Annotated in this window: 49 protein-coding genes (1 of these 49 cut by a window edge); 18 read left to right on the top strand and 31 right to left on the bottom strand. The window is 43.6% G+C overall.

From position 1 onward, the window contains the following. Window positions 1-111 precede the first annotated feature (111 nt). Genes MP3633_RS09040 through trmJ form a run of 3 tightly spaced genes read left to right on the top strand, consistent with a single transcriptional unit; the run spans window position 112 to window position 4,818 of the window. Window positions 112-2,619: an EAL domain-containing protein gene (locus MP3633_RS09040; RefSeq protein ID WP_176335301.1), complete on the top strand. Its 2,508-nt coding sequence runs from the start codon at window positions 112-114 to the stop codon at window positions 2,617-2,619. Window positions 2,620-2,671: 52 nt separating this feature from the next. Then, window positions 2,672-3,982 carry a J domain-containing protein gene (locus tag MP3633_RS09035; protein ID WP_176335300.1) on the top strand — a complete coding sequence of 437 codons (1,311 nt, stop codon included), beginning with the start codon at window positions 2,672-2,674 and terminating at the stop codon, window positions 3,980-3,982. Between the two features lie 53 nt (window positions 3,983-4,035). Further along, window positions 4,036-4,818, top strand: a complete 783-nt coding sequence (trmJ, locus tag MP3633_RS09030; protein ID WP_176335299.1) for a tRNA (cytosine(32)/uridine(32)-2'-O)-methyltransferase TrmJ — start codon at window positions 4,036-4,038, stop codon at window positions 4,816-4,818. 89 nt (window positions 4,819-4,907) lie between these two features. Here the strand turns inward: trmJ and efpL are convergent, their stop codons facing one another. From efpL to MP3633_RS09015, 3 genes are all read right to left on the bottom strand, one after another. Further along, entirely contained in the window at window positions 4,908-5,480 is a 573-nt protein-coding gene (efpL, locus tag MP3633_RS09025) for an elongation factor P-like protein EfpL (protein WP_112138935.1), read from the bottom strand. A gap of 153 nt (window positions 5,481-5,633) precedes the next feature. Next, complete coding sequence (locus MP3633_RS09020) at window positions 5,634-5,996, bottom strand: nucleotide pyrophosphohydrolase (protein ID WP_176335298.1); 363 nt, start codon at window positions 5,994-5,996, stop codon at window positions 5,634-5,636. Window positions 5,997-5,999: 3 nt separating this feature from the next. After that, a complete protein-coding gene (locus MP3633_RS09015; RefSeq protein ID WP_176335297.1) occupies window positions 6,000-7,154 on the bottom strand; it encodes a M14 family metallopeptidase in 1,155 nt (384 codons plus the stop codon). 38 nt (window positions 7,155-7,192) lie between these two features. Here MP3633_RS09015 and MP3633_RS09010 point away from each other — a divergent pair, with 38 nt between their 5' ends. After that, window positions 7,193-7,708: a hypothetical protein gene (locus MP3633_RS09010; protein ID WP_112138939.1), complete on the top strand. Its 516-nt coding sequence runs from the start codon at window positions 7,193-7,195 to the stop codon at window positions 7,706-7,708. Between the two features lie 122 nt (window positions 7,709-7,830). Further along, window positions 7,831-8,316, top strand: coding sequence for a putative 4-hydroxy-4-methyl-2-oxoglutarate aldolase (locus tag MP3633_RS09005; RefSeq protein WP_176335296.1), 486 nt, complete (start codon window positions 7,831-7,833; stop codon window positions 8,314-8,316). Window positions 8,317-8,354: 38 nt separating this feature from the next. Here the strand turns inward: MP3633_RS09005 and MP3633_RS09000 are convergent, their stop codons facing one another. Further along, window positions 8,355-8,966: a MarC family protein gene (locus tag MP3633_RS09000; protein ID WP_176335295.1), complete on the bottom strand. Its 612-nt coding sequence runs from the start codon at window positions 8,964-8,966 to the stop codon at window positions 8,355-8,357. A gap of 239 nt (window positions 8,967-9,205) precedes the next feature. Between MP3633_RS09000 and MP3633_RS08995 the strand changes: the two genes are divergently transcribed. Then, the gene (locus tag MP3633_RS08995; RefSeq protein WP_176335294.1) at window positions 9,206-10,075 is read left to right on the top strand and encodes a lipase family protein; all 870 of its coding nucleotides are present in this window, start codon (window positions 9,206-9,208) and stop codon (window positions 10,073-10,075) included. 4 nt (window positions 10,076-10,079) lie between these two features. Here MP3633_RS08995 and MP3633_RS08990 read toward each other — a convergent pair whose 3' ends face one another. The 4 genes from MP3633_RS08990 to MP3633_RS08975 are packed head-to-tail and all read right to left on the bottom strand — an operon-like array spanning window position 10,080 to window position 17,084. Continuing rightward, window positions 10,080-12,815 carry a hsp70 family protein gene (locus tag MP3633_RS08990; RefSeq protein ID WP_176335293.1) on the bottom strand — a complete coding sequence of 912 codons (2,736 nt, stop codon included), beginning with the start codon at window positions 12,813-12,815 and terminating at the stop codon, window positions 10,080-10,082. A gap of 3 nt (window positions 12,816-12,818) precedes the next feature. Beyond that, window positions 12,819-14,570 carry an Hsp70 family protein gene (locus MP3633_RS08985; protein ID WP_176335292.1) on the bottom strand — a complete coding sequence of 584 codons (1,752 nt, stop codon included), beginning with the start codon at window positions 14,568-14,570 and terminating at the stop codon, window positions 12,819-12,821. A gap of 3 nt (window positions 14,571-14,573) precedes the next feature. Further along, the gene (locus tag MP3633_RS08980) at window positions 14,574-15,167 is read right to left on the bottom strand and encodes a DUF2760 domain-containing protein (protein ID WP_176335291.1); all 594 of its coding nucleotides are present in this window, start codon (window positions 15,165-15,167) and stop codon (window positions 14,574-14,576) included. Window positions 15,168-15,170: 3 nt separating this feature from the next. Next, window positions 15,171-17,084, bottom strand: a complete 1,914-nt coding sequence (locus MP3633_RS08975; protein WP_176335290.1) for an ATP-binding cassette domain-containing protein — start codon at window positions 17,082-17,084, stop codon at window positions 15,171-15,173. Between the two features lie 260 nt (window positions 17,085-17,344). Between MP3633_RS08975 and MP3633_RS08970 the strand changes: the two genes are divergently transcribed. Both MP3633_RS08970 and MP3633_RS08965 read left to right on the top strand, forming a co-directional pair. Continuing rightward, window positions 17,345-18,439 carry an efflux RND transporter periplasmic adaptor subunit gene (locus MP3633_RS08970; protein ID WP_176335289.1) on the top strand — a complete coding sequence of 365 codons (1,095 nt, stop codon included), beginning with the start codon at window positions 17,345-17,347 and terminating at the stop codon, window positions 18,437-18,439. Between the two features lie 12 nt (window positions 18,440-18,451). Then, entirely contained in the window at window positions 18,452-21,631 is a 3,180-nt protein-coding gene (locus MP3633_RS08965) for an efflux RND transporter permease subunit (protein WP_176335288.1), read from the top strand. 85 nt (window positions 21,632-21,716) lie between these two features. On the opposite strand, the gene MP3633_RS08960 is transcribed toward MP3633_RS08965, so the two are convergent. The 11 genes from MP3633_RS08960 to MP3633_RS08910 form a co-directional block, all read right to left on the bottom strand. Then, window positions 21,717-22,034 (bottom strand): PLP-dependent transferase, encoded by a 318-nt coding sequence (locus MP3633_RS08960; RefSeq protein ID WP_244959928.1) that lies wholly within the window; start codon window positions 22,032-22,034, stop codon window positions 21,717-21,719. A 163-nt stretch (window positions 22,035-22,197) separates the two neighbouring features. After that, entirely contained in the window at window positions 22,198-23,706 is a 1,509-nt protein-coding gene (purF, locus tag MP3633_RS08955) for an amidophosphoribosyltransferase (RefSeq protein WP_176335287.1), read from the bottom strand. 76 nt (window positions 23,707-23,782) lie between these two features. Continuing rightward, window positions 23,783-24,316: a CvpA family protein gene (locus tag MP3633_RS08950; RefSeq protein ID WP_176335286.1), complete on the bottom strand. Its 534-nt coding sequence runs from the start codon at window positions 24,314-24,316 to the stop codon at window positions 23,783-23,785. Between the two features lie 75 nt (window positions 24,317-24,391). Further along, on the bottom strand, window positions 24,392-24,982 hold the full coding sequence (locus MP3633_RS08945) for an SPOR domain-containing protein (RefSeq protein WP_244959926.1): 591 nt from the start codon (window positions 24,980-24,982) through the stop codon (window positions 24,392-24,394). Then, on the bottom strand, window positions 24,979-26,241 hold the full coding sequence (gene folC, locus MP3633_RS08940; protein WP_176335285.1) for a bifunctional tetrahydrofolate synthase/dihydrofolate synthase: 1,263 nt from the start codon (window positions 26,239-26,241) through the stop codon (window positions 24,979-24,981). Before folC ends, MP3633_RS08945 begins: the two co-directional genes overlap by 4 nt. Window positions 26,242-26,245: 4 nt before the next feature. Continuing rightward, window positions 26,246-27,112, bottom strand: a complete 867-nt coding sequence (gene accD, locus MP3633_RS08935; protein WP_176335284.1) for an acetyl-CoA carboxylase, carboxyltransferase subunit beta — start codon at window positions 27,110-27,112, stop codon at window positions 26,246-26,248. A gap of 30 nt (window positions 27,113-27,142) precedes the next feature. Beyond that, window positions 27,143-27,949, bottom strand: coding sequence for a tryptophan synthase subunit alpha (trpA, locus tag MP3633_RS08930; protein WP_176335283.1), 807 nt, complete (start codon window positions 27,947-27,949; stop codon window positions 27,143-27,145). Then, window positions 27,946-29,169: a tryptophan synthase subunit beta gene (trpB, locus tag MP3633_RS08925; protein WP_176336773.1), complete on the bottom strand. Its 1,224-nt coding sequence runs from the start codon at window positions 29,167-29,169 to the stop codon at window positions 27,946-27,948. The genes trpA and trpB overlap by 4 nt, the downstream gene beginning before the upstream one ends. Next, the gene (locus tag MP3633_RS08920; RefSeq protein ID WP_176335282.1) at window positions 29,150-29,767 is read right to left on the bottom strand and encodes a phosphoribosylanthranilate isomerase; all 618 of its coding nucleotides are present in this window, start codon (window positions 29,765-29,767) and stop codon (window positions 29,150-29,152) included. Before MP3633_RS08920 ends, trpB begins: the two co-directional genes overlap by 20 nt. Then, on the bottom strand, window positions 29,751-30,575 hold the full coding sequence (gene truA, locus MP3633_RS08915) for a tRNA pseudouridine(38-40) synthase TruA (RefSeq protein WP_176335281.1): 825 nt from the start codon (window positions 30,573-30,575) through the stop codon (window positions 29,751-29,753). Before truA ends, MP3633_RS08920 begins: the two co-directional genes overlap by 17 nt. Further along, window positions 30,568-32,766, bottom strand: a complete 2,199-nt coding sequence (locus MP3633_RS08910) for a motility hub landmark protein FimV (protein WP_176335280.1) — start codon at window positions 32,764-32,766, stop codon at window positions 30,568-30,570. Before MP3633_RS08910 ends, truA begins: the two co-directional genes overlap by 8 nt. 781 nt (window positions 32,767-33,547) lie before the next feature. On the opposite strand from MP3633_RS08910, the gene MP3633_RS08905 reads away from it, so the two are divergent. Together MP3633_RS08905 and MP3633_RS08900 are read left to right on the top strand one after the other, a co-directional pair. Beyond that, window positions 33,548-34,495, top strand: coding sequence for a M23 family metallopeptidase (locus tag MP3633_RS08905; RefSeq protein WP_176335279.1), 948 nt, complete (start codon window positions 33,548-33,550; stop codon window positions 34,493-34,495). Then, a complete protein-coding gene (locus MP3633_RS08900) occupies window positions 34,399-34,824 on the top strand; it encodes a bactofilin family protein (RefSeq protein ID WP_176335278.1) in 426 nt (141 codons plus the stop codon). The genes MP3633_RS08905 and MP3633_RS08900 overlap by 97 nt, the downstream gene beginning before the upstream one ends. A gap of 94 nt (window positions 34,825-34,918) precedes the next feature. Here MP3633_RS08900 and rho read toward each other — a convergent pair whose 3' ends face one another. The 6 genes from rho to MP3633_RS08870 form a co-directional block, all read right to left on the bottom strand. Continuing rightward, a complete protein-coding gene (gene rho / locus MP3633_RS08895) occupies window positions 34,919-35,875 on the bottom strand; it encodes a transcription termination factor Rho (RefSeq protein ID WP_176335277.1) in 957 nt (318 codons plus the stop codon). 64 nt (window positions 35,876-35,939) lie between these two features. Next, window positions 35,940-37,028: an endonuclease/exonuclease/phosphatase family protein gene (locus MP3633_RS08890; protein ID WP_176335276.1), complete on the bottom strand. Its 1,089-nt coding sequence runs from the start codon at window positions 37,026-37,028 to the stop codon at window positions 35,940-35,942. Window positions 37,029-37,068: 40 nt separating this feature from the next. Beyond that, a complete protein-coding gene (locus MP3633_RS08885; protein WP_176335275.1) occupies window positions 37,069-38,100 on the bottom strand; it encodes a tagatose 1,6-diphosphate aldolase in 1,032 nt (343 codons plus the stop codon). 172 nt (window positions 38,101-38,272) lie between these two features. Next, on the bottom strand, window positions 38,273-39,766 hold the full coding sequence (locus MP3633_RS08880; protein WP_176335274.1) for an FAD-dependent oxidoreductase: 1,494 nt from the start codon (window positions 39,764-39,766) through the stop codon (window positions 38,273-38,275). Between the two features lie 273 nt (window positions 39,767-40,039). Continuing rightward, a complete protein-coding gene (locus tag MP3633_RS08875; protein WP_176335273.1) occupies window positions 40,040-40,435 on the bottom strand; it encodes an ACT domain-containing protein in 396 nt (131 codons plus the stop codon). A gap of 53 nt (window positions 40,436-40,488) precedes the next feature. Beyond that, window positions 40,489-40,962 carry a GNAT family N-acetyltransferase gene (locus MP3633_RS08870; protein ID WP_176335272.1) on the bottom strand — a complete coding sequence of 158 codons (474 nt, stop codon included), beginning with the start codon at window positions 40,960-40,962 and terminating at the stop codon, window positions 40,489-40,491. Window positions 40,963-41,227: 265 nt separating this feature from the next. Between MP3633_RS08870 and MP3633_RS08865 the strand changes: the two genes are divergently transcribed. Next, window positions 41,228-41,950, top strand: a complete 723-nt coding sequence (locus MP3633_RS08865; protein WP_176335271.1) for a polyamine aminopropyltransferase — start codon at window positions 41,228-41,230, stop codon at window positions 41,948-41,950. A gap of 112 nt (window positions 41,951-42,062) precedes the next feature. Here MP3633_RS08865 and MP3633_RS08860 read toward each other — a convergent pair whose 3' ends face one another. Next, window positions 42,063-42,476: a GNAT family N-acetyltransferase gene (locus MP3633_RS08860; protein ID WP_176335270.1), complete on the bottom strand. Its 414-nt coding sequence runs from the start codon at window positions 42,474-42,476 to the stop codon at window positions 42,063-42,065. A 216-nt stretch (window positions 42,477-42,692) separates the two neighbouring features. Between MP3633_RS08860 and xylA the strand changes: the two genes are divergently transcribed. Continuing rightward, window positions 42,693-44,012: a xylose isomerase gene (gene xylA / locus MP3633_RS08855; protein ID WP_176335269.1), complete on the top strand. Its 1,320-nt coding sequence runs from the start codon at window positions 42,693-42,695 to the stop codon at window positions 44,010-44,012. Between the two features lie 99 nt (window positions 44,013-44,111). Here the strand turns inward: xylA and MP3633_RS08850 are convergent, their stop codons facing one another. The 5 genes from MP3633_RS08850 to xylF form a co-directional block, all read right to left on the bottom strand. Further along, window positions 44,112-45,293, bottom strand: a complete 1,182-nt coding sequence (locus MP3633_RS08850; protein ID WP_176335268.1) for a XylR family transcriptional regulator — start codon at window positions 45,291-45,293, stop codon at window positions 44,112-44,114. Window positions 45,294-45,457: 164 nt separating this feature from the next. Further along, entirely contained in the window at window positions 45,458-46,906 is a 1,449-nt protein-coding gene (gene xylB, locus MP3633_RS08845) for a xylulokinase (protein WP_176335267.1), read from the bottom strand. A gap of 66 nt (window positions 46,907-46,972) precedes the next feature. Then, entirely contained in the window at window positions 46,973-48,103 is a 1,131-nt protein-coding gene (locus MP3633_RS08840; RefSeq protein ID WP_176335266.1) for a sugar ABC transporter permease, read from the bottom strand. Further along, window positions 48,096-49,625, bottom strand: a complete 1,530-nt coding sequence (locus MP3633_RS08835) for a xylose ABC transporter ATP-binding protein (RefSeq protein WP_176335265.1) — start codon at window positions 49,623-49,625, stop codon at window positions 48,096-48,098. Before MP3633_RS08835 ends, MP3633_RS08840 begins: the two co-directional genes overlap by 8 nt. A gap of 115 nt (window positions 49,626-49,740) precedes the next feature. Then, the gene (gene xylF, locus MP3633_RS08830; RefSeq protein ID WP_176335264.1) at window positions 49,741-50,742 is read right to left on the bottom strand and encodes a D-xylose ABC transporter substrate-binding protein; all 1,002 of its coding nucleotides are present in this window, start codon (window positions 50,740-50,742) and stop codon (window positions 49,741-49,743) included. A gap of 245 nt (window positions 50,743-50,987) precedes the next feature. On the opposite strand from xylF, the gene MP3633_RS08825 reads away from it, so the two are divergent. The 6 genes from MP3633_RS08825 to MP3633_RS08800 all read left to right on the top strand — a co-directional run. Next, complete coding sequence (locus tag MP3633_RS08825; RefSeq protein ID WP_176335263.1) at window positions 50,988-51,665, top strand: heavy metal response regulator transcription factor; 678 nt, start codon at window positions 50,988-50,990, stop codon at window positions 51,663-51,665. A gap of 19 nt (window positions 51,666-51,684) precedes the next feature. Next, the gene (locus MP3633_RS08820; RefSeq protein WP_176335262.1) at window positions 51,685-53,097 is read left to right on the top strand and encodes a heavy metal sensor histidine kinase; all 1,413 of its coding nucleotides are present in this window, start codon (window positions 51,685-51,687) and stop codon (window positions 53,095-53,097) included. Between the two features lie 150 nt (window positions 53,098-53,247). Next, window positions 53,248-54,297: a TRAP transporter substrate-binding protein DctP gene (dctP, locus tag MP3633_RS08815; protein WP_176335261.1), complete on the top strand. Its 1,050-nt coding sequence runs from the start codon at window positions 53,248-53,250 to the stop codon at window positions 54,295-54,297. A gap of 237 nt (window positions 54,298-54,534) precedes the next feature. Further along, window positions 54,535-55,122, top strand: a complete 588-nt coding sequence (locus tag MP3633_RS08810) for an alpha/beta hydrolase family protein (RefSeq protein WP_217909070.1) — start codon at window positions 54,535-54,537, stop codon at window positions 55,120-55,122. A gap of 67 nt (window positions 55,123-55,189) precedes the next feature. Continuing rightward, entirely contained in the window at window positions 55,190-56,452 is a 1,263-nt protein-coding gene (locus MP3633_RS08805; protein WP_176335259.1) for a hypothetical protein, read from the top strand. Window positions 56,453-56,764: 312 nt separating this feature from the next. Further along, window positions 56,765-57,671, top strand: partial view of a sugar phosphate isomerase/epimerase family protein gene (locus MP3633_RS08800; protein ID WP_176335258.1) — the 5' portion only. It continues 149 nt past the right edge of the window; 907 of the gene's 1,056 nt are visible here — the first part of the coding sequence; it begins with the start codon at window positions 56,765-56,767; its stop codon lies beyond the right edge, outside the window.

The following is a 57,671-nucleotide window of genomic DNA, read 5'->3' as shown; positions in this document are numbered from 1 at the left end:
AAAGCCCACACGATTGCAAGCGAAGTCGTTTTAATAACAATAGAAATGTTACCGTCGTTAAGTCTCTTAATGTGGTTATTGTAATTGCATCATCAATAAGGACAATCAGGAATGATGTTTCGATGTGTTTTTCTTTTCCTTCTGATCACCTCACTACCATGGTCACAAAACGCTTTTTCTGTAAAACCGACAAAAGTCACACTTGGTGAACTTCCAACCTTAAAAGAAACATTACTCAGCTCACCACAGGACATACTATTAAGCGATCAATTCGAAGAAAATATATATGGCGAATCCCAAAGCTTTTCAGATTACGCCTATTGGCATAAATTAGTCTTTCCAGAAGTGTCTAAACAACAAAAAAATGAAAATTTCGTTCTTGGATTAAATTATTATGTTATCGAGAACCTTGACTTTTATCTCTTTCATGGAAATCAGCTACAGAAGCATTGGACTAGAGGTGCCTTACAAGATTGGCAGGGCGATACCGAACACTATAATGGAATTTGGATTCCCATCACCTTGTCCAGCGAGAAAAGTACAACGTTGTTAATCCGTAAACAAGGCAATAGCCCCCTTCTCACGCCATTCAAACTGTTTAGTACACAAGAAGCGACAGCGCAAAAAGAAAATAAACTGCTTTTTTGGGTTTTTATCATCAGCAGTTTGCTCATATTACTCGCACACAACATCTTTGTTTTTATCTTGCTAAGACAACCTGGATTTGTTTATTACCTTGGGCTAAATGTCATAATCCTTATTGCCTTGTCTGTTATAACAGGCTTTAGCCGTTGGGTTTTTTCTGAGGAAATCAGTCAGTGGTTGATTCGGAATTTATTTACTGTCTTTGGCATTGGCACGTGGATACTCTATCGATTCAGTGTTCAGTTTCTTAAAGAAGTACAAATACCGTCACCAGATTCGTTTATTCGTAAGTATGGTGATAGCATTTTTATTATTTTCTTACTATTGGTTCAGATAGTGTCAGTTAAAACATCTGCCTCTTTGTTTGCTGCGATAGAAGTGTTTCTTTTTATTGTTTGTACCTATTGGGGAGTCAACGCCTATTTAAAAGGTTTCATAGCCGTACGTTTTTATCTGTTCTCTTGGATAATATTAATGGTTGGCAGCATCCTCAATACCATGATCTTCTGGAAAATTTTGCCTATCAACCCGGTAACAGAAGCTATTCTTCCTGTCTGCAGCCTACTACAACTATTAGGCTTTTCTTTTGCCTTTGCGGATAAAGCCAATCATATCGAGCAAAAACGGCAGCTTCAAGCAATCACAGACCCTTCAACAGGCTTACCAAATCGCACTTATTATTTTGACACCTTGCCATTGCAACTCAATGAAATGAATAAAAATCAGCCCCAATTTGCCTTAATCATGATAGAGATAACCAGCCACCTAAAGCTAAGCCAAGCATTTGGTCCTGCCAAAGCAGACTCGGCTTTATGTGAGGTTATTCTAAGTACCCATCAAAAAATCATCGAAATGGATGGCATATTATCGCTACCATTACCAAATAAAAGCACTAAAAAACTAATGCGTTTAACCTCTAAAAATATTGTTTTGTTGAGCACAACGCCTGATGAAATTAAAGAACAAGTCCAACAAATTCAGCAAATCCTAGACCATCCAACCATCGTCGATAAGGTGCTTTTTCGACATCAATACAAAATCGGCAGCGCCCTTTATCCATCTCAAGGGTCTAACTTAGACAAACTTTACCAAAACGCTCTCATCGCCAGTAACTCTGTGACTTACTCATCAGGGAACTGGGCACCTTTTACTCACAAACTTAAAAGTAATCACGCCCATCAACTTCGCTTGATCACGTTACTTACCGATGATATTAGACAAGAGAAACTCTATTTTGATATTCAGCCACAAGTTAACCTAGCGGATAACCGTATTGTTGGCGGTGAAGTACTGATTCGTTGGAACAATGAACATTTAGGACAAGTATCTCCTGCTGAATTTATCCCTCTGGCAGAGCAAACAGGCCTGATTTATAAGCTTACCGATATGCTACTTGAAAAAGTGTTTCAATGGGCATCATCAAACCCAGTCGCACTTTTAGCACAACGCCTATCGATTAATATTTCAGCCCTTGACCTTCTTCAAGAAAATTTTGCAGAACGAATAAATATCTTACTTCAACAGTACCGATTATCGGCTGAAAAATTCACCATAGAAATTACCGAAACCAGTGTTTTTCAAAACAGTGAGATTGTGGGTCACAACGTCAAAAAGCTTCATAACGCTGGATTTAAGCTGTCTATCGATGACTTTGGTGTGGGTTATAGCTCAATGCAAAATCTTGTTGCACTAGAAATCAACGAACTAAAAATTGATCAATTTTTTGTAATGAATTTAATGACCGACACCCAAAGCCAAACCTTATGCCGAAACATGATCAATTTGAGCAAAGATCTAAACATCATTAGTGTGGCAGAAGGTATTGAATCAGAAGACATTTTGAACTTGTTACGCCAATGGCACTGCCAAGTTGGTCAGGGTTATCACCTTTATCGTCCGATGTCGACGCTTCAATACCTCACTCTTTTAGAAGAAAGGGATCAACCTTTGTCACCATCAATAAATCGTGCATAATGCAGTAAGTCATTCATTCATCTTGTAAAACATGGTTAAGATCTAACATCACATGAGCCTAATAGACGATTATCAGTTGCTGGAAATTCCAACCAATGCCAGCGAGCAGGAAGCAAAAACCGCATTTAGGCGTTTAGCAAGACGTTATCATCCAGATAAAAATCCCGATACAGACACCACAGAACTTTTCCAGTGTCTTCAAGCTGCTTACGAAAACGTTATCAATGCGATACGCCAAGGTGCGCAAGTAAACGATTGGAAACCCTTTAGTTTCACAAAAGAAAATACACAAAGTACTAAAGCAAACAATCGCTATACGCATTTTTCAACGGCCACAGATAAAGAACAAGAAGCCTTTGTAAAAGAACGACAGCGCGCTTACGAAGAAATGAAACGTAATAATGCCCATCAGGAAAAAACGCGTAACGATGCCATCAAAGCAGCTCGAAATACACTTAATGAAAAACGTGTCAAAGCGCTTTATGAAGAAGCGTATAAAGCCTCAAAAAACTTTACGTCTCAAGGCTATCACTACACCGACACTCCAAACGAAAGCCAGACTGATATCCCACCCTATCAGTCCTTTGTTGACGATGATGAAGAATACACGCAAAGACACTACGAGAAGTCCGACGAAAAAGAGCCGATTAGCCAACCAATCCGCCTTGATGCTGCGAAAGCGGCCTTTCGTGCAGCCACTTATATCGCTTTCTTTGCGGCCGGTATTTACAGCACGATTTATTGGCAATCATTACAACAAGAGCCTGTCGTGAACACGCAGAAAAGTGACTATATCAGCGGTTTGTACCCACAGTTTCGAGTTGGCCTTAGCTACACATTAACCAAGACAACGCTCTACGCAGAACCCGATTTATCAAGTGCCATTTTACAAAGCATCCCAATTAAATCCGATCTACAAAGTATCAAAATGCAAGGTGATTGGCTTACTGTTCGATATCAAGGAACAAACGGTTGGGTTCAAGCAAAGAACGTTGGCTATGGTGGTGCGCAAGAAGCCGTACAAACAGGCTGTTTTGGTCAACCAGGAGCGGCACCACGACACGGTGAACTGATTGGTCAAGCCGACGGAAATAGTCGACTTAGAATCCTAAACCAACTGCCAGAACACAGCATGATCACCTTTGAATCCTATGATGGACAAGCACCCTTCTCCATATATTTATATGCAAAGCAAGCCTACGCTGCTAACTACATCCCCAGAGGGCGCTATCGGTTGGTGTTAAAGACTGGATCCCTGTATCATCACGCCTGTAATAAATTCCTCTTTAATGACACAACAAAAGTCATCTTAGACAACGTCGATTTTGCCAGCACCGAGCAATCACTCGCGCTGAAGCCATAATCACACTATTTAATGATACTAAAAAACAATCAACCCTGAGTATTCCACGAGCCATGCTAAGTAACATCCGAATCGTATTAATCAACACTTTCCACCCCGGTAACGTCGGCGCGATTGCCCGAGCAATGAAGAACATGGGATTAACAAATCTCTATCTGGTTGACCCAAATGACTACCCTTCAGAGGAGGCCACCAGCCGAGCCGCTGGCGCGGTAGATCTTCTCGAAAATGCCACGATAGTACCAACACTAGAACAAGCCATTGCTGATTGCAGTCTTGTTATCGGCACCAGTGCTCGTCACCGTACGTTCCAGTTGCCCATTATGAACGCCCGTGAATGTGCGCAAAGTGTTATTCCCGAAGCCGCTGACCACAATGTAGCGATTGTTTTTGGACGTGAAACAACAGGACTTTTGAACGAAGAAATTGCTCAATGCCATCGCCAAGTCTACATTGATGCCAATGACGAATACCCTGTGTTAAATATTTCGCAAGCAGTACAAATTGTGGCGTATGAGATTTGGATGGCAAACCAAAACAAAGAATTTAATCAAAAAGACATACCAGAATACCCACGCAAGAAAGACATGGACCTTTTCTACGAACATTTAGAAGAAACCCTATACGGTATTAACTTCATTGTTCGCAGCCATCCGGGCAAAGTGTTAGATAAGCTGCACCGTTTCTTCAACCGCTCTCGTCCTGAAAAACAAGAGCTTGGAATACTTCGTGGCGTTCTCGCTGCAGTACAGCGAGAAGCAGGACTAACAGAAGCCAACAATCATCCAGAGAAAAAAGCCAAAGACGCGCTAAAAGACAGTCTTAAGGAAGAATAAGTAACTATTTTCCTCTAGAGCTAACATAAAAAAACGCAGCCAATTGGCTGCGTTTTTTATGAGTTAAGATAACACTCAATAGAAAAACATTATTTTTCTGCTCTTCCTGCAAACTTGCGTTCTTCAACATTCACTTTAATACGATCGCCAGTAGAAATATGCTCAGGTACCTGAATAACTGCACCGGTAGACAATGTAGCAGGCTTATTACGAGAGGTTGCAGAAGCTCCTTTAATCGAAGGGTCTGTTTCAACGACTTCAAGCTCAACGTTCGTTGGTAATTCAACAGCAACAGGAGCGTCATTAACCAAAACAACTTGAATGCCAGTAATCTCTTCGTTGATGAATAAAATTTCATCTTCAATAGCCGATTTATTCAGGGTATAAGGCGTGTAGTCTTCGCTGTCCATGAAAACGTATTCATCACCATCTGAATAGGAAAACATAGCAGGTCGACGAATAAGATCTGCAAGATTGATCATGTCTGAATCTTTAAACGATTCGTCTAATTTTCGCCCTGACACCACATCGTACATACGCATACGATAAATGCTACCACCAGCACGCCCCTGCGGAACAGAGCGATCTATGCCTCTCACAATGTATGTTTTGCCGTCGTAATCGACTGCCATGTTTCTTTTAATTTCACTAGCCTTAGGCATTTTTTCTCGTCCTAAAAATAACGTGTTATAAAAACGGAGCTTTTTAATTCGTCCGTGATCCTAATCGACTTCGTAAAAAACCGCCAGAACAAAACGCGTTACATCGAGTCAAAAAACATGATTATTTGTGTTTTATACACAAAATCACCCCTACTAATACGCGGTGTATTTTTTTGCACTGCCTTTTACTTTTTCAATGGGATAGCGTTGTGCGTTTTTGGCCATTTTCTGCTGCGCCGCACCAAACAAATCTATATTTAACTTATCGGCTAATCGAACAGTAAATAACAACACATCAGCCAATTCGTCTTTAACAGCCAGCATCTGTTCATCGTTCAGCTGATAAGAGTCTTCTTCTGACAGCCAGCGAAAACAATCCAGTAGCTCCGCTGTTTCACCGGCCAGTGCCATCGTCAAATTTTTAGGGGAATGGAACTGCTCCCATTCTCGTTCCTCTGCAAACTGACGCATGGCCAATGTTAGCGTTTCTAACGAATCATTTTGTGGCGATGCCATCGATCAGTCATCCACTTTCATGTGCGGGCTCATAATGACCTGATAAATCGGATATAAAATATCCGCACCAAGAATTTTAGCGCGCTCTGGAGACCAACCCACAATTTCATCCGGCAAATTTTGATTGTCTTTGAACGGCATTTCCAGGGTAAAAGACAGACAATTGTAAGTTTCGCCAACCCACTTAGTAGCCACCGTCAGATTCGCCTCGCCAAACTGATCTGGCGTATAACCGATTTTTGTTTGAAAATCAGGACTGACTGCAACAAACATATCCTTGAACAAGGTTTCCATGGCTTCCATACGAGCGTCAAAAGACGGTACGCCTTGGCATCCATCCACAAAATTGACTGGCAACGCTTCATCACCATGAATGTCTAAGAACATATCCACGCCCGTTTCGGCCATTTTCTTTTGTACGGCCAATACTTCAGGGCTAAATTCTTGCGTAGGATTTTTCCACTCACGATTCAGGTTCACGCCTTTAGAGTTCACGCGCAAATTACCATGCACCGCACCGTCTGGGTTCATGTTTGGCACAATGTAAAAACGACACTGATTCAAAAGCGAACGGGAAACCGGATGGGATTCATCAAACAAACGCTCTAATAAACCTTCAACAAACCATTCCGCCATGGTTTCACCTGGATGCTGACGAGCGATAATCCAAATATTCTTCGCTAGACCTTGAGTTTGACTGACTTCCAGTAAAGTAATATCACGACCTTCGGCGGTTTCACCCAAATGATCAGTAATACAATCGTCATGGCTTGCTGCCCAAGAAATCATATCTAAATGTCGTTCATAGCTGTAAGGGGCAAAATACGCGTAGTACACACTGTCCTGCTCTGGTTGGTGAGAAATCACCAATTTACCATCGACGTATTCCGTTGGTACGCGAAACCAATATTCACGATCGTACGACGCGACAGCTTGATAATCCACCCAACCATCTGGGTAAGCGGCATCGCTGGCATTTTCAAATTGAATGACGCATTGTTCACCCATTCCGCCTTGTAATCGAAAATAAAACCACTGAAGGAATTTAGAGTTTGTATCATTAGGGATCTTTACTCTAATATTGTCTGGCTCCGAGGCTTCAATTACGGAGATATTACCGCCATCAAACGCACTACTGATCTTGATTCGGCTGGTCATTTTATTCTTCCTTAACAATCAAACATTGGTTCTAAATTATGGCAAGTTTACCTATATTCATGACGGCTGTCGCCAATTCTTCCGACGAGCCAGCGTTCCCTCTGCTTTTTACTTGGTCTACTCACGAAGCTCAAGTCAAAGAAGTACTGGTTATACCTGACGACGAGTGGCTAGAAAATCACCGTATTGAGCCTAATCCTCACGATCTAGACGAACAACAGCTTCATGAGTTCGGTTTTGAAGCCAGCGATATTTTAGCGGAATGGATCAACGAATTTGATACTGACATCATTTATGGATTAGAGCCTGAGCTCCTCAACCAGTTAGTCGAAGCCACTTACGATATAAAAGGATTGGAACCTAGCTTTGAAGTCCAAAGTATTCACTCTTGGTTCGAAGAGCGCGACGTAAATCTTGATGATGCCGTTGCAGAACAAGGTCAAACTACCCCACTGCACTTACTGCCGCCCGATGAATTGATTATTCAACTACTGCAAATTGCAGCAGAACACGGTTTGATTGACCCTAGTGAAATTCCGATGATTGAACAATAACAATCCATCACCAATCACATATCAAGCTATGAAATACTGAACATCCTTGATAAAAATTGGCTTTTCATTACTCGCCTACTTAGTGTCATAGACACAATCCACGATTCTAACTAGGCGACAGTATGAAAGACTTACTTCCAGACCTATGCGACTTGTATCCAGAACAACTGCAAATCGCTGAACCTATTTTCACCTCGTACGGAAAACGCAGTCACTTTTATGGAGAAGTCGTTACCGTTTCCTGCTTTGAAGACAACAGCCGAGTGCGCGAACTCGTTAACGAAGACGGCAAAGGGAAAGTCATGGTTGTGGATGGTGGCGGAAGCAAAAGACGCGCGTTACTTGGCGACATGCTGGCAGAAAAAGCCGCGAATAATGGCTGGGAAGGTTTTGTTATTTACGGCGCAATACGAGATGTTGCTGCACAAGCCACTTTAAACGTCGGCATTCACGCTTTGTGCGCTCATCCAATGCCAACAGAAAAACGTGGTCTTGGTGATCTAGGTAAAACCTTGTATATGGCGGGCATCGTCATTGCTCAAGGTAATTTTATTTATTGCGATTTAAATGGTATCGCTGTGTCTAAGCAACCGCTTGCCCTCCCTTAAGGAGGGCTCTTTCACTTTAAAGACAGAATACGTACCACCTATAAGGCGGCCAAGGTATGAGTGAATAAGCTACGTACACCGTTTACTAACATCTGCACGGACATCATCAACAACAACATTCCCATCAAACGTTCTAACGCCGCCAACCCTTTCTCTCTCAACACGCGATTCAGCAAAGGCGCCATCGCCAAAATAACGACCGAAATGCCCCATGCAGCACCTACCGAGATCAGCAAGTCTTGCTGATCATTTGGGTAGCTCTTAACCATCACCAATAACGTCGCCAAAGTGGAAGGGCCTGCCAGCATTGGAATGGAAATGGGCACAATAAAAGGCTCTATTACGGGGCCAGCCTCTTTGGTGTAGGGCGAAGGAAAAATCATCTTCAAAGCAATCACAAACAACACCACGCCACCAGCAATGGAAATAGACTCTGTTTCCAAATGCAACAGCGCTAAAAATTCTGCCCCAAAAAACAAAAAACACACCAGAATGATCAAGCCGATTAATCCATCACGCAACACAATCTGGTATTGGCGCTTCTGTGGCACACCCTTCATCACAGACAACAAGATAGGAATATTGCCAAACGGATCAATGACGAATAAAAATAATAAGGTGGCAGATAGAATGGAGAACTCGGTGCTCATTAGATACTCAGGTTAAAATTTAAAGAAAAATGAAGGGTTCAAGTTTAATGCATAACGGTTAATGTCGATAGCCAAGACGTTTTTATCTAAAGGCCTTTTTTATCTAACCTTTCATGAACATCGCCATCAGCAAAAACAAACTGAGTCATTGCGCTAGCGCGACATAAAAATCTATTCGAAAAAGCCTTTTTTTAGTACTCTTTGCACCTTCCTATTCTTTTGTTGCTAATACATCTCCTATGCTGAAATTCACCCGTGTTGTTTTATCTATTCTTTTAGTGAGCTCATTTCAGTTAGTGTTTGCAGCACCAGATTTTGTGATGATTAAAGCGCAGGCCAAATTGTCGGACGACACTTATCTTGCTGCGGAGAACATGACTGCACTTCTAAAAGATCAAGGGCAAACTTTGGTTCATCAAGCGACCTTTATTAACTCTCAAGTCAGTTACTTATTAAGCGAAAAGGATGGCGTGCAGACCCTTGCGATTCGCGGTACGGCGAATCTTGAAAACGTCATGCTGAATCTGAATGTGTCTTTGCTTCCTGACGCCAAACTGGACATTATGCTGCATCAAGGTTTTGCCTATGCCGCGAAAGCGGTTTACAAGGATGTGAAGCCTTACCTTGTAGCAGGAAAGCCGATTCAAATAACCGGACACAGTTTAGGAGGGGCTATTGCTGTCATTGTAGCCATGTATCTGAAAATGGACGATTACCCACTCACCAATGTCGTGACGTTCGGACAACCAAAAGTGACCAACGTATCAGGCGCAGAAAGATTCGCAGGCTTGCCTCTGACCAGAATCGTTACACTGCAAGACATCGTGCCTTTGGTTCCGCCCTTAAGCCCATTGCAGATTCAGGAGTTGGACATTTATTGGCACTTAGGGGAAGAAGTCATTTTGATGAGAAACAATAAATTTTCCATTACGAGCGGGATCAAAAGTATGTTACGAGCCACCAAGTTCACTTCGGCTATACCAAGTGAGCAAAACCTAACGGCCCATAAAATGACAACGTATCTTGAGTTAGTCAATGCGTTGACTAAAAAATCCACCGAAGTGCCTTATAAAATGCAGATCAGTCTGTTTGGGTTTTCACTGGAATAATGACTTAAACCAGTGATAATCGCAGCCCAATTGGCAGGCTTTCCCCTACCAATGCGTTTAACTCGTCGCCGTTGATTTCTATTTGGCTTTCTAAACGCTCAACCCATTGGGTTGGGCATTTGTCTTTTTTAAGTTTGTTGGCGATTTTTTTACGGTAGCCTTTTAGTTTTTCTGATTCATCCACACTGACTTGGCTCATCAGAACCGCAGCGAGGCCTGCCTGCTTACGTTTCTTCCAATCCTCTTTCAATGCAAAATCAAGAATCGGAAAAAGGCGCCCTTCTGAAAGCCGCAGTTCTTGTTTACCTGACAACAAATGACGGGAAGCAATTCGTCCCACTGTCCACCACGCCGTATCGGGCTCTGAGGTTTTCTGTAGACGCTTTATCAGCCAATCCACCACAATGATTTTGTCTTCGTGCGGCACCGCTTCTAACGCGCCCACAAGGCGAATTAGATCGTCACTGGACTTGGTCGTCAGCGCCTTTATTTTATCTCGGGAGCGTTGTCCGGTTGGCGAGTAATATTGACTAAATTGCTTAAACAATACGTGCTGCTGATCAATGGACATACCGCCTGCAATACGGCGATACAAGGTCCAATATTGCCCCCAGACTGGCGCGCTATCAAACTGGGTACCCGCTTTAGTGGTATTAATCACTTGCTGAACGCGCAACAAATCGTCTGCGGCGCCGTAGCCTGGGCGTAAACAATAACCAATCAACTGCAACCATTGACGTTCATGCTGGGCACTTTTCAGGCGACCGGATTTTAAACTCAGCAATTTATCGACCAAGCGACGAGATGTCGCCAGATTCCAATCATCGCGCTTGCCTAATAATTGATCTAAGTCTTGCTTGAGCGCTTTCACTAAATCAGGGTTCTGTTTTTGTCCCGCACCAGAAAAGCAGTGCGTCAGATGCTCTTCTGCTTGCCCCATATTGGAATGTAATAATGCATCAGAATCCGAGTCGTTATTTGGGTCCTGCTTAGAGGTGGAAAAGTCCAAGCGCCACTGATCGCGTGTGTCATTACCATTTAAAAGAACTTGAAGCACACCCACTTCGGTCATTTGCACCGACATTGAAACAGATAACTCTGTATTTTCTTCTGAACTGTCTAATTCTGTTGCTAAATTGGAGATGTAATGTAGGCCATTTTCTTTTCGCAATTCTCCCACGACACATTCAAGATGATCATCAGAACGATACAAAGGAAATTGAACTTGTTGACCCAATGTGACAAAAAAATCTTGCTCTAAAAGCAGCGTTTCACCTTTTAGCGTGTCTTTGGGCAAAATACCAACAAATTGATCATCCCCAAGTTTCAAATACAAGCTGTGCGCCACGCCACTTTCAATTCGTGCACTTTCTCCCGCCAAGGCGTTTAAGTACATCGCCGCACCTTTTGCAACCGCCTCGTTTGGTTCATCGGCAGAGCAGGCTAATATCGGAGTATTTGACCAAGCATTTAATTGCGCCAGCAAACGGGCTTTTAACACTGGGCTATTAAACAACCCGCCGTTAAACAACACGGCATCTGGCATAGTCGATCCAGTCGCCATTTCAATGGCGGCTTTGTGTTGTTGCAAAAATACCGCTAAATGTCGCGTGAACGCAGGATCAGATTCGTACGGCAAACCTAACGTATGCATAGCGTAAGCGTTTTTTTGTACCGGATCATTCGCTTCCACAAGAGGAAAGAACCCCGTACTCATTTGCTCTAATAATGTGTTTCTTGAAACATCAAATTTCTGTGAGCCGCCAATCAGACGACTGCCGCCGCCCAATACCGTAATACTCAAGGATTCTGGCGCATTAGCGCCCAATAGATTTTCTTTAGCTTGACGCGTTTGCTGAACCAACGCGGCGAGACGAGACACGGATAAAGCCGAAATTTGTTTGGGGTCGAGCTGAAACGCTAAAGCTTGATCAAGATTATCGCCACCAAGCAATAAATGCTCACCGACTGCGATGCGCTTTAATGAAATCGCCGCACCTTGTTTATTGGTTTTCGCAGAAGAGCGTATGGCAACCAAACTAAAGTCACTTGTGCCTCCTCCAATATCAACCACTAACAGCATTTTCTTATCAGCCAAAGACGCTAGCTTTTCATCGTCACTGATGTAGTGATAGCAAGCTGCTTGCGGTTCTTCTAATAGATAAAGGTCTTCTAAACCAGCCAATTTAGCGGCTTCTAACGTCAGCGCACGTGCTTCTTCGTCAAAGGATGCCGGCAAGGTTAAAGCGACGGTTTGCAACTCTAAAAGAGCGTCAGGAAAACGATGATTCCAGCTTTGCCTAATGTGTAAAAGAAGTAACTTACTGGCTTGTAATGGACTGAGCTTTTTTACCGAATCACTTCCCCAGGGAAGAATGGCTGAGCGACGATCGACTTGTCGGTGACTCAACCAGCTTTTTGCACTCTGTACTAATTGCCCTGTTCGGCGTTGGCCTAAGGCTAATGCGCCCATGCCAACGACACATTCTGTATCATGATGACGCCAAGGTAAAATAGGAACAATCTTCCCTATCTCATCGTTGGCCAGCAGGTAAATTGCACTCGGCAAATAATCAAATTCCTGCACAGAGCCATCGCTCATTACTTGAGGGATAGGCAATAGTGTCGGTGTATTTCGATCAGAGTCCAGACACGTCGATGAAAGGTAAGAAACGACACAGTTCGTCGTCCCTAAATCAATTCCCACTCGATAAGAAGAGCCAAAAGCTGGTTGCGCCATGATTTAGACCTCTCTAACTTGAAACTCAATGGTCCAGTTTAAATCAGACTGTGTGTCGTGCGCTTGCAATAACAATAAGCCCAACTCAGTAACACGAGCGGTTAGATAAATACGCACCATTTCCCCTGCTTGATAATGTCCAGCGTCCAAACGAACTGACAAAGGGCTCAGTTCATTCAACTGACCCAAAGCGAAAGCAGACACGACTTTACCCACGGCATCCGCTTCATTGTGTTTGGATTGGAAAAAACGAAATATAACGCTTTCACCGACCACAAGAGAGAATTCATTGGGTAGCATCTGCTCCTCTGAACCCTCTTCTAAACCAAATGGTGCGACGCAAATAGCATCAACCGGCGGCGCCATACCAGGAATCGCGGGCATTGGACTGGCAACACCAATGTAGTAATTCGACGCTAATCCGCTTTTGACCTTAACGCCGCCTTCCGCTTGAACTTTGGCGTAATAGGTTGCGCCTTTGGCCACTGCATAATCTAAGTGAGAAGGTGTCAACATCGTTAACGGCATGCCACCTAATAGGCTTTGTAAGCGAGCCTCTAGTGTATTGCGTATCACCGTCGCATTGAACACGCCGCCGTTCAGTAATATTTTACTCGGCTTCACATCGTGTCGAGATAAAAACTCACTAATGTGTCGAGTGATGGCTGGATCGCCTTCATAATCTAAATTGATGGTGCTAAAACCACTACGAGCGACTTTATGAGCTTGCTCACCTAACTGTACTTGAGGAAAGAAACCATCAATCAACAATTGCTGAACATCGGCTTGGGTTAACGTGGCTTTGACACTGTTATTAAACAAGCTGCGACCGCGACTCGGTACGACGACACTGGTTTCAGCAATATCTGGATTAGACAACAAACGCTCTTTGGCTTCACGACAGGCTTGGGTTAAGCCGGTGATCTGCCAAGGTTCAAGGTTAGTACCTTTTTGCGCAAGTTGAGCCGCCAAATGATAGGTTAAAGTCATGTCCATGTTGTCGCCACCCAATAGTATGTGACGACCAACCGCTACGCGCTCTAGACCTAATGCGTCATTTTTCTCAACGGCTTGGATCAAAGACAAATCTGTGGTTCCACCCCCCACATCGACCACTAAAATATGTTCGTTAACGGTTAAGTTTTCCGTCCAATTTTTTTGGTCACTCAGCCACGCATAAAACGCGGCCAGCGGTTCTTCTATCAAGCGTGCTCGTAAGCCGACTCGTTCTGCTGATTGCTCGGTAATCGCACGAGCTGCAGGGTCAAATGACGCAGGCACGGTAATGACAACGTTTTGCTCTGTAATAGGCGCATTTGGAAAAGAAACTTTCCAAGCATTTACTAGGTGCGCTAACAAGATTTCAGTCACAGCAGCAGGAGAGATTTTTTCAACTTCTTCAAGCGCATCGACAGGAAGTACGTTTTCATCCGCGCCAACACGAGAATGACACAACCAACTTTTTGCACTTTGTACTAAACGACCAGACGACTTAGTCCCCAACTCACGTGCTAATTGGCCCACAATCGAATGGGCTTTTCCCCACGGCAACAGTAAGTCACTTTCTAAGAATTCAGTGTCATGAGGAAAGTAAATAAAAGAAGGTAATAAAGGACGAGAATCGACTTGGCCAGCCGCGATAAATTGCGGGATCGCCAGTTGTTGAATACGCCCTGCTTGGGATTGACCCGACTGGGAATAATAGACAGCAGAATGCGTGGTACCTAAATCGATACCAATAAAGTAGTCGCTCATGGGTTATACCTCGACTTCGGCTGGCGCCAAAATAGTTAGGCTTTCGGTGTTTGTCACTTTCGGTAAACGTGTGTCTGTGATTTTCCAACCAGGATGAATCAAAGTACCGGTATAAGGACCAGCGCCCTCCACTCGGCCTTCCAATTTAATCTGCTTAGCATCGTAATCGGCTGGTATCTCAATTCGGCTGTTTTCTGCCGCGGAATTCACCACTTCGATGGTAAAGTGCTGCGTCAATACTTTAGAGCAACCCGCATGAATTTGGCGTGCTGCCGCGCCAACATCTGCATCCGCATAATCATCAATGCTTTCTTGAAGGAAGTCGATGAAACGCGCTTCTTGTTGTAAAAGCAGCAGTAATTGGTGTGCACCGTCTTCGTTAACCGTATCCAAAGCTGGCGCCATCACTTCAATTTCACGAATCACTTCTACTGTTTCAGTAATGACCGTTGGTTCAGCTTCAAAAGCGAAGAGTTCGCCTTTATTCGCTTGCTGACAGCGAGCGGCATAATCGCCGCTCCCCATGTATTTGAAAAACTGACCGAAGGCACCAAAGAAACGTGGCACAAAAGAAACTGCTTTTATTTTCTGCGTCATAAATTACCCGTTTTTCATTTCTTCAAGCTCAAGCCAACGCTCCATCGTTGTTTCAAGCTCATGTTCTTTGTGTGATACTTTCGACAATGTTTTTTGCACTTGTTCTGCATCACCTGAATAGAAATCCGCTGCGCTTGTTGTAACATGAAGAGACGCAATGTCTCGTTCCAACGTAGCAATGGCTTCTGGCATGTTTTCAAATTCACGCTGCAGTTTATAGCTTAGCTTGGCTTTGGGCTTAACCGCTGGCGCGGCTTCTTTCTTTGCCTCTAGCTTGGCTTTTTCTTTTTTGGTTGGCTCATCGTTAGTCTGAGACGTCGATTCCGTTGGGAATTTACCACCTTGGCGAATCCAGTCTTGATAGCCGCCGACGTATTCTTTGACTTTGCCTTCGCCTTCAAACGCAATCACGCTTGTGACAACGTTATCAAGGAAAGCACGGTCATGACTTACCAATAACAAGGTGCCATCGTAGTTCATTAGCAGCTCTTCGAGCAGTTCCAATGTTTCTACATCAAGGTCGTTGGTCGGCTCATCCATTATCAAAAGATTGGCTGGACGAGTAAATAATTTCGCCAACAACACGCGATTTCGTTCACCACCAGACAAGGCTTTTACTGGAGTACGTGCTCGCTCTGGTGGGAAAAGGAAGTCACCAAGATAACCAATAACGTGTTTGTTTTGGCCATTAATTTCAATAACATCTTTGCCTTCACCAACGTTTTCCGCCACGGTTTGTTCTGGGTCTAACTGTTCGCGCAATTGGTCAAAGTAAGCGATGTTTAATTTGGTACCTTGGTGAACCGTACCGGAAGAAGGCTCTAAGTTTCCTAAGAGAATTTTCAGGAAAGTACTCTTACCACAACCATTCGGACCAATCAGTCCAATGCGATCACCACGAGAAACAACCAGATCCATAGGCTGCAAAATGACTTTGTCATCAAAAGAGTGGCTCACTTGGGTGAATTCGGCGACTAGCTTGCCGGATTTATCTTTGGTCTCAATCGCCATTTTCGCATTACCTTGACGACCAATGCGCTCAGAACGTTCATCTCGCAATGCCTCCAAAGCACGAACTCGACCTTCGTTACGAGTACGACGAGCTTTGATACCTTGACGAATCCACACTTCTTCTTCTGCTAAGCGCTTGTCAAACAATGCATTTGCACGCTCTTCTTCTTCCAACATTTTTTCTTTGAAGGCTAAAAACGCATGAATGCTGCCGCTAAATGAAATTAAGTTACCGCGATCTAACTCAATAATACGATTGGCCAGCTTTTCAAGAAAACGACGGTCATGGGTAATAAAGAGAATCAAACCACGAAATTGTTGAAGCTGTTGCTCCATCCATTCGATCGTAGGAACATCCAAATGGTTTGTTGGTTCGTCTAGCAGCAGTACATCAGGATTAGAAATTAACGCTTGCGCCAAAATAACACGACGACGCCAACCACCTGACAACTCCGACATCAACTTATCAGCAGGAAGAGCCAAACGTTGAATCATGTGATTCACTCGCTGCTCAAGATCCCAGCCTTGAATTTTGTCTAGCTCGGTTTGAATGTCACCTAGTTCATTTGAATGATCATTCTCGAAATCTTCTAATAATTTAAAATAACGTGCCATCAAAGTATGGGCTTGGCCTGCGCCTTCACTCACGACTTCACGAACCGTTTTTTCATTGGCCGCTGGCAGCTCTTGTGGAAGCTGTGCGACTTTCATCCCCCCTTCGATGCGAACCATGCCTTCGTCGGCAACTTGCTCACCAGAGATGACTTTCAATAAAGTGGATTTACCTGCGCCATTACGGCCGATAATAGCAACACGTTCGCCAGCGTCCGCTGAAAAACTAATTTTTGACAGCAGTGGGTTATGCCCAAAAGCAACACTAATCTGTTCTAACGACAATAGACTCATATCTACTCATATAATGTAAAAATTTTGTGGCGATATAGTACCATCCTTCTAAGCGAAGGTTCAGTAAATACAAGCCGTCAAATGCTAAAAAAGAAAGAGGATTTTGTTGTTAGAAAATTAAATAAGCAATTTTTGTCATAAAACGACGCATTAAAGTTGTTATGATCTTTATAAAGATTAAATAAAACATATTCCTTCATCATTTTTTACGAATATACTGTCTTTAATATAATAAAATTTTTTATTTCATGGAGCATTAAATGGAGTTCAAAAGTAAAGTAGGACCGATAACGGCCGTTGTTATCGCCGCAGTAACTGTCGGTTGGATGTATTTTGGTGGCAATGGCATTACGGTTAGTCCAACTGAATCGACGCCCGAAGAAAACACCATTTCATCACAAACGGCAGAGGCTAAACTTGCTTATTCAGTTCAGGCAAAAACACTGATTGTGAAATCCATTGAAATGAACTTACCTTTAAGTGGGAAAACACTAGCGGATGAGACCTTACTACTAACAAACAGCTTTCAAGGCCGAATCATCAAGCTACCTGTCGAAAAAGGTCATTTTGTAAAAAAAGGCAGTTCTATTGCCCAGATAGACACTCGTACACTGAAGGTTCAAATTGAACAAGCTCGCCTTTTAGTAAAGCAAAGAACGCTTGAGTTAGATGGTATGAAAAAACTTGCAGCCAATAATCTTTCCTCCAAGGTTAATGTTGCACAAGCTGAAACCGATCTTGCCTCAGCCAAATCAGTTGAACGTGCTTTGTCGGTGGATTTAGAAAATGCGAATCTGACTGCTCCTTTTTCCGGTGTATTAAACACGCTGGACGTTCAAGAAGGGCAAGTGCTATCGGTCGGCGCATCGGTTGGTACATTGGTGTCTTTGAACCCTATCAGAGTCAGCGTCAATATTCCGCAAAATAAGATCCAACTAGTTAAGCTAGGCACACAAGGAAATATTCGCCTTGAGTCTGGTTATGAAGCAGAAGGTTTTGTTTCTTACATCAGTACCACGGCCAATGAATCTAGCCGAACAATTAGTGTCGAAATGCAAGTAGATAACCCAGAGAACGTTATTCCAGCAGGGCTAACTGCTGCGGTTAATTTCATTTTAGACGAGCAAAAAGCACACGCCTTCTCCCCTGCCTTATTAACACTCGACAACACTGGCAGAACCGCCATTAAGACAATCGACATTGATAATAAAGTCGTTATCTCACCTGTCGAGATAGTCAAATCTGAACGAGATCAAGTTTGGGTTAGCGGCCTACCCGATAACGTCAATATTATTACTGTCGGACAAGGGTTTGTGTCTGCTGGCGATAAAGTCGATGCACACTATCAAAACTAAGGGAGGCTCAACATGCAAACATTGATTGAGGCGGCCTTAGCTCGCTCACGCACCGTAATGATGTTTTTTGTCCTGATACTCATCATGGGCACGGTTTCTTATATTGAAATAGCCAAAGAAAGTGATCCAGACATCACCATCCCAATGGCGTATGTTTCTGTTTCTTTAGAAGGCATTTCGCCAGAAGATGCAGACAGTTTATTAGTACATCCTTTAGAAAAAGAGCTAAAAGGCTTAGAAGGATTAAAAGAACTTAAATCGACCGCTTCTGAAGGTCACGCGTCTATTATTCTTGAATTCGAGTCTGGCGTAGACATCGATCAAGCGATTAGCGATGCAAAAGACAAAGTTGATCGAGCTAAAAGTGAACTACCGGATGATGCAGATGAACCAACCGTCTCCGAAATAAACCTCTCAACCTTCCCTGTATTACGCGTTAATCTATCCGGGAACGTCAGTTTTGCCACCCTTAGCCGTACCGCGAAAAACCTTCAAGACTCAATTGAAGCGGTGGACGGTGTATTAGAAGCCAGTATAAGCGGCGACAGAGATCAGCAAGCACAAATCATTATTCGTCCTGAACAACTAGAATCCTACAATCTTTCTCTTGCCGATGTAGCGAACTTCGTTTCAGGTAACAATCGCTTGGTTGCCGCCGGCAACTTGGATACTGGCGCAGGACGATTTTCTCTTAAAGTTCCAGGTTTACTAAAAACCAAAGAAGACATTCTTAATCTACCAATAAAAGCCGATGGCGACCAAGTGGTCCTTTTAGGTGACATTGCCACTGGCGAACTAACCTTTGAAGACCCAAGCAGCTATGCTCGTGTAGAAGGTAAGCGCAGCATAACTTTAGCGGTTTCAAAACGCGTTGGCGTTAACATCATTGAGACTATTGAAGCCGTTAAAGCCGTAGTAAAAGACGAAAGTGAACAATGGCCTGACGGAGTTGAATACAACCTAACCGGTGATAAATCAACAGACATCGAGACATCACTCAACGATTTATTCAACAACGTCTTAGCTGCCACCCTACTAGTAATGATTGTCATCGTTTGGGCACTTGGTATTCGCAGCGCTTTATTAGTGGGTTTAGCCATTCCTGGTGCGTTTTTATCTGGCATCTTGATTTTGGATTTGCAAGGCTACACCATCAACATGGTCGTGCTATTTGCCTTAATACTCAGTGTCGGCATGCTGGTTGACGGCGCCATTGTTGTCACAGAATACGCTGACCGAAAACTGGCAGAAGGCGCCTCAAAACGTCAGGCTTATAGCGAAGCCGCCAAACGTATGGCGTGGCCAATTACAGCATCTACTGCAACCACTCTCGCCGTTTTCATGCCACTATTATTTTGGCCTGACATCGTTGGCGAATTTATGCGTTACATGCCAATTACTATTATAGCGACTCTGTCATCGTCTCTTATTATGGCGCTCATCGTATTACCTACCATTGGATCTATCATTGGTAAAAAAGGCGCTTACAGTGAAAAGACCATGCACACGTTACGCATTACTGAAACAGGTGATCTAAGCCAGCTAACAGGCCCAACCGGCTTATACGGCCGAGTACTTACTCGTCTAGTAGAGCGCCCTATTTGGGTTCTCTTGTTCACTATCACGCTGCTTATTAGCGTTTTTGCCAGTTATGGGCAATTCGGAAAAGGGGTAGAATTTTTCCCAAATATTGAGCCAGAATCTGCGAATTTAGACATTCGCGCTCGTGGTGACCTTTCTCTTGACGAAAAAGATGCGCTCGTAAAACAAGTTGAGCGACAGGTAATTGGGACGCCAGAGCTTAAAAGTGTCGTGACAACGTCTTATGCTACGCCAGGCAACAGCGCGGCTCCTGACAGCATTGGCTCAATCAGTATGGAGTTTATTGATTGGTACAAACGAGATTCTGCCAGCGTTATTTTGGATCGTATTCGAGAGAGAACAAAACAAATTCCAGGCATCGAAGTAAGTGCCGAAAAAGAGCAAGGCGGCCCACAATCGGGTGCCGATATTCAACTGCAACTTAGCTCAAATTATTCAGTCGCCCTAAATCTTGCGGCCGACGAAATCACTAGAAAGTTGCTTGAAAGAGAAGAAATCATCACAGTGAGCGATGATAGATCTTTACCGGGAATCGAATGGCGTATCGATATAAATCGCGCTGAAGCCAGTCGATACGGCGTTGATGTGAATAGCTTAGGGAATGTTATTAAGCTGGTTACCACAGGCATTACATTAAGTGATTTCTTACCGGATGGCGCCGACGACAAAATTGATATTGTGCTTCGCTACCCTGTTAATCAACGCAGCTTAGACCAGTTAGATCAGCTACAAATCCCGACGAATCAAGGAAGCATACCTGCGAGCAACTTCATTCAGCGCTATGCAGCACCAAAACAAGGAATAATAAACAGAACAGACGGAAAGAAAACCATTAAAATTGATGCTGATGTCAAAGATGGTCTAGTGGTCGACGAAGTTATCAAGGCCATTAAAATCAAGCTTGATGCCGCCAATATCGATAAAACTGTCAGCTATGAATTCCGTGGTAATACAGAAGATCAGCAAAAATCCATGATGTTTTTAATGAAAGCTTTTGGTGTTGCTTTCTTTATTATGGCTATAATTCTGGTCACTCAGTTCAATAACTTCTTTCAATGTTTGTTAATCCTAAGCGCCGTTATTTTTTCGACGATGGGCGTACTTATTGGACTCATGATGAAAGGCCAGCCCTTCGGCATCGTTATGAGCGGCGTTGGTGTTATTGCGTTGGCGGGGATCGTCGTAAATAACAATATCGTTTTAATAGACACCTTTAACGGATTACGTAAACAAGGAATGATGGTTCGTGAAGCCGCTATCCGTACCGGCGTACAGCGCTTAAGGCCAGTAATGTTGACCACAGTTACCACCATTCTTGGTTTGATTCCTATGGTGTTCCAATTAAACATTGATTTAATTCATCAATCATTAAGCGTTGGCGCGCCCTCTGCGCAATGGTGGACACAACTATCAACCGCGATTGCTGGTGGACTGACTTTTGCGACACCACTAACACTCATACTGACACCTTGTTTGCTCGTATTAGGTTATCGCAAAAAAGAAAGAAAGCAGTTGGAAGCATTACAAGAAGCGAGCATTAAACAAGATAAAATTGAGCAAGAAGAAAACAGCATAGAAAAAGGCGACTAGAAAGCTAAGGTGGCTCGCATAAAAAAATGGCTTTAGATATTATTCTAAAGCCATTTTTTTGCCTATATTATTAAGCTACGCGCATTTAAGACAATTGCGCTAGGGCAAAGTCTACGTCTGCAATAATATCGTCAATATCTTCTAACCCAACCGATACACGAATCAAACCTTCGGTAATACCTGCTTTGGCTTTTTCTTCGTTCGTTAATCGACCATGAGTCGTCGTTACAGGATGAGTAACCAAGGTTTTCGTATCGCCTAAACCACAAGTAATCGACATCAATTTTGTGCCGTTATTAACTAGCCACACGGCTTCACGCCCACCTTCGACTTCAAAGGATAACAAGCCACCAAAATCTTTTTGCTTCTGCTTAATCGATTCATAATACTTATGGTTCGGCAATTCACCTTAAGCACTTTAGAATGCGCTTCTAAATACTCAACCAATTTTAAGGCATTTAATGAGCGCGCCGTCATACGCAAAGCCATTCTTAAAATCTTTCCCAAAAACAACTAAGCCAGGCGAGACCTGGCTTAGTTAAATCCGTCACGAGATACTGAAAATATTACATAGGGTGCATCATATCGCTACTCTGCATATCTTCGATAGCAGATTTATTCAAATCATTTCGCGCACCTTCAATACTGGCCAAATAGACACTATCAATATTGCCGGTTATGTATGTTGCATCAAAAACAGACGTATCAAATTCTCGAACGTCAGAGTGTTTTTCATCAATACACGCTTCGATCAAATCATCTAGGTCTTGAAAGATCAATTTATCTGCGCCAATTAACTTGCAAATCTCATCAACATTACGGTTATGGGCAATCAATTCATGCGCCGCTGGCATATCAATGCCATATACATTTGGATAACGAACTTCCGGTGCAGCTGAAGCGATATATACCTTTTTCGCGCCCGCCTCTCTTGCCATTTCGATGATCTCTTTACTCGTTGTACCGCGAACAATGGAATCGTCAACCAACAAGACCGTTTTGTCTTTAAACTCATAGGGAACTGGGTTTAACTTTTGACGAACCGATTTTTTGCGAATTTCTTGACCCGGCATAATAAAGGTACGACCAATATAGCGATTTTTTACCAAGCCTTCACGGAACGGAATATTCAATGCTTGTGCGATTTGCAGAGCAGCCGTACGGCTGGTATCGGGAATGGGGATAACCACATCAATATCAATGCCTTTCCACTCACGTTGAATTTTCGCGGCAAGGCGATCGCCCATATTAATTCGCGCTTTATAAACCGAAATATTATCAATAACAGTGTCCGGTCGAGCAAAGTAAACGTATTCAAACAAGCAAGGACGAGCGACTTTTTTAGGCGTACATTGACGCACATGAACCTTATGGTTTACATCAAAAAAGATAGCTTCTCCGGGTTGAATATCACGTTCGACTTTAAAGCCTGCCGCGTCAAGCGCAACACTTTCAGAGGCCACCATGTATTCAAGACCAGCCTCGGTTTGCTTAGAGCCGTAAATCAATGGACGAATACCATCAGGATCACGGAACGCCAAAATACCATAACCAGTGATCAGAGTAACAACCGCATAACCACCTTCAATACGTTTATAAACACGCTCAAGCGCATTGAAAATATCTTCTGGCGTAGGAATTAATTTTCCTTCTTGATGAAGCTCATGGGCCAATACGTTTACGAGCACTTCAGAGTCAGAAGTAGTATTGATATGACGCAAGTCAGATTCAAACACCTCACGCTTCAGTTTAGTCGTATTCGTTAAATTGCCATTGTGTGCAAGAGAAATACCGTAAGGAGAGTTAACATAGAAAGGTTGAGCTTCTGCTGAGCTGGATGTTCCAGCCGTTGGATAGCGAACATGGCCTATCCCTATATTGCCTTGGAGTTTTTTCATATGGCGAGTGCGAAATACCTCACTCACCGGACCATTGTCTTTGCGCAAACATAATCGTCCGTTATGGCTGGTTACCATACCTGCAGCATCTTGCCCACGATGCTGAAGAACGGTTAACGCATCAAAAATTGCTTGGTTAACCACAGACGTGCCTACGACACCAACGATACCACACATGCTCTAGATCCTCGTGTTGGGGAATTGCGACAAACGCCGCAAGGTTCTTTCTTTATTTGGCTGCGATGTTCAGCAGCTAATTACCAAGGGCGCGGTCAATGAGAGTCGAATCCATAAGATCCGAACTCTTGCCTAACATATCACGCGTCCAGTTATTCAACTGCCCCAATTGAGGGATCAATTGTGATGTTTTCCAAAACTCTGTTTTCTCTATAGCAGGGCTCAAGCTCAATAACGAGACAAAAGCCACAACAATCAAACTGCCTCGCGCGAAGCCGAAGAGCATGCCTAATACTCTATCAGTGCTCGACAAGCCTGTTACCTGAATCAGTGAGCCTAGTAAAAAACTGACTAACGCCCCTACCACCAAGGTTGCTATAAACAGAGAAACAAAAGAAACAATATAACGAATCTGATCGTTTTGAACTTGATCAAGTAGCAGAGCTTGCATTTGGTCAGAGAATTTTATCGATACAATAAAGGCAATAACCCAAGTAAGAAGCGATAATACTTCTTTTACAAACCCTCTTTTCAAACTTAAAAGTGTGGAAAGAATCACCACGGCAATAATCAACCAATCAATCGTCGACATTGAATTTACTTGTTCCATGAATACCTCTAAAAATCGCTGCGCAGTTTAACAGATGACTGACATTTTCCAAATACTGAGATAAAAAACCTCGTATTAATTCACTGAATACTTAACAACAATGCCAGTTAAGCTAAACTTTTTCTTAATTTCTTCACGCATTCTTTCAGAGGTTTCCCGCTTAAATTCAGGGCCGACGTATACTTTATAGAGCGAATTTGTCGTTAAACTATAAGCATCGTAATCCGAGTCTTTAAGCTTATCGACTAAACGAATAGCGTTGTCTTTGCTTTTAAACGTTGCAATTTGAAGCACCCAACGATCTGCCACCTTTTCAGGCAATACTTTTTTAGCTGACGCTGTTACTACGGGGCTATTATCAGCTCCAGGTGTCTTAGAATCAGTGTTACGGATACTTTCAGTATCTTTTGCTGATTGTGGAACAGGAATAAGACGAATTTCGCCTACTGCTTTATTATCTGTGCTATTTGATTCAATCGGTAAACTGTCTGCAGGCTTGACCGGGGCAATTTCTATAATAGGGAAAGCTGGTGGTGACGTTACCTGAACCTGAACATCTAGCTCAGCTGGACGCTCACCATCTAAAACTAATGGCAGTATTACCGCAGCGGACAGCACCATGATGCCGGCACCAATAAGTCTGTATGTTATGGTTCTATCAATCATAAATCACTCTTCAATTGACTAAACGCCAAATAATTCGAGACGGTGACAAAAGAGCCAAAAACAATTACTGAACGTTGCTCCTCTTTCGCCTTAGTCAAAGCGGCGTCAAACGCGTCATGCACAGAATCAAAAGCCTTCACTTTCGAAGACATACTTGGAGAGCATCGTATAATACACTCAACCAACTCATTGGCTCTTGCCCCTCTTGGCCCGGCTAAATCAGCGCAAAACCAATCAGAAAAACTCTGCGCAAGATAAGTCATCACACCATCAATGTCTTTGTCTTTTAACATGCCACACACGGCAACAGGTTGACGCGAAAAATGGCTCACGCGGCGAGCAAGCTCCACCGCCGCTTCTGGGTTATGCGCCACATCAATGTATATATCAGGAGAAGAAGCAACCTGCTGAAAGCGCCCCGTTAATTGCGCGGTACGAAAAAGTGTGGCCAAATCTTCTTGGGCAGGGGCAAGCTCCATAAAGACCAACACCGCAATCACGGTCGCAGCATTTTGTAGCGGCAAAGATGGTATCGGCAAATTATCGAATTGAACGCCATTACCAGCCCACGCCCACTCACTTTGATTTGACGTGAAACTAAAATCAATCCCCTTTTGGCGCAAATGCGCTCCCACGTCCAATGCCGTCGTCGCGATGGAGCTTGGTGGGTTAACCACACCACTGATTAGCAGCTTATCCTTTCTCGCTATGCCTGTTTTCTCGCGAGCAATAACATCAAGGTTATCCCCTAGCCAATCGATATGATCCAAGGAAATTGATGTTACCACCGCCACATCAGTGTCAATCATATTGACTGAATCTAAACGCCCACCCAACCCAACCTCTAGTACCCAATAGTCCAGCTTGGATTGATCAAAAATCCATAGAGCCGCGAGAGTACTAAACTCAAAATACGTTAATGATATGTTTTCTCGTGCTGCTTCAATCGCTTCAAATGCACGACAAATAAGATCGTCATCACAAGAGGTATTGTTTAAGGCGATGCGCTCATTAAAATCAAGAAAATGCGGGGATGTATAAGTACCAACAGAATAGTTTTGTGTACAGAGGTATTGGGTCAACATAGCACAGGTGGAACCTTTGCCATTGGTGCCTGCCACTGTTATGACTTTTACTTTTGGCCTAGATAAATTTAATCTAGCTAACACTTTACTCCCTCTTTCCAGGCCCAGCTCTATCTCAGAGGGATGTTGGCTTTCAATATATGAAAGCCAACTCGATAATGACGTGTGCGTCATTTAATTAAGCAACCTTATGGGTGAGCAAAGATAAGATATTATACAAACGATCACGAATTTCATCACGCTTGATGATCATATCTAGCGCACCTTTATCTAATAAAAATTCGCTACGTTGGAAACCTTCTGGCAGTTTTTCACGTACGGTTTGCTCAATAACTCGAGGCCCGGCAAAGCCAATCAAAGCATTCGGCTCTGCAACGTTCAGATCACCCAGCATCGCTAAAGAGGCAGAAACACCACCAAAAACAGGATCTGTCATGACAGAAATGTATGGGATGCCTTCTTGCTTCATACGCTCTAAACCAGCACTGGTTTTAGCCATTTGCATCAAAGAGATAAGCGCCTCTTGCATACGAGCGCCACCAGAAGCGGAGAAACAAATAAGTGGAATACGCTTTTCTAGACAAACATTGACTGCTTGAATAAAACGCTCACCAACAATGGCTCCCATTGAACCGCCCAAAAAGCCAAATTCAAACGCAACAGCAACCACTGGCATACCATTTAGCACACCTTGCATTGCGACTAGAGCGTCTTTTTCACCCGTCTTTTTTTGAGCATCAACAATGCGATCTTTATAACGCTTTGTATCTTTGAATTTTAATTTATCTTCTGGTTCAAGATGCGCACCAATTTCATGACGCCCTTCTTTGTCCAAGAAAATATCCAAACGACGACGAGCACCAACACGAAGATGATGATTACATTTTGGACAAACATCTAAGTTTTTTTCTAGCTCCGGACGGTACAGAACATTTTCACATTTTGGACACTTTTTCCAAAGACCTTCAGGCACAGTGCCTGTTGTAGCGCGCTTTGATTCACTGCGCACGATGGAAGGTACAAATTTATCTAACCAGCTACTCATTTAATTCTCCACATTCTCATTTGCTGCCGCTTACGCGTCCATTTCACTACGCATTGGCGCTAAAATAGACCCTAAAGCGTCAGCTATATATTCTTTTTGACGATCTTTATTTTCAGCAATAGCGTTTACTAATACACTGCCGACAATTACACCATCAGCACATTTACTTACGGCCGCTGCGGTTTTTGCATCACGAATACCAAAACCAACACCAATCGGCAACGTGGTTATAGTACGCAAAGAATCCACATGCTTTTTAACGCTATCGACATCTAATTCAGCAGATCCCGTCACCCCTTTCACCGAAACGTAGTAAACATAGCCTGATGCTAAGTTACAAATTTTCTTTGCACGTTCCGATGTCGTCGTTGGTGACAACAAATAAATAAGGTCGATCTCGTTGTCTCGGAAGCATTCTACTACATCTATCGCCTCTTCTGGAGTCAGATCGACTAATAAAATACCATCAACGCCCGCTTCTTTTGCCGCATCCGAAAAAGCCTGATAACCAAAGAACTCAATTGGATTCAAATAGCCCATTAAAACAATCGGCGTTTGCTTATCGTTACGTCTAAACTCAGTAATAATTTGCAATACTTTTTTAACACTGGTGCCCGCCGCCAAGCTACGCTCACAAGCCAATTGAATGACTGGACCATCCGCCATCGGGTCTGAAAAAGGCATGCCAATTTCAATAATGTCAGCCCCTGCAGCAACCAAAGCATTCATCATAGTAACCGTATGATCAGGCGCCGGATCACCTGCAGTAATATAAGGAATAAGCGCCTTTTTACCAGATTTTGCTAAATTTTCAAAACATTGCTTAATGCGACTCATACTTCAATCCCATCTATTTCTGCAACAGTAAGAATGTCTTTATCACCACGACCTGAAAGATTGATAACAACAATCTTATCCTTTTCCATCGTCGCAGCTAACTTCATACCGTAAGCCACCGCGTGACTCGACTCTAATGCAGGCATAATACCTTCTAATCGTGTTAAATCACGAAAACCATCCATTGCCTCATCGTCATTGATCGCGACATAATTAGCACGGCCAATGTCTTTAAGCCAAGCATGTTCAGGGCCAACACCAGGGTAATCCAAACCAGCTGAAATAGAATGAGTGCCGATGATTTGACCGTCATCATCCGCCATTACATAAGTACGGTTACCGTGTAATACACCTGGTCGTCCAGCACATAAAGGCGCCGCGTGACGACCCGTTTCGATTCCGTCCCCGCCTGCTTCTACGCCATACATAGCAACGCTTTCATCTTTTATGAAAGGATGAAACATACCAATGGCATTTGAACCACCACCGACACAAGCAACAAGCGCATCGGGTAAACGCCCTTCTTGAGCTAGGCACTGGGCTTTGGTTTCACGACCAATAACGGACTGAAAATCTCGCACTAATTTAGGGTATGGATGCGGGCCTGCGGCGGTACCAATAATATAAAAAGTATCATCCACATTGCCGACCCAATAACGCATCGCTTCATTAAGTGCGTCTTTTAATGTCTTAGTGCCTGACTCAACAGAAATAACTTCTGCACCGAGTAGCTTCATACGATAAACGTTCAGTGATTGGCGACGAATATCCTCCGCCCCCATAAACACCTTGCACTTCAATCCTAAACGAGCCGCTACAGTCGCAGATGCTACGCCATGCTGACCAGCGCCTGTTTCAGCAATAATATTTGGTTTACCCATATGCTTAGCAAGCAATGCCTGACCAATCGTATTGTTTATTTTGTGCGCACCGGTATGATTTAAATCTTCACGTTTTAGATAAATTTTTGCCCCGCCAGCTTTTTCTGTTAGGCGCTGTGCAAAATAAAGCGGCGATGGACGCCCGACATAATGCGCCAAGTCATAATCAAAAGCCGCTTGAAATTCACTGTCTTTAGACAAACGCTCATATACTTTGGTTAGATCGTCTAATGCAGACATGAGCGTTTCTGATACGAACACACCACCATATGGGCCAAAGTGGCCATGGGCATCGGGTAAATCTAGATTGATATCATTGCTATCCACATTTTGCTCCATTAATAAATTCTCGAACCTTAGGCTCACTCTTTATGCCTTTAGACAATTCAACACCACCACTTACATCAACAGCATAAGGAGCAACTTGCTTTATCGCCTGCTCAACGTTATTTGGCGTCAAACCTCCAGCCAATACAATCGGCTTAGACAACACCTTTGGTATTAACGACCAATCAAACACTTCACCCGTACCACCAGGAATACCAGCTTTATAAGCATCCAATAGCATTGCACTGGCGCTTGGGTATTGATCTACCAACGCCGACACATCATCCCCTATTTTTATTCTCAATGCCTTCATATAGGGTCGCTGATAAGAAAGACACTCAGATTCTGTTTCAGCACCATGAAACTGAATCATCCAACGCGAACTACCGCCAATAACAGAAGTTATTACGGAAGCATCCGCATCAACAAACAAAGCCACTGGCGTAACAAAAGGTGGAAGCTTCGCAACTATAGAATTGGCGATTTCTGGCGTTACGTATCTAGGGCTTTTTTCATAAAAGACAAAACCCAATGCGTTTGCACCAAAGCGACACGCCATTAACGCGTCGTCTATATTAGTTATTCCACAAATTTTAACTTGGCACGTCATAACTTGACTCTTCTATATAAGGCAAAAAATGTGGCCCTAACTTACAAAAAGGCACATTGAAATGCTCCGGATATTCAACACCCACAAAATACAAACCAGTTGGTGGTGCTGTTATTCCACCCTTAGTACGGTCTTTAGCATCTAAGGTTTTTTTCGCCCAAGCGATAGGTTTTTCACCCGCACCGATCGACATTAAGACCCCAGCAAAATTCCGAATCATGTGATGCAAAAATGCATTCGCCCTCACATCAAGAATAATATATTGACCTACCTGCTGGACATCGAAGTTTAAAATCGTTCGGATTGGTGTATTGGCCTGACAGCCAATGGCACGAAAAGAAGAGAAATCATGAGTACCTAAAAATACGCTAGCGGCCTCTTTCATTGCCTGCGCATCAAGCGCTCTATAAGACCATGTTACCCCATTGGACAATATGGCTGGGCAAATAGAAGATTGGTAAATCACGTATCGATAACGACGACTTAACGCACTAAAGCGAGCATGAAAATCATCTGCAACATCACGTGCTGCCACCACTCGAATATCAGAAGGTAGGTAAGTATTAACGCCTAAAGTCCACGCCCGTTCATTTCGTTCAGCATCGGTTTCAAAATGAACCACTTGAGCACTGGCATGGACACCGGAGTCTGTTCGGCCAGCACAAACCACCCGAACAGGATGATTTGCTACCACAGCCAATGCTTTTTCTAAACTTTCCTGAACACTTGGAATGCCAAGTTTTTGTGCCTGCCAGCCCTTATACTCAGAGCCATCATATTCAACAACTAGTACAACTTTTTTAGTCACTTGGGAACATTCGCTCCATCATATTCTGCGCTTCAGCAATTTGTTTCTCATTTCCTGACTCGATGACATCATCAAGGATCACTTTTGCACCCTCTTCATCCCCCATATCCATATAGGCTCTTGCCAAATCTAATTTAGTTGCAGCTTCATCACCACTCGCATCAAAAAAATCAAACTCTTCTTCTTCATCGCTAACTTCTTCATCTGCTGCGGCTTCGGCTTCTCCAAATGCAGGGACTTCAATTTCGTCGTCTTCCTGCTGAGCTTCAGCCAACGTTTCTTCTATCGAATTGGCTAAAGAATCGTTTGGCGTTCCACTAAAAATAGAAGCTTCGTCTGTATCTTCCTGATCGACATCATTCAATAAGCTAGAAACAAAAGACTCTTCTTCACTTTCGATTTCGCCTTCTGAATCAATATCCGCCTCAATCACATCCGGCGTCATTGTAGGAATATCTTCCTCAACAAATGCGTCCAACTCATCTAAGCCATATTCAGCATCAATGTCCAACTCGGGTTCAGACAAATCATCGGCCTCATCAAATGACGCAAACACATCATCAGAATCATCTTCATCTAAAGCGCTTTCAAGCTCACTCTCAGGATCTTCTGACAAATCAACATCTTCATCTGCTGCCCGGTCAGGTAAATCAACAGAAGCAATATCCTCGTCGAAAGAACCAAAATCATCAAGGCCATCATCTGCGTCTGGTGTACCAAAATCAAACGCAAATGGATCTTCTTCTTGCAAGTCATTTTTTTCTTCGACTTCATCATCGGCAACGTATTGGGCAGCAGCTACAGCAACAACGGGCGCAACAGCGGCTGCTGATGAGAGGTCAAATTCATCCTTTTTTAACGATTCTTGCTCCTCTTGTTTTTTTCCGGCCCGACGCATAACCAGACCGATCAAGAAACCAAACAACAGAAGAACCACAGCACCAATAGAAACAACAATTGGATTTCCGAAAATCTTATTAGCAAGAGAATCAGCTTCAGCTTGCTCTTTTTCTCTACGAATCTGATCCGCTTCTAAAAGCTGATCTACTGTATTCTTTTGCTCTTGAAGAGTTTGTTGAGCACTGGTAAATTGCTGCTGTAAATCTGCCATTTGCTTATCTTTCAAGCTTATAAGCTTTTCTAATGTCTCTAACTGTTTATTCAAATCACTTAACTTACCTGAAAGCTCACCTTTTTCTCGCTTCTCTTTATCCAGCATTTCTTGTGAAGCGGACAGTTCACCTTGCAAGGTATTTAATGCCAAGTTTTTGTCATCACCGGTATTAGAGCTAGCCACATTTTCAGGCAGAATACTTTGTCCAGAAGCCAAAGTAAGTTTATCACCACCTGTTTCAACAACATTAGAGGCGGCTTTCGCTTTCGCCTGTGTATTTAACTGGGCTTGCTCAATAGAGGACTGACCTTTAGATCTTTTTAGAGCCATCCAAGCGTCATGCTGACGCTGAAACTCTTCTTTCGAAATAGACTTATTGAAAAGAGCAATTTGTTCCTGCGTTGGTAAACGCAAAATCGCTCCCTCTTTTAAAAGGTTAATATTATCAGAATAGAAAGCGTCTTTATTTAGTGCCTGTATCGCCATCATTGTTTGATAAATAGTTAGCTGATTCGTAGGACGATTTTGACCAGCAATAGACCAAAGCGTGTTGCCTTTAACGACGTTCAATCGCCCTTTCGGAGACACTCGCTCTGCAGACAACGTAGCTTGACGAAAAACGGAATCTTTTGATGTTGAAGAAACAGCAGCCGATTGCACCACTTCATTTTGAGACTTTTCAACCAAGGAGGATTGGTTTAATGGTGCTTGATATTCCCTAACAACTTGGCCGCTTGGCCAGCGAGCAGCCAAAACAAAATGCAGTTCGTCAACTTGAAGAGGCTTATCAGAAGAGACAGCGACAATTAAATCACCATCTACCCGAGTGACATCAAATTTAAGCTGAGACAAGACTCGAGTCGGAGCGAACCCGGCTTGACGAAACTCGCTCTCACTGCCTAAACGAATCAAAACATCATCGTTTGTTAATGACCCTACATCGGAAAGTACAATTTTTCCGCGATAAGGCTCATCCAAGTTTGATTGAGAGGTTAACTCACCCAGCTCTAATGCGTAACTGCTGGACACATATAGTGCGCCTGACACAGCAATACTAACGAGGGTTTTTCTGAGCATAAGCTTCCCTTTATCTACAAAAAATGGACACAAATATCTAAACAAGTATCTTACACAGGTGAGCATTTATCAATAGCTTTAGAATCAATGGTTTGCACTTAACGTAAGAGAGGTTAAAAAAAACGAAAAACAATGCTTTTTTACGTCTAAAGGTTTGAAAATTGATCCTAAAGCTAAAATCCTTGCAAAAAATTCGCACCTTTATTCCGCCTAAAAGCCAAGTCTGCTTTCAGCTATACCCTTTCAAGTATAAATTGCTCACCTGCATTGATGATCGAAATCAATTACCTCAAAGACGAACGCCATAAAATTAGCATTTAATCCCTCTTCTAGCACACACTCAACTAGCTTAGTCCATCCTACCAGCTACAGGGCCATAACGGACAACATTATCAATGTACGTTTTTTATTTTTATAACTGTATTTTTGCGTCCGTTCCACTTGAAATGAGAATCGCTAGGTGCAGGCCGATGAACTTCACTCCCCTTCAGTCCTTGGCAATCTGACGCTAACAAAACGGCAATATCCTTCTCAGGTGATGTGCGCAAAAGACATTGCTCTAAGAGGCTTTTAAGATGAAGTGGTAGCGAGACAACACTAAAAAATCAATCACCATTAAAGGAAGATTTAGGGGGGCAAGCAGCGGCACCCATCGAAAAACAACACCAGCCAAAAGTAGAATTTTCTCGTGATCTAAACTTTAAGTTACAAAAAAACACAAATGTAGATAGTATGCTAACTCACTAAAACGTAATTATGATGTGGTAACAAAAGCAAAGCGATGAAAGATAATATAACCGTATCCGTTTCTTCAATTCATGGAACGAAGCACTTTAGCTTTGGGAAGAAAACTCGTCATACATTCAAATTTATCAGTGCCATGATTTTTTTTGGTATCTTACTCGCGGCTGGAATCATTTATTATTTGCTTAACGACGCGGAATTCTCAAAACTAAAACTGCGTGAGCTAGAAAATAAATCATCTTCATTAAGCAAAGAAATCACCTCACTCACCGCACTAAAAATAAGCTTAGAACAAGATTTATCAGAGCGAGAAGAACGAATGCAATTGGTTTCTGATCGACTGGGAGATTTAGAAAGTCTTTTGGGCATGGATAACAATGACGGTAAGCTGGAGTCTCGTTTGGACACGGCCACCATCAACTCCTCAATACGAGTAGCCATGCTGACTCAAATACCAAGCGGTCCGCCTGTAAAAAATGCAAGAACGTCTTCAGGTTATGGTAAACGAATCCACCCTGTTACGGGCGTCATGAAATATCACCGTGGACAAGATTTTGCAGTGAATACAGGAACTCCCATTTATGCACCGGCAGATGGCGCGATAGAAGCAATACGACCGAGTAACAAAGGGTCTGGTAATTTCCTTCGCATACTGCATTCATATGGGTTTTCGAGTTCTTATTCTCATTTAAGTAAGTTCGTTGTTAAAAAAGGCGATTTTATTAAAAAAGGCGATTTGATTGCCTATTCAGGCAACAGTGGGTTAACGTCTGGCCCTCACCTTCACTATGAAGTGAGGTTTATTGGGCGACCATTAAATCCAAAACCATTTTTGGATTGGAACGTTGATAAATTTGATACAATTTTCAAAAATGTAAGAGGAATAAGATGGGAATCTTTGGTGGACAAAATAGAATTAAGAGTCAGTCATCAACTACAACTCTCATCGCAGAAGGCTGCACAGTTAACGGACACCTCAAAGTAGCAAACCAGCTACAAATTGATGGGCATGTTGAAGGGCAAATTGAGGCTGTAAATCAACTAAAAATTAGTGAGTCTGGTAACGTGCTAGGAGAAATTACGACTGAGCACCTGATCATTAACGGCCACTTTGAAGGTATCTGTCATGCCACACGCATTGAAATATTAAGTTGTGGCCGTGTTAGTGGCACCGTTTATAGCGACAACTTGAGCATTGAGCCCGGCGGTAAGTTCATGGGGGTAACCAACCCATCTGAAAAGACGTCATCGACGCAAGAAATCCCTGATTTAACGGATAACCTTACTTTAATTAGTAATGATCCAGACCTGTAGTTTACCTTCAAACGAAAGAATCCGATTCCTTAAAAGCCATTAAGAAATCGGATTCTTTCGTTGTTAATATTTAAAGTCATTAGCGACTTAAAAACTAGGCGGGTGAAAAAGCCTTTAATAGCTCAGCATTCGTTGGGAACTCTTCCAATAAATCAACCAGCTTTCTAGTGCCGTCTACTGGAGGAAGGTCCGTTAATGACCGTCGCAACGCCCTTACCTTTTCAATATCTTTAGAATCAATAAGAAGCTCCTCACGGCGCGTGCTGCTTTTCGCAATATCCAGCGCGGGGAAAATACGATGACTCGCAACGTCTCGAGATAACACAATTTCCATATTACCCGTGCCTTTGAACTCCTCAAAAATCACCTGATCCATCCGGCTTCCAGTATCCACAAGTATCGTTGCTAGAATCGTAAGTGATCCACCGTTCTCAATATTTCTGGCCGCACCAAACAGTTTTCGCGGTATTTCTAGTGCTCTAGTATCGAGTCCGCCCGACATGGTTCGACCGCTGCTTTTTTGCCCTGCATTATAAACGCGTGACAGTCTTGTGAGTGAATCAATCACAATCATCACATCATGCCCTTCACCCGCTTCTTTACGGGCCTTATCAAGCAGCTTATCGGCCACACGTACATGCTGGGCATAACTTTCATCGGAAGAGGAAGCATGAACTTCTGCCGACACACTGCGTTTGAAATCGGTCACTTCTTCTGGTCGTTCATCAATAAGCAACGCATACAGCTTTATCTCAGGGTACGCTTCGCCCACAGCCTGACAAATATGCTTTAACGTCGTCGTTTTACCAGAGCCCGGTGGCGCAACAATCAATCCTCGCTGACCCAAACCGATTGGAGAAATCAAATCCATTGCCCGCATCGAAAGCTGCTTAGATCCGGATTCCAAACGAATACACGGAGCCGGATGGATCACAACACCATTTAAAAAACGTTTTTGTGGGTCATTAGGAAATTGATCCTCGATCTCTCCATTGGCAGATTCAGCGTCTGTTGATCGCTTTCCCTTCAAACTTAATATTTTTCTCGTCATGATATTGGTTTATAGCCTTGGATAATTAAGTATTTTAAAATCTTTTTCCGCCATCAGGCGACAGTTAATTTGACTCACCAGGTCGCGGCACATCGTGCTTACTAACGTCCTGTTCTTGCGTTATGTCTTTTGACCATTCGTTGTCAGTAACATTGGGGGTTAGCCCTTGCTGATTTTTATCTTGAACCGGTGAAAATAAAACTCTGGTCAGCAAAGCGAAGTGATCCGAACCAATCGAGGGTAACCGTTGAATGGATCGTAGTGTGAAATGCTGACTGTGAAACAAATGGTCCAATGGCCACCGCAAAAAGAAATATGACGCATGAAAGGTATTATACATGCCACGCCCCACTCGTGGATCTAACAAGCCACTAATTTTAAGAAAAAGACGCGTTGTAGCCGACCAAGCGACATCATTAAGATCTCCGGTGACAATAACAGGCTGGTCACTTTCAGCTACACTTCTCGCTACAATCACTAACTCGGCATCTCGTTCCGCCGATTCGGGGTTCTCAGACGGGCTGGGTGGCGCTGGATGAATAAAATGCACACGGACTTTGTCGCCTGTTCGTAACACCAGCGAGGCATGTATCGATGGCACATCCTTTTCAACCAGATAGCAAATTTCATCTTCCTCTAGAGGCAACCTTGAAAATACATGCATACCATACAAGTTATCAAGAGGACATTTCACACTGTAGGGCATCTCAGCCTCTAATACACTGAGTTTGTCTTCCCACCACTGATCCGATTCCAATGTTACCAACACATCAGGTTTATATTTTCTGACCAACTGAATCAAAGCATCGGCATTTCGATTGGGCGTTAATACATTCGAAGTGAGAATGCTCAGTTGCCTCTCAGGGTGAATACCACTGGCACTTTTCACCTCTTTTGGCCATAAAACGGTATAAGGCAATACCCACCACAACTGCCAAATCAAACATAAAAGCGTTGCGCCCATAATGGCCAAAGTACTTATCGATTGTATATCAAGAAGAACGGCATCGACGACCAACAACACCACAGCGACAATCGCAATTTGCAAACGAGGAAAGTCCATCCCTCGAATAACCCAATGAGGGTGTCGTGATAATGGCAGCAAAGTTGCCAGCACAATGATCGTTGTGCAGATAATAAGCACTGATAACATATTAAACCTATGTTCTTAGTTGTTATTAAATAGACACAAATCACATGTCAGCATAACGTGAACAGAATGCCCTGTCTGCTTCAAGCGGCGCTGAATAACATGAGTGACTTGACCAAGGCGTTGCCATTTTATCGGTAATGTCATTAAGCTCTTGGATGTAATAAGACACATTTTGATGAATATCGGCTTGCATAGCAGACCAATCAGGATAGTGCGCCAGTGTATCCAACCAATAGGTCCTTCCTGCTAAGTAGCCACATGAGCCGGCGGCATACGCGTGAGTCATAATTTTATTAAACTCAGCCATCGTGGCCCCAGTCGACAACATCGCCCAAGGACGATTGGCCAATCGAGCCATTTCTTCAAACACAGGTTGAATATGTTCCTCACCTTGATGACCAACACCCGGTGCGTCACTCCCTTCAATTGGGCTTTCAAGCATAAACACATCTACTTGATATTTCGATTTTGCGAACTCTTCAACCGACTGTAATACCGTATCACGTAGACGCTCTTTTCTGTTCACGTCATCGGCCTTTAACGTGCTATCAGAGTCCAGCGGATAAGCGAGCAACTCTAAGAAAAAGGGAATGTCATATTTCGCACAAGCGTCACCAACCTGCATCACATAATTCTGTTGATGTTGGTTCGTTTCAGCACTCGCATCAGGACGATACCAAGCCAGCATTTTTACCGCATTACCGCCCATACGCTTGATCTTACCGACGGACCAAAATTCTGCAGACTTGGAGCGGCGTTCATTGTTCGCGACTAGGTCGTATGACGGGTCTTCCAATGAAATAAAAAGCCCTTTTGATGCGTCTAGCGCGTCGATGCAACCAGGAACAGCAAACTGAGGATCAAGCAACATGGCGGATGAATAGCCCTGAAACTGCTCAATCAGCAACCTCTTAAACGTAACCACATCATCAAACGGCGCCTCGCTGGCGCCATGAAAAGCCGCCATTGGTCCAACGATCGGTGGAATTTGATCTAACGACGCCATTTTGAACAAACCATTTTTGTCAGCCGTACGGCGTAAAGACCACGACTTTCCAGCGGATAATTGCATGTTTTATTCCTACTCAATTGGGTGCCGAAGGCCAACTTTCGTATAACCTGACATTATTTTTATTTGATGGTAAGGCAAAAATCTATTATTGCACAGAACGTTAGATTAAAGGCGGGCATTAGTCCATGCTGAACGAGCGTAGAAATAGGCTTGAACTACTTGGTATAACTCATTATTTGTTCTTTAGGCACCGCCCTCTCGGCTCATCCCCTTCATGGAGCACAACGTCAGAATGTAAAAATTCTGCCGCCTCGGCTGACCCTTTCACTTTAGAAGCACTGCGTTCTAACATTTCGGCTTCAAAACTCGTTAACACACTGTCTCTGATGCCTGTTTTTTTCCAACTTCCGTGCCACTCAGACGGCGGCTGACAACCCTTGGTAATGCTTCGAGCCAGCGCCAACGCGTCTAATAATGCTTGATTCGCGCCTTGGCCTTTGAATGGGCTCATCGGATGCGCCGCATCACCTATCAGTGTGACTTTTCCGGCTTGCTCTAATAATTCAGAAGTCATTAATTCTCGATCGTACACGGGATAACCCGACACCTGCGCTTCCTGAGTTACCGCCAAAATCTGAGGAATAGGATGGTGCCATTGTGTTCTTCTACACGCTTCTTCTTTCAATGCCGTCACACCTTTAGCACTCAACTCTTTCGCCTCGTCTTCGGGCATGGGAAAGCTAAGCTGCCACATTACAGAATCTGACGAATAAGGCATCATATAGATTCGCTCATTGCCATTGGCGGTTTGAAATACCGTAGCAGAATCCAGTAAATCATGCTTAAGGCCGTTCAGGTTCTTCAAAGGACAAATGCCTAAAATCACCATACAACCAAGGTAGCGTAAAGGCGCCGCTTCCTCATCAATGAGCAATTTTCGCACGGTACTGCGAATACCATCGGCACCGACGACTAAGTCAGCCTTGGCAATTTTAATGCCTTCGTTTTCCTGACCCTTTGCTTGACCCTTTACATGGAACGTCAGATCAACACCTTCGCCTATTGTTTCCTTGAAATCCACCAACTGATGATTCCATTGCACAGGCACTTGAGCACTCAATTGACCAAGTAATGCTAAACGCAAAGACTGTCGTGCAATATGTACATTGGTGCGTTTCGACGAAGACAGTTTCTGTAACGATTGCTCATCGGACTGCATCCACTTGCGCATGCCCCATTCGCCGACCACGTCACCTTCTGTTGTATGAACCAGATGGCGAGTAGACACAACACCGCCTTCTAATGAGAACAAGCCCAATCCTTCAATCGCTTTACTCGCTTGCTGCAACGTCAATCCATAACCCTGAGATCGAGTATCGAAGCCGCTATCACGCTCGTAGAGCGTAAATGGAATACCACGATGTAAACATGCAACGGCCAACGCCACACCGCCAATCCCGCCACCAACAATCGCAACATGAGGGTAATTTACTGTATCGGCAACTGGGAAATCCGTAGCGGCAAGTAAGCCAGAACCTGCACATTTCAAACAATCTTCGAGGTGACCTTGAGGCCGAACAGGAGCAAGCCCTTCGCCATTCGTTTTTTCAAACGCATCCAATTCTTTTTGGTAACGCAACTTCACTTTCTTGCGCAGCTTTCGACTTTTTTTACCGAGCCCCAGACATTCTGGACAAACTGCCCAACTACCCGCTTCACTTTCCACTTGATTTACTTTCCACTTTATTTGCCTTTTAGGCTGACAATGATTTTTCTATATAGAAGAAATAGTAACTGATACTAGGAGTAAGAGCCTAAAATAAAATCGAACCGACTCTCTTTAACACTGATAAATTAAAAGCCTTTTTATGTAAAAAACCACAACGGTGGCATGAGGGTAACGGCCATATAACTCTGCCTATACTATGGCGGTGAACTCGCCAAAACACAGTCACTCATCAGAGCGTTTGTTTATCTGTCCAAAATATGATTAGAAATATTAGCTAGACCGAGCACTAAACTCTTTTAATGCCGCCTCAGCTTTTTCAGTTTGTACAAAAATATGATCATGATAATAAGCGGCAACAACATTGGCACTAATGCCTTTCTCTGTCAGCTTATTTGATACCGCAGCGGTTAGACCGACCGCATCCAAACTGGAATGTACCGTCAATGTAATTTGGCTAAATGCACTTTCAAACGCTAAACCCGCATCTAAAGCCGTTTGCTTAGCTAGAATCAGAGTTAATCCTTCAGATTCAATAAACGTCATTATAGGATCCAATGCTAAATAGTCTTGGGCCGTACCTTGAACCGTACAAAAAACGAACTCTCCACTAACTAATTCTGGACTCATTGAACGAAGTAATTTATCCAGTTCTGTTATCGCAGTCATAAAACCCTCCTCCATACTATTTGTGTTATTTCATCCATTCACAAGCCAGCCCGCTAACCAATCTTCTTAACCATATTAAGACTCACCGTCTTAAAGCCCATTTCAGTATAAAGTGCTTGCGCGGCTTCGTTGTTAGAAAAAACATGTAGACCAACATTGACAATGTTGTGTGTGGCGGCAAAGTCTTCGATTTCCTTCAAGGCAAGCTTGGCATAGCCCTTTCGACGATATTCCGGTTTGATTTCTAAATCATAAATAAAAACCGTACCCGTGGTAGCACTGTTTTCGAGCGACAACCATATGCTGCCAACCGATTCATTCACATCTGGCGCTTTCAATTCAAAGAAATGGTTATTTTCCGTCTCGATACCACGAGGCAATAATCGCTCGGTATCACGTCGGGAACGTGTTAAAGACCCCGCTTTCTGCCATCGACCTGAGTCGACGTTTTCTTTGGCGTACTGCACGATCAATTCTTCAATGTAGGATGAAAAAAACGGCTTAGACATGGGAACTAGAAAAGGCATAATGACTCCATTCACGTAAGGTTGGGGAGAATCCTACTTTAATGTCTTAAATAGTCATTATTTTTTGAATAAAAAAAGGTTTATTTAGACCGCTGTCAGCCTATTGATAAGTAGCTGTTGTAAAATACGGCAAATCAAATACAAACATGACCGACTTTAAAAGGCGACTATTGCTTAAAATCGCCAACGGACAAAGTACTAACACACGGTACTTTTCCAAGAACGTCATTAGTATCATCACACACTATTTTAGGACACCCCAACCATGCCGCTATTGTTCGAAGAAATCGACAGCCAAGAATCCTCTTTAGGCGAAATTTCCCTGCGCAGACGCCGTATTCCCGCGTTTGGCGACAGAGACATCTACGAAGTAAAGCTGGGCGAAGAGTTTCTTATGTCGAGCATGTTTGTCGATGCAGAAGAAGCCTTGTCTACCCTTGGCTTAGCGCAAGTACAAGGCGAAAATCTGAGTGTTGTCGTCGGTGGATTGGGCTTAGGTTACACCGCCGTAGCCGCGTTAAAAGACGAACGAATTGCTGAACTTCTGGTGGTCGATGCGTTAGAAACTGTCATCAGCTGGCACCAAAAAGAACTCGTCCCACTAGGAAAAATACTCAACACAGACAAACGTAACCGTTATGTTTTGGGCAGCTTTTTCGACCTCGCCACAGACCCAAGTATTGGACTTGACCCAAGCCATGCAGGTAAAAAGTTCGATGCCATCTTGCTCGACATCGACCATTCCCCAACGGAATTCCTCAACCCAAGCAACGCTGGTTTCTACACCACAGAAAACCTATCTCTCATGGCTGCACAACTAAAACCAAACGGCGTATTCGCCATGTGGTCTCAGAACCCACCAGAAGACAACTTCATTGAATTGCTCAAAACCGTATTCGAGAGTGTTGATTCGCACCTAGTGTCATTTGATAACCCGTTTCAAGGCGGACAATCGACGAACTCGGTTTATGTTTGTGTGAAGAGGTAACCCCTCCCTAAGAAGCAAATGATTGTCAATTAAAATCAGCGACGAAGGATCAAAAAAAACGGTCTTCGTCCTTCTTGAGTAACGTGTTAACAGAACGGTACACAAATATCATTTATAGCTCTTTTACCATGAAATATTTACAACCAGTTTTAGGATACCCCTGCTGAATCCACTCGGTTTTATAACCGTGCTTTTCATAAAAAGGCATAGCCTGAAAGTTTAGCGTACTTAAAAGGCATTTAATGCATCCACGTTTCTTACCTGACACTTCAATTTCTTTTAGAATTTTACTACCAACATTTTGACCACGCAGTTCATCTGAAACCCATAATGTATCTAATAATAACCAATCACCAAACGTGCGAGCTGCTGCACCGGCTATAACCTCACCTTGCTTACTCTTTATTTGCACAGCTAAGGGAACTCGTTCATTTACTTCCCAATTAGCCCAATTGAAATCATCAATTTTTTTATTAAGATAATCGATTAGTGCTTGATCTGGGTTTTCTAACACCTCAATGTTCATTCATACTCCTATTAATCTGGTACTACGACTCTCTCAACATCTTATTGTACTCATCATAATCAGGTCAAAGCCCAATGCGAAAAACCACTGAGCTACTGTTCGACAAGCCTCCCCAACAAATTCAATAACGCGCTCAGGAAATTTCGTAATTGAAGCAAACGCTTAAAAAAACAATGATTCGTAGGGACAAAAATAACAACAGTCAGGAGTTCTGATATGAGCGATTTTTTTAAGACGGTGCCGTTTGTAAAATACGAAGGTGCAAATTCCAGCAATCCTTTTGCTTTTAAACATTACGATGCGAACAAGGTGCTAATGGGTAAAACCATGGCAGAACATTTAAGAATGGCCGCTTGCTATTGGCACAATTTCTGTTGGCAAGGAAGCGATGTATTTGGGGCAAATACCTTTGATCGCCCTTGGTACAAAGCGGCGTCCGAGATGGATGCGGCAAAGTTGAAAGCCGATGCGGCGTTTGAGTTCTTCACAAAATTGGGCATTTCTTATTACAGTTTCCACGATATCGATGTCAGCCCGGAAGGCCGTTCACTAAAAGAATACATTAACAACTTCGCAGAAATGGTTGATGTCCTTCAAGCCAAGCAAGAAGCCACGGGCATTAAGCTTTTATGGGGAACAGCGAATGCGTTTTCCAATCCAAGATACATGTCTGGCGCGGCGTCCAATCCGAACCCAGAAATTTTCGCTTACGCGGCGACTCAGGTGTTTCATGCGATGAATGCGACCAAAGCATTAGGTGGCCAAAACTATGTCTTGTGGGGCGGCCGTGAAGGTTATGAAACCCTACTAAATACCGATTTGAAACGTGAACGCGCCCAGCTTGGTCGTTTCATGCAGATGGTGGTTGAGCATAAATACAAAATCGGTTTCAACGGTACGTTATTGATCGAGCCAAAACCGGCTGAGCCAACCAAGCATCAATACGATTACGATACCGCGACAGTGTACGGTTTCTTAAAAGAGTTTGGTCTTGAGAAAGAAATCAAGGTCAACATCGAAGCCAACCACGCGACATTGGCGGGTCACAGCTTCCATCATGAAATCGCGACAGCATGCTCTTTGGGTCTTCTCGGTTCTGTCGATGCAAACCAAGGCGACGCGCAATTAGGCTGGGACACAGACCAGTTCCCTACTAGCGTAGAAGAATACACGCTTGTTACTTATGAGATTCTGAAAAACGGCGGCTTCCAAAACGGCGGCTACATGTTTGATACCAAACTGCGCCGTCAGTCTATGGACCTTGAAGATTTGTTCCACGGTCATATTGGAGCCATGGATACCTTGGCGTTGTCACTAGAACGCGCAGTGAAAATGATTGAAAGCGAAAGCTTGTCCAAATTGGTCAATCAACGCTATGCAAAATGGAACGATCCATTAGGTGCGGACATTCTTTCTGGTAAGCATTCTCTGCAAGACCTTGCGGCTTACGCAGAGAAAAATAACATTGACCCTAAAGCCGTTTCTGGCCGTCAAGAAATGTTAGAAAACGTTGTGAACGGTTTTATCTACAAATAACACCGAAACAGTCAGTACAACGTATCAAAACACAGGTCAGCAAAACTGACCTGTGTTTTTTTATGCTTGAGATGCTCGCCATATTTATTTTTAGTCGAGTTAAGCGTCTTTAGCAAGGCGCGACGACACTCGATATTCTCCTGGCGTCATGCCTACGTTTTTACGTGCGACTGTGTACATGTATTGCACGGAAGGGTAGCCGCAAGTTCGGGCAATTTCGTCAAACGGGAGATTGGTCGAGGTGATTAATTCACAGGCGCGATAAAACTTGGTCATGTGCAATTGCTCGTGCATCGAGCAGCCAATTTCGTCGATAAAGCGGGTTTCTAAGTTGGTTCTGGATATGCCGATATGGTCAACCACTTGCGCGACTTTCACGCCTCGACAGGCGTTATGACGAATAAAGTGCATGGCTTGAATCACATAAGGATCACGCAACGCTCGGTAATCAGACGACTGCCTCTCTTCAATACCAATGGGGTCAACCACCACCAGCGAGTTTTCAACCGGATAACCGAGCAACATACGATGCAGCATTTTTGCGGCTTCATAGCCCATTTGCTTGCTGCCTTGTTCGACAGAAGATAACGCTGTTCGGTTCAAATATCGCGCCATGCTTTCATTGTCTATGCCGACAATGGCGACCTGTTCTGGCACCATGATGTTTAAATGGTCGCAAGCTTGCAGTAAATGACGAGCACGTGAATCCGTTACCGCGACAATACCAATAGGCTTGGGTAAGTTTTTCAACCAATTTTCTAAATTTTGCTGAGCGGTTTCCCAAAGCTCAGCGGTGGTAAACAGACCTTGATGCAGGTGAGGTTCATAACCATCTGAACGAACTTGTTCAATAAAAGCATTCTCACGCTCACTCGCCCAGCGGCTATATTCATTGCTTGGCACGCCATAAAAGGCGAACTGAGGCAGACCTTTACGCTTCAAATGTTGATACGCACATCTTACTAACGCGGCATTGTCTGTGGCAACGTAAGGCAAACGGGGATAGTCACTTTTATGATGATAAGACCCGCCCACCGCAACCGTAGGGATGTCGGTGTTTCTTAATATTGCTTCGACTTCAGGATTGTCAAAATCCGCAATGATTCCATCACCTTTCCAATGTGCTAATCCATCCAGTCGATAACGAAAGTCGTCTTCAAAGTACACATCCCAGTCACACTGGGCGGCTTGAAGATACTCGCCAATGCCTTCAATAACTTGTCGGTCATAGACCTTATTGGCATTGAATACTAAATTGAGTCGGTAGCGTTTTTCAAACATACAAAAGCATCTCTCATTATTATTGTCGCTGGTAGCGATCATAACCTTGGAATGCGGGTAAGTTCTAGAAAATGACAAAAAACAAAATGTGCCTTGAAAAAATCGTAACCGGTAAGAGGAAATACGAGGAAATGAGCGACGTATTTTCACGCCGCTCACTATTATCAAAAACCTTTTAGTCGTTGATATAAACCTTGAAAACGCTCTCGTTTCTCAGCATATTGAACCGCTCTATCACTGTTTGGCAAATAACGTTTAATCAGTTTAGGTTTAACGCAGACCTCACTCAACGCGGAGTTGCCCCGAAACCCTATCGCAGCCAATCGTGCCGCGCCTAACGCAGGTCCTACTTCCCCACCTTCACGGTAATCCATAGGAACAGCAAATACGTCAGCGAGTAATTGTAACCAATAGGTACTTTTCGCACCGCCGCCAATTACATCAATGCTTTCACTGATACTTTGCGCTGAGCGCACGGCATCTAGACCATCGAGCAAAGCAAAAGTCACACCTTCCAGCACCGCCTGAACAAGATCCGCTGGGGTGGTTTCATGCGTCATCCCCCAAAAGACACCCTTCGCATTGGCATCGTTATGAGGCGTTCTTTCACCACTTAAATAAGGTAAAAACGTCACGTTACACACGTGATCAGCTCGGTTTTCAGCGGCCAACAACGCCGCTTCTACATTGCCAAATTGCGTCAATCTAGTCACCCAATCGATACAACTAGCGGCGCTCAACATCACCGACATGGTGTGCCAAGTATTCGGAATCGCATGACCAAAGCTGTGCAACGCAACCGCAGGATTGGCTGTAAAACCATCGCTGACCGAAAAAATTACCCCAGAAGTACCAAGCGACAACATGGTTTCTTCCGGTTTAATAATGCCCATACCGACGGCGCCTGCGGCATTATCGCCACCCCCCGCCACCACTGGTACAACAGGCATAGACCAACGTTTCGCTAAGGCGTCGTTGATCGTGCCGGTGATTTCTGAGCCTTCATACACCTTCGGCATCTGCTGTTCATTTAGCCCCGTTGCTTGCAGCATAGTATTGCTCCAAGCGCGCTGTTCCATGTTGAGCCAAAGCGTGCCCGACGCGTCAGATACATCCGTCGCGAACTCACCCGTCATTCGAAAACGCAGATAATCTTTTGGCAGCAGTGCTTTATCAATTTGCGCAAAGATATCTGGCTCGTGCTGCTTCACCCACAATAGTTTCGGGGCGGTAAAACCTGGCATGACCAAGTTGCCTGTAATCGCCTGCACTTCTGGGCACCGTCTTTGCAGCATCAAACATTCTTCATGGGAGCGGCCATCGTTCCAAAGAATCGCAGGACGCAACACTTCACCCTTTTTACCTAGCAAAGTAGCACCGTGCATTTGCCCTGATAAGCCAATGGCTTTGACGTTTTGTAGATTGTTTTCAGCGGCAAGCTGCAACATGGCCAAATCCGTCGCTTGCCACCAGTCTTCTGGGCTTTGCTCAGACCAAAGATCAAACAGACGCGACACCGACAACGGCGATGTACAGCTCGCCAGCACTTGCCCGTCTTCCGCCATAAGAATAACTTTTACACCGGACGTACCAAGATCAATACCGATATACATAAAAATACCTTTTACAAAATTCTTCAAACAACTCTTCAGAAAGAAAAGAGAGTGATAAACCGCGTTTTATTGTGCTTTTTTGGTTTTGACATCCAACCAAACCGCGAGCAACAAGATCATCCCTTTGACGATCAATTGCCAAAAAGTCGGCACATCTAACATGCTCATGCCATTGTCCAGGCTTGACATGATCAGTGCGCCCATGATGGCGCCAAATACAACACCCACACCGCCCGCTAAGCTGGCTCCGCCAATAACACAAGCCGCAATAGCATCCAACTCCGCCATATTACCGGCAGCAGGAGAACCCGCACCCAATCGAGAAGTAAGTATCAGCGCCGCGACAGCGACCATCATGCCATTGAAACCAAACACCAACATTTTGGTACGCTCAACATTCACGCCAGACATTCGAGTGGCTTCGATGTTGCCACCAATGGCATACACACGACGCCCAAAGGAGGTTCTTTTCGCCACATACGTCGCAATTAAAATCAGTCCGCCCATAATGAGAATTGGCGTCGGAATGCCACGATAGCTTTCCAAAATAAACAACAAGCCCAATAAAACAGACACAGCAATGGTCGCTTTGCCGTATTCAAATTTTGCCGCTTGATTAACGACACCGTGTTTGTGTCTTGCTTGACGGCGAGTGTAAACACGAGCCAGTAAACCTAAACACAACAAAGCAATGACACTGATCCCCCAACCTGAAGGAATGTAACTTTGCCCAATAATAGCCAACGAACTGGACGTTGGTGCTACGGTGGCGCCGTCTGTTAAACCGACTAAAATGCCACGAAACGCCAACATACCCGCTAAGGTCACAATAAACGAAGGCACTTTTTGGTACGCCACCCACCAGCCGTTAAACAAACCAAGCACCAAGCCCGCAACGACGGTGACCAAGACCGTTAACAAAATAGGAAAGTGAAACCAAACATCCAAAATCGCCGCGATACCGCCCAATAATCCCATCATGGAACCAACGGACAGATCAATTTCGGCACTGATAATGACAAACACCATACCAATCGCCAACACACCGACGATGGCGGTTTGACGAATCAAGTTAGAAATATTTCTCGGTGACACAAACGCACCGTCTGTTGCAAAAGAAAAGAAAACGACGATCAGCAACATGGCCGCCAACATGGCAAGCAGTTGTAATTGACTGGTTTTTATTGTTTTAAACATTCGCTGTATCCTCTTTGATCGCGCAATTCATAATCATTTCTTGGGTCAAACCCTGATGGTCAAACTGACCTTTTAAGCGGCCTTCATGCATCACTAATACTCTGTCACTGATGCCAATGACTTCTGATAATTCAGACGACACCATGATGATCGACATGCCTTTTTTGACGAGTGCAAACATCAGCTTATAAATTTCGTATTTGGCGCCCACATCAATGCCGCGAGTCGGTTCATCTAATATTAGAATTTTGGGGTGTGTTAATAGGCATTTGGCGATAATGGCTTTTTGTTGATTACCACCACTTAAGTTTTTAATCGCAAGTTCCGAAGTCGCTGTTTTGACTTTCAGCCGCGCAATGTAATCATCAATATCTTGGCTTTCTTGATCTTCATTGATCTCACCAAACCAAGACGTATATTGATCTAAAACGGACAAGGTGATGTTTCGCCCAACACTCATAATTGGCACTATGCCATGACGTTTACGGTCTTCAGGCACCATCGCAATGCCAGCTTCTAATGCCACACGCTGGGATCGAATCGTTAATGACTGGCCGTGCAACTCGATTTCTGCGTCATATCGCCCATCGTAGGAACCATAAAGACACTGCATCAATTCGGTTCGGCCCGAACCGATCAATCCCGCGACACCCAGAATCTCGCCCTGACGCAATTCGAAACTAACGTCTTCTACTTGCGCACGTGTTGCTCCGGCTTGCATCGCGGTGGCGTGTTTTACTTTTAGCACTACATCGCCAATATCGTGTTCTTCCCGCGGAAATAATTCGTCTAATTCACGCCCAACCATCATGCTGATGATGTCGTTTTGAGTCAGCTGTTCTACAGATCGAGTATCAATATGGTCACCATCACGAATCACTGTAACCCAATTAGATAAGGCTAAGACCTCTTCCAACTTATGAGAAATATAGATACAAGCGATGCCCCGCTGCTTCAATTCGCTAACAATGTTTAAGAGGATTTCAATTTCTGTGGTGGTCAAAGAAGACGTCGGTTCATCTAGTATTAACAGCTTGACGTTTTTATTCAGTGCTTTGGCAATTTCGACTAATTGCTGTTGGCCCACACCAAGGTCTCGGATGGGGGTGTCTGGCAACACATTCAATTTTACTTGTGCCAACAGTACCGATGTACGACGGTGCATTTCTTCGTCATTGAGCCTTGCGAAAGAACCAAGTTCATTGCCTAGGAAAATATTCTCTAGAACGGACATTTCTTTAACGAGCGCCAATTCTTGATGGATAATAACAATGCCTAGCGCTTCGGTGTCTCGAATACTTGATGCTTTAACCAAATTGCCTTCAAAGTAAATTTCGCCTTCATAAGAACCAAATGGCCAAACACCACTGAGCACTTTCATCAAGGTAGATTTACCAGAACCGTTCTCGCCGCATATGGACAAGGCTTCACCCGCACCAAGCTGAATACTCACACCATTCAATGCACGAACACCGGAGAAACTTTTTACAATCCCACGCATGTCCAATAAGGGTTGCTTCATGTTTGCACCTCTTTTTCAAATCTCTTTTTTGGCATCTCTTTTTTAAAAAGAGAAAAAACAAATGGGAGAAGAAGCAAATGGCGCTCTATTGAGCGCCATAGATATAGTAGGAAGATTAAGGGTTATAAACAGCGTCACGAGAGTGGTAACCGTCAGCAATAACGGTGGAATCTAGATTGCTTTTAGACACAGAAATCGGCGTAAGCAATACTGCATCAACGTCTTTTTTGCCGTTGTTGACATGACCGTTGACTGTGATTTTTTCACCACGAGCCAGCTTAACCGCCATTTCAGCACTGGTTGTTGCCAGCTTAGAAATGGGTTTATACACTGTCATGGTTTGCGTACCAGCGACAATACGACGCATGGCCGCTAAATCGGCGTCTTGACCCGATATCACCACTTTGCCGCTCAAACCTTGTGCCGCCAGTGCTTGAATTGCACCGCCCGCCGTTGAATCATTTGACGCAACGACCGCATCGATTTTGTTGGCGTTGGCCGTTAAACCATTTTCCATGATGTTTAATGCCGCTTCAGCAGACCAGCCCATTGCCCATTGATCGCCCACGATGTGTATTTTTTTCGCATCAATCGCGGGTTGAAGTACGTTCATTTGGCCTTGACGGAACATTTTCGCATTGTTATCGGTCGGTGAACCGCCCATCAAAAAGTAGTTACCTTTCGGTTTTAAGCCAAGTAAGGCTTCTGCTTGCATCTCGCCCACTCGAATGTTGTCAAAAGACACATACAAGTCGATGTCAGCAAATTTGATCAACCGGTCATACGCTAATACCTTAATGCCTTCCGCTTTTGCTTCCGCCAACACATTGCCTAGCACTTCGCCGTTTTCTGGTACGATAACCAACACATCGACGCCGCGAGAAATCATGTTTTCGATTTGAGAGATTTGAGTAGTGACATCGCCATTTGCAGATTGAGTATAGACTTTTGCACCCATGGCTTCTGCCGCTGAGGTAAATAAGTCTCGGTCTTTCTGCCAGCGCTCTAGACGCAAATCAGACATTAACAACCCAATTTTTTCACCGTCTGCTAAAGCAGGAAGAGAAGTCGCCGCGCAAAGAGTCGCGAGTACCGTCATAGATACGATTTTTTTCATTTTTTTCATCCCTTGTTATTGTTATTAAGTGAACGATCTCCTGATGGAGTAAGACGAATGTAAATTGATGGGCTTAGAAGCGGTATTATCTTTTTTTGTTTGTGTGTGGCGTTTTTTATAAACGTGCGAAAAATACCTCTGCATTAATTTCTGACAAAAACGTCAGAAAAATGTTCATGATTAGTTCGCGCTGAAGCACTAGAATAATGAGACAAGACGACAATAATCGCCCATTAGGAATGAGCATGAGATTACTTTTAATTGAAGATGAAGAAAAAACCTCTGCTTATGTAAAGCGTGCATTAAAGGAGCTAGGCTTTAATGTCGATGTCACGGCCGATGGTTTAGACGGCTTACACTTTGCAATGGAATACGATTACGACGCGATTATTCTGGATGTTATGTTGCCAAATTTAGATGGCTACGGCGTTTTGGATCGTCTTCGTGTAAGTAAAAACACGCCTGTGATCATGCTGTCTGCTAAAGGCTCCGTGGAAGAACGTGTAAAGGGCTTACAACATGGCGCAGATGATTATTTGTGCAAGCCTTTTTCATTGAGTGAACTGGTCGCTCGTATTCAAGCTTTGTTGAGAAGAAACCAGACCGACGGTACAGAAGTGACGCATTTGAACATTGCTGATTTACACATCGATTTGTTGGCCAGAAAAATCACAAGAGGCGAAGACCGGTTGGAATTGACCGCAAAAGAGTTTGCATTGTTGTGTTTATTGGCCAGAAATCAGGGAAAAATCCTCTCAAAAATGATGATTGCCGAACAGGTCTGGGATATGAATTTCGACAGCGATACGAACGTCGTCGAAGTGGCGGTAAAACGACTGAGAGCCAAAGTTGATTCACCCTACACTGAAAAGTTAATCCATACGGTTCGTGGTATGGGCTACGTTCTTGAAACAAGATCCTAGCATTGAACCTAAGGTATTTATGAAAACAACGTCTATTTCCAGCCGATTATCAGTCATGTTTGTTTTATGCTCTGTGTTGATGTTATCCGTTTATGGCCTATATCTTCGGTCTTCGCTGGACGATTCACTCACCAAACAAATGCACAATGAGTTGGAGTTTAGAGCCAACTTGATCGCACCTTGGGTCAGCTCGCGAGCTTCACCAGAAGCCTGGAAACGGTTGGACAACAAACTCTCCAACCTAGTCGAGGCCGAAGGCGGCAGAGTGAAATACTGGATTTTCGACGCGGATTCAACGGTTCTTCTCGGCGATAACAGCTTGTCTGACGCAAGCCAAATCCCATCAACCAGCGGATTCACTCGTACTCCATCCGATAGTGAGTTGTCGTCTGATCGCTACCTATACACAACATTTACGTCGTTTGATGGCGAAAATACCGCATTACGTTTTGTCGTATCTATTGATTCTACGGCGTATGTTGGAACATTAAACGAATTCACGCGGACGCTGATTCTCATCAGTATACTGGGAATTTCTTTGGTGGCATTACTGGGGTTTGCTATCTCCAGAATGGGCATGAGACCAGTGCAAAGACTCAGTTCGCAAGCCGAAAAACTGGAAGCGGGGAATTACGATCAGCGTCTAGACACCACGAATTTACCCAATGAACTGCAAGCCTTAGCGGCGTCATTTAATGGTGTCCTTGATCGCCAGAAAGTCGCATGGCAACAACTTGAAAGCTTCAACGCAGACGTAGCGCATGAACTCAGAACGCCGCTTACTAACATGATTGGTCAAACCCAATTTGGCCTGTCGCATAAACATGATATTGCTGAGCTGGAAGAGATACTCGGCTCGAACTTAGAAGAATTGGAACGCATGACGTCGATAGTCAACGACATGTTGTTCATGTCTCATGCTCAAGCAGGTGAAAGAGCGACGCAAATATCGGACGTTTCGCTGAAAAAAGAAGCCCTTAAAACCGTTGAATACATTGAACCTTTGCTCGAAGAAAGAGCGCTTGATGTCGAGATCAAAGGCGATGCAATCGCGTGCATTGACTGTCGTCTGTTTCATCGCGCTTTGGCCAATTTATTAGGCAACAGCGTGCGTTATGCCAACCCAAAATCGACCATTTTGGTGTCCATCACAATGGATGCCAGTGACGTTTTTGTCTCCGTGTCCAACGAAGGCGAACCGATCGATCCAGCCCATCTTAATCGATTATTTGAGCGTTTCTACCGTGTTGACTCTTCCCGAGGCGACAGCAGAACACACCACGGATTGGGGCTTTCCATTGTGAAAGCGGTTGCCTTAATGCACAAAGGCGATGTGTTTGCGACCAGTCGTGACGGCGTGAATACCTTCGGATTAACGCTGTCCATCAATCACCCAAATCAAATGGAAAATTCAATTCTGACAAAAAAGTAAGGTTAGTGTCAGGCTAGTGACATTATCGTTTTGCTACAGTGAATGAATATTAAATAGCTGACGCCATTGCTGTCCCCATCCATTTGGGAAACAGGTCAATGACAGCCGTTATTTTTCTCACTCCATTACATAATGTTCAGAGGAATTTCCATGATCAAACACTCGATTAGGTCCATCGCAAAACTCGTCACTATTGGCTGTGTGTTATTTGGCACAGTTCAAGCTCAAGCTCAAGCACCAACAATATTGCAATACAGCGACCACCAACCGCTTAATGGCATGAGAATGCACTTCCTCAATGACGTGTTTTTTCCTGCGGTAGAAAGGGAATCTGAAGGTCGACTCAAAATCGAAACTCATTGGGATGGCGAACTTGCCATCGCGTACGATGCGCTGCCGTCATTGAGCACGGGGAAAACAGACATTAGTGTGATCGTACCAGAATACAAATCCAAAGAAATGCCGCTTCATCAGATTTTCAAAGGCTTTCCGGTTGGCCCTTCTGGCGATCAGCAAGTTGCTTTTTTTCGTGAAGTGTTCGATACCATTCCCGAGTTCAACCAGGAATTAGACGACAATAATATTCGCCCTATCTTTTTATCAACAGGCTTTCCAGCAGGCTTTTTTGGCACCAAATCTTTGCCTAATTTACAGCAAATAAAAGAGCAAAAATGGCGTTCTGCAAGTTTCTGGCACCTTGATTTTCTTAAAAGTGCAGGCGCTGAACCGGTAAAAATGCATTGGGGACCAGAAGTCTATGACGCCCTGTCTGACGGCCGCTTGGATGGTATTTTGGTTAATATCGACAGCGCTTATAATCTTGATCTCCATAAAACCGCAAAACACTCGCTTATCTCTAAAAAACTGTGGCTAGGTCATTTATACATCATCGCCATTAATAATGATGTGTGGGAGAAATTAGAGGATAAAGACAAACAAGCGTTTAATCGTGCGGCGGAATACGCGTATGGTTTATTGGGCGATGCGATGGATAAAAGCTACGCAGAAATGGTCAGCACCATTAAACATGAAGGCAACTCAGTAAGAGAGCTAACAGATGCAGAAATCCAGACATGGGCCAACACATCTGACTTTGCCTCTCACCAACGCAGTTGGGCTAAAGGTCTGCCGAACAACACACAAAAAACGATTGATGTTATTAATCGTGTCGAGCTAATCCTGAATCAATACAATGACTAGTTAAATGATATTCATAGCCCAAACTCAACCTATAAAAACGCTGAGGGGGGCTATTAATAATAGAATTGAAAACAACGAGCACTTCGTCATTATGCTTTCTACAGGTAATAGAAAATGAATTTGAAACACTTTATTTTCATCGCCATATTTTTTGCGTTTCTATTCATATTTGGGACAGATTTTATAGAGCGTAACACCGTAACCATTCACACTCCATTGTCGATAAACGACACTTCAATGAGTGTCAATGAGAAAATAAATACCCTTTCCATCATCTATCGCTTAAGCGGAAATGAAATACCTGTAACAATATACACGCCAGAAAGTTTTGATCATACGAACAGCTACCCTATCATTGTTATTGCACATCATAATAGCCAAGCCGCAGAGCCATTAGAAGCATTGTATGCTAGGCGTTTCGCAGCACGCGGCTATATGTCGTTGACGACTAATAGCGCCTTTTATGAGATTAACCATCTTAATACTGAACTCGTGAGCACCGACCTAGATCGCACTGATGATATTCACGGTATGGTTTCTTATATCCGCCAATACATGGGAAAAAACAATCCAATCGGCGTATTACGAATTCGTCATGAAAAAGACTGTTCTTTAACATTTTTAAATACTTATTCCGCTACAATTCTTCCTTATCAACCAAAAAAACCAGCTATTTACATAACGAAAGAAGACAACAACATCCCCCACAAAAAAACACTTTATGTGACTCAATGGACGAAAGGCATCAAGGATAATGAAACATCACAGTCCCTTGATGAGACAATAAATAAACTCACCTTATTTTACAGCGAAAACTTACTTTAAACGCTATTTGGCTTAATATGTCAGCCTACAAGTACCGTATTATTAGGGTAAGGAAACATCTTAAGTCATGGCTTCCATCAAAAAATTTACTGGCTGGTTTGTGCTTGGCACACTGATTTTTTATCTGCTTTCCGTCACACAGAGCATTTCCGTTCTACTGCCAACACTGCTGGCATGGACTGCCAATGTCGCCATGTGGCACACGCTTGCGCCGAGTGCAAAGCGTCAGGTTAGTTGGCTTATGGGGGTTGGTATCGCGGCGTTACTGTTTGCGGGGTCAAAAGGGATATGGATGTCTTGGCAGCAAGTGTTTGCGGTAAATTTACCCATGCTCGCTATGTTTGTGGCAGTGTCTTTTTTAGATCTCACCAGTACAACGGATAAAAGTAGAGCATTACCGACGGGGCTCAGCGCCATATTCAATACAGCCATAGGCGTACAAGTCTTAGGCGCGGTGATCAATCTATCGGTGATCATGGTGTTTGCAGATCGCATGAAAGGCGCGATTAAGCTGACGCCAATACAGCAATTTATATTAACGCGTAACTTTTCGGCTGCCGCTTGGTGGTCGCCTTTTTTTGTGGCTACGGGTATTGCGCTGATTTACGCACCAGGTATGCAATGGCAAAAGACGCTTATTCCTGGGCTTGCCATGGGGTTCACTGCTATTGTTTTTTCAAGTATTGAAGCTTATCTACGAAAAAAAGGAGACTTTAACGGCTATCCCATTCGTCGAGAAAGCCTTTTTATTCCGTTGTTTCTGGCTGTGTGCGTCATATTTTTTCATTTTATTTGGCCGGACATCAGTATTCTGGTATTGATTTGCCTTATGGCGCCTAGTGCGACCATGTTGTTAATGCGTACCGCCTCTAGATGGAAAAGCTTATCGCATTTTGTAAACCACAAGCTGCCACAAATCGGCAGTCAATTTGCCCTATTTTTAGGCGCTGGCGTTTTCTCCAATGGGATTAGTGCGATTATTCTCAGCTATCCTCAGCTTTTTAATTTAGACAGTTTTACCTTTAGTCCGCTGTTATTTTCACTCACGCTGGCCAGCATGATTGTTGTTGGCATCATCGGCGTGCATCCCGTTGTGAGCATTGCGATCGCCAGCCCCATGTTATTACCTTTACATCCCGATCCCACACAGCTCGGCTTTTTGTTTTTAAGCGCATGGGCCATATCAGCGGGCAGCAGTGGCTTAACTGGGCTGGGATTATTAATGACCAGCCGCTACCAAATCCCCACTAAGATCATTGTTACCAACAGCGTTTATTATGCTATTTTTATGTGGCTACTCTGCTCATTGGTGAACGGATTTTTCTTATAGATATGGATCGTTCTATTGAGACTAAAGCCCTGACGACGTTAATATTTTTTTCAAAAAAATACTCATATAATAAGCATTGTAATTACTTCTACTGTAATAATTTTTCATCTTGTTACATTGCTTTGAATGATGAATTTTTCTCATTTTATCGCGTAAATCCATTTACTTGGTGCATAAAATAACTATACTCAAGCAAAATCATTAGAAAGACTTTACAAAAAATATTGGAAAAGTCTTTTTTTATGCTAGAAAATGTAATCGATTACAATAAATAAAAACCACTCAAATAAAAATAAATATGGGGGTAATATTATGAAAGCTTTACAAGGTCCCGCGCTGTTTCTTGCTCAATTCGCCAGCGATGATGCACCGTTCAATACGTTTGAAAACATCATTGAATGGGCGGCAAGCATTGGTTTTAAAGGCGTTCAAATCCCAACGTGGGATCAAAGACTGTTTGACTTAGACCGAGCTGCAAGCGACCTCGAATACTGCAAATACATTCAAGACACTCTCGCGAAGCACAACATGGTAGTGACTGAGCTATCTACGCATTTGCAAGGACAACTGGTCGCCGTTCATTCCGCTTACGACGATATGTTTGATGGCTTTGCACCAGATCATGTCAAAGGCAATCCAGACGCTCGCCAAAAATGGGCCGTCGACCAATTATTCAAATCCGCACAAGCCTCCAAAAATTTAGGCCTCACCAATCACGCCACCTTTTCCGGCGCTCTACTCTGGCCTTATCTTTACCCTTGGCCACAAAGGCCAGCGGGATTGGTTGAAGCCGGTTTTAAAGAATTGGCCAATCGTTGGATTCCGATTCTGAATGAATTTGATCGTTGCGGCGTTAATGTCTGCTATGAAATCCACCCTGGAGAAGATTTACACGATGGTGTCACCTTCGATCTATTTTTAGAAGCAACCAACCATCATCCACGAGCCAACATCCTTTTTGACCCTTCTCACTTTGTGTTGCAGCAGCTCGATTATTTGCAGTTCATCGACATCTATCATGAACGCATCAAGATGTTCCATGTAAAAGACGCCGAATTTAACTCAACCGGCAGACAAGGTGTTTATGGCGGTTATCAACACTGGATCGATCGCGCTGGGCGTTTTCGTTCTTTAGGCGATGGCCAAGTGGACTTTAAAGGCATTTTTTCTAAGCTCACCCAATATGATTTTGGCGGATGGGCGGTTATTGAATGGGAAT

The organism is Marinomonas primoryensis, from assembly GCF_013372285.1.
GTDB lineage: Bacteria > Pseudomonadota > Gammaproteobacteria > Pseudomonadales > Marinomonadaceae > Marinomonas > Marinomonas primoryensis.
The sequence above is the reverse complement of the archived record's forward strand: the minus strand, read 5'-3'. Positions and strand labels throughout refer to the sequence as shown.

Bases quoted from the DNA above. Each gene is read 5' to 3' on its own strand.
- dctP (WP_176335261.1), top strand. From the start codon at position 53,248: ATGATCAAACACTCGATTAGGTCCATCGCAAAACTCGTCACTATTGGC.
- trpA (WP_176335283.1), bottom strand. From the start codon at position 27,949: ATGAGTCGCATTAAGCAATGTTTTGAAAATTTAGCAAAATCTGGTAAA.
- trmJ (WP_176335299.1), top strand. From the start codon at position 4,036: ATGCTAAGTAACATCCGAATCGTATTAATCAACACTTTCCACCCCGGT.
- MP3633_RS08965 (WP_176335288.1), top strand. From the start codon at position 18,452: ATGCAAACATTGATTGAGGCGGCCTTAGCTCGCTCACGCACCGTAATG.
- MP3633_RS08900 (WP_176335278.1), top strand. From the start codon at position 34,399: ATGGGAATCTTTGGTGGACAAAATAGAATTAAGAGTCAGTCATCAACT.
- folC (WP_176335285.1), bottom strand. From the start codon at position 26,241: ATGACGCACACGTCATTATCGAGTTGGCTTTCATATATTGAAAGCCAA.
- MP3633_RS08865 (WP_176335271.1), top strand. From the start codon at position 41,228: ATGCCGCTATTGTTCGAAGAAATCGACAGCCAAGAATCCTCTTTAGGC.
- MP3633_RS08920 (WP_176335282.1), bottom strand. From the start codon at position 29,767: ATGACGTGCCAAGTTAAAATTTGTGGAATAACTAATATAGACGACGCG.
- MP3633_RS08870 (WP_176335272.1), bottom strand. From the start codon at position 40,962: ATGCCTTTTCTAGTTCCCATGTCTAAGCCGTTTTTTTCATCCTACATT.
- MP3633_RS08885 (WP_176335275.1), bottom strand. From the start codon at position 38,100: ATGCAATTATCCGCTGGAAAGTCGTGGTCTTTACGCCGTACGGCTGAC.
- MP3633_RS08905 (WP_176335279.1), top strand. From the start codon at position 33,548: ATGAAAGATAATATAACCGTATCCGTTTCTTCAATTCATGGAACGAAG.
- MP3633_RS08835 (WP_176335265.1), bottom strand. From the start codon at position 49,625: ATGAAGCAACCCTTATTGGACATGCGTGGGATTGTAAAAAGTTTCTCC.
- MP3633_RS08825 (WP_176335263.1), top strand. From the start codon at position 50,988: ATGAGATTACTTTTAATTGAAGATGAAGAAAAAACCTCTGCTTATGTA.
- MP3633_RS08840 (WP_176335266.1), bottom strand. From the start codon at position 48,103: ATGTTTAAAACAATAAAAACCAGTCAATTACAACTGCTTGCCATGTTG.
- MP3633_RS09010 (WP_112138939.1), top strand. From the start codon at position 7,193: ATGGCAAGTTTACCTATATTCATGACGGCTGTCGCCAATTCTTCCGAC.
- MP3633_RS08875 (WP_176335273.1), bottom strand. From the start codon at position 40,435: ATGACTGCGATAACAGAACTGGATAAATTACTTCGTTCAATGAGTCCA.
- purF (WP_176335287.1), bottom strand. From the start codon at position 23,706: ATGTGTGGTATCGTTGGTGTCGTAGGCACGTCTGTGGTTAACCAAGCA.
- MP3633_RS08975 (WP_176335290.1), bottom strand. From the start codon at position 17,084: ATGAGTCTATTGTCGTTAGAACAGATTAGTGTTGCTTTTGGGCATAAC.
- MP3633_RS08945 (WP_244959926.1), bottom strand. From the start codon at position 24,982: ATGATTGATAGAACCATAACATACAGACTTATTGGTGCCGGCATCATG.
- MP3633_RS08890 (WP_176335276.1), bottom strand. From the start codon at position 37,028: ATGTTATCAGTGCTTATTATCTGCACAACGATCATTGTGCTGGCAACT.
- MP3633_RS08805 (WP_176335259.1), top strand. From the start codon at position 55,190: ATGGCTTCCATCAAAAAATTTACTGGCTGGTTTGTGCTTGGCACACTG.
- MP3633_RS09005 (WP_176335296.1), top strand. From the start codon at position 7,831: ATGAAAGACTTACTTCCAGACCTATGCGACTTGTATCCAGAACAACTG.
- accD (WP_176335284.1), bottom strand. From the start codon at position 27,112: ATGAGTAGCTGGTTAGATAAATTTGTACCTTCCATCGTGCGCAGTGAA.
- MP3633_RS08980 (WP_176335291.1), bottom strand. From the start codon at position 15,167: ATGACGCAGAAAATAAAAGCAGTTTCTTTTGTGCCACGTTTCTTTGGT.
- MP3633_RS09035 (WP_176335300.1), top strand. From the start codon at position 2,672: ATGAGCCTAATAGACGATTATCAGTTGCTGGAAATTCCAACCAATGCC.
- xylB (WP_176335267.1), bottom strand. From the start codon at position 46,906: ATGTATATCGGTATTGATCTTGGTACGTCCGGTGTAAAAGTTATTCTT.
- MP3633_RS08860 (WP_176335270.1), bottom strand. From the start codon at position 42,476: ATGAACATTGAGGTGTTAGAAAACCCAGATCAAGCACTAATCGATTAT.
- MP3633_RS08820 (WP_176335262.1), top strand. From the start codon at position 51,685: ATGAAAACAACGTCTATTTCCAGCCGATTATCAGTCATGTTTGTTTTA.
- MP3633_RS09040 (WP_176335301.1), top strand. From the start codon at position 112: ATGATGTTTCGATGTGTTTTTCTTTTCCTTCTGATCACCTCACTACCA.
- trpB (WP_176336773.1), bottom strand. From the start codon at position 29,169: ATGGAGCAAAATGTGGATAGCAATGATATCAATCTAGATTTACCCGAT.
- MP3633_RS08910 (WP_176335280.1), bottom strand. From the start codon at position 32,766: ATGCTCAGAAAAACCCTCGTTAGTATTGCTGTGTCAGGCGCACTATAT.
- MP3633_RS08970 (WP_176335289.1), top strand. From the start codon at position 17,345: ATGGAGTTCAAAAGTAAAGTAGGACCGATAACGGCCGTTGTTATCGCC.
- MP3633_RS09020 (WP_176335298.1), bottom strand. From the start codon at position 5,996: ATGGCATCGCCACAAAATGATTCGTTAGAAACGCTAACATTGGCCATG.
- xylA (WP_176335269.1), top strand. From the start codon at position 42,693: ATGAGCGATTTTTTTAAGACGGTGCCGTTTGTAAAATACGAAGGTGCA.
- MP3633_RS09015 (WP_176335297.1), bottom strand. From the start codon at position 7,154: ATGACCAGCCGAATCAAGATCAGTAGTGCGTTTGATGGCGGTAATATC.
- MP3633_RS08950 (WP_176335286.1), bottom strand. From the start codon at position 24,316: ATGGAACAAGTAAATTCAATGTCGACGATTGATTGGTTGATTATTGCC.
- rho (WP_176335277.1), bottom strand. From the start codon at position 35,875: ATGACGAGAAAAATATTAAGTTTGAAGGGAAAGCGATCAACAGACGCT.
- MP3633_RS08810 (WP_217909070.1), top strand. From the start codon at position 54,535: ATGAGTGTCAATGAGAAAATAAATACCCTTTCCATCATCTATCGCTTA.
- MP3633_RS09000 (WP_176335295.1), bottom strand. From the start codon at position 8,966: ATGAGCACCGAGTTCTCCATTCTATCTGCCACCTTATTATTTTTATTC.
- xylF (WP_176335264.1), bottom strand. From the start codon at position 50,742: ATGAAAAAAATCGTATCTATGACGGTACTCGCGACTCTTTGCGCGGCG.
- MP3633_RS08985 (WP_176335292.1), bottom strand. From the start codon at position 14,570: ATGAGCGACTACTTTATTGGTATCGATTTAGGTACCACGCATTCTGCT.
- MP3633_RS08990 (WP_176335293.1), bottom strand. From the start codon at position 12,815: ATGGCGCAACCAGCTTTTGGCTCTTCTTATCGAGTGGGAATTGATTTA.
- MP3633_RS08850 (WP_176335268.1), bottom strand. From the start codon at position 45,293: ATGTTTGAAAAACGCTACCGACTCAATTTAGTATTCAATGCCAATAAG.
- MP3633_RS08995 (WP_176335294.1), top strand. From the start codon at position 9,206: ATGCTGAAATTCACCCGTGTTGTTTTATCTATTCTTTTAGTGAGCTCA.
- efpL (WP_112138935.1), bottom strand. From the start codon at position 5,480: ATGCCTAAGGCTAGTGAAATTAAAAGAAACATGGCAGTCGATTACGAC.